Source organism: Bradyrhizobium sp. SZCCHNS2022 (genome assembly GCF_032377575.1).
GTDB lineage: Bacteria > Pseudomonadota > Alphaproteobacteria > Rhizobiales > Xanthobacteraceae > Bradyrhizobium > Bradyrhizobium aeschynomenes.
Genome location: NZ_JAUHHZ010000001.1, coordinates 113,208 through 169,796 on the forward strand (window position 1 = coordinate 113,208; position 56,589 = coordinate 169,796).

Annotated in this window: 51 protein-coding genes and 2 pseudogenes (2 of these 53 running past the window's edge); 24 read left to right on the forward strand and 29 right to left on the reverse strand. The window is 66.0% G+C overall.

Features of this window, described 5'->3' with window-relative positions:
- Positions 1-32, forward strand: the final stretch of a protein-coding gene (locus QXZ94_RS00520) for a GNAT family N-acetyltransferase (RefSeq protein ID WP_172179836.1). It extends 481 nt beyond the left edge of the window; 32 of the gene's 513 nt are visible here — the last part of the coding sequence; its start codon lies off the left edge, out of view; its stop codon occupies positions 30-32.
- Positions 33-164: 132 nt separating this feature from the next.
- Here QXZ94_RS00520 and QXZ94_RS00525 read toward each other — a convergent pair whose 3' ends face one another.
- From QXZ94_RS00525 to QXZ94_RS00550, 6 genes are all read right to left on the reverse strand, one after another.
- Positions 165-2,489, reverse strand: coding sequence for a TonB-dependent receptor (locus QXZ94_RS00525; protein WP_315718766.1), 2,325 nt, complete (start codon positions 2,487-2,489; stop codon positions 165-167).
- A gap of 155 nt (positions 2,490-2,644) precedes the next feature.
- Positions 2,645-3,013, reverse strand: a complete 369-nt coding sequence (locus tag QXZ94_RS00530) for a DUF2946 family protein (protein WP_315726001.1) — start codon at positions 3,011-3,013, stop codon at positions 2,645-2,647.
- Positions 3,014-3,200: 187 nt separating this feature from the next.
- Positions 3,201-5,264 carry a hypothetical protein gene (locus tag QXZ94_RS00535; RefSeq protein ID WP_315718767.1) on the reverse strand — a complete coding sequence of 688 codons (2,064 nt, stop codon included), beginning with the start codon at positions 5,262-5,264 and terminating at the stop codon, positions 3,201-3,203.
- Positions 5,265-5,409: 145 nt separating this feature from the next.
- Positions 5,410-8,232, reverse strand: a complete 2,823-nt coding sequence (locus tag QXZ94_RS00540; protein ID WP_315718768.1) for a DUF4159 domain-containing protein — start codon at positions 8,230-8,232, stop codon at positions 5,410-5,412.
- The gene (locus tag QXZ94_RS00545; RefSeq protein WP_315718769.1) at positions 8,229-9,185 is read right to left on the reverse strand and encodes a DUF58 domain-containing protein; all 957 of its coding nucleotides are present in this window, start codon (positions 9,183-9,185) and stop codon (positions 8,229-8,231) included. The genes QXZ94_RS00540 and QXZ94_RS00545 overlap by 4 nt, the downstream gene beginning before the upstream one ends.
- Entirely contained in the window at positions 9,185-10,183 is a 999-nt protein-coding gene (locus tag QXZ94_RS00550; RefSeq protein ID WP_172110857.1) for an AAA family ATPase, read from the reverse strand. Before QXZ94_RS00550 ends, QXZ94_RS00545 begins: the two co-directional genes overlap by 1 nt.
- A 278-nt stretch (positions 10,184-10,461) precedes the next feature.
- Here QXZ94_RS00550 and QXZ94_RS00555 point away from each other — a divergent pair, with 278 nt between their 5' ends.
- The 4 genes from QXZ94_RS00555 to QXZ94_RS00570 are packed head-to-tail and all read left to right on the forward strand — an operon-like array spanning position 10,462 to position 13,245.
- Positions 10,462-11,064, forward strand: a complete 603-nt coding sequence (locus QXZ94_RS00555; RefSeq protein ID WP_315726003.1) for a DUF1285 domain-containing protein — start codon at positions 10,462-10,464, stop codon at positions 11,062-11,064.
- A gap of 8 nt (positions 11,065-11,072) precedes the next feature.
- On the forward strand, positions 11,073-11,735 hold the full coding sequence (locus QXZ94_RS00560; protein WP_409998723.1) for a CoA pyrophosphatase: 663 nt from the start codon (positions 11,073-11,075) through the stop codon (positions 11,733-11,735).
- Positions 11,732-11,995, forward strand: a complete 264-nt coding sequence (locus QXZ94_RS00565) for a DUF6111 family protein (RefSeq protein ID WP_315718771.1) — start codon at positions 11,732-11,734, stop codon at positions 11,993-11,995. Before QXZ94_RS00560 ends, QXZ94_RS00565 begins: the two co-directional genes overlap by 4 nt.
- Positions 11,992-13,245, forward strand: coding sequence for a CCA tRNA nucleotidyltransferase (locus QXZ94_RS00570; RefSeq protein WP_315718772.1), 1,254 nt, complete (start codon positions 11,992-11,994; stop codon positions 13,243-13,245). Before QXZ94_RS00565 ends, QXZ94_RS00570 begins: the two co-directional genes overlap by 4 nt.
- 84 nt (positions 13,246-13,329) lie before the next feature.
- Here QXZ94_RS00570 and QXZ94_RS00575 read toward each other — a convergent pair whose 3' ends face one another.
- The gene (locus QXZ94_RS00575) at positions 13,330-14,310 is read right to left on the reverse strand and encodes a GTP-binding protein (RefSeq protein WP_315718773.1); all 981 of its coding nucleotides are present in this window, start codon (positions 14,308-14,310) and stop codon (positions 13,330-13,332) included.
- Positions 14,311-14,481: 171 nt separating this feature from the next.
- Between QXZ94_RS00575 and QXZ94_RS00580 the strand changes: the two genes are divergently transcribed.
- Positions 14,482-14,676 (forward strand): hypothetical protein, encoded by a 195-nt coding sequence (locus QXZ94_RS00580; protein WP_315718774.1) that lies wholly within the window; start codon positions 14,482-14,484, stop codon positions 14,674-14,676.
- A gap of 251 nt (positions 14,677-14,927) precedes the next feature.
- Positions 14,928-15,704 (forward strand): TSUP family transporter, encoded by a 777-nt coding sequence (locus QXZ94_RS00585; protein ID WP_315718775.1) that lies wholly within the window; start codon positions 14,928-14,930, stop codon positions 15,702-15,704.
- Between the two features lie 11 nt (positions 15,705-15,715).
- On the opposite strand, the gene QXZ94_RS00590 is transcribed toward QXZ94_RS00585, so the two are convergent.
- The 3 genes from QXZ94_RS00590 to QXZ94_RS00600 form a co-directional block, all read right to left on the reverse strand.
- Complete coding sequence (locus tag QXZ94_RS00590; RefSeq protein ID WP_315718776.1) at positions 15,716-17,641, reverse strand: diguanylate cyclase; 1,926 nt, start codon at positions 17,639-17,641, stop codon at positions 15,716-15,718.
- A gap of 285 nt (positions 17,642-17,926) precedes the next feature.
- Positions 17,927-18,826: an MBL fold metallo-hydrolase gene (locus QXZ94_RS00595; protein ID WP_315718777.1), complete on the reverse strand. Its 900-nt coding sequence runs from the start codon at positions 18,824-18,826 to the stop codon at positions 17,927-17,929.
- Positions 18,827-18,929: 103 nt separating this feature from the next.
- Complete coding sequence (locus tag QXZ94_RS00600) at positions 18,930-19,559, reverse strand: DsbA family protein (RefSeq protein WP_315718778.1); 630 nt, start codon at positions 19,557-19,559, stop codon at positions 18,930-18,932.
- Positions 19,560-19,679: 120 nt separating this feature from the next.
- On the opposite strand from QXZ94_RS00600, the gene QXZ94_RS00605 reads away from it, so the two are divergent.
- Positions 19,680-20,588: a LysR family transcriptional regulator gene (locus tag QXZ94_RS00605; RefSeq protein WP_172133427.1), complete on the forward strand. Its 909-nt coding sequence runs from the start codon at positions 19,680-19,682 to the stop codon at positions 20,586-20,588.
- 15 nt (positions 20,589-20,603) lie between these two features.
- Here QXZ94_RS00605 and QXZ94_RS00610 read toward each other — a convergent pair whose 3' ends face one another.
- The 5 genes from QXZ94_RS00610 to QXZ94_RS00630 form a co-directional block, all read right to left on the reverse strand.
- Positions 20,604-21,332 (reverse strand): HAD family hydrolase, encoded by a 729-nt coding sequence (locus QXZ94_RS00610; protein ID WP_315718779.1) that lies wholly within the window; start codon positions 21,330-21,332, stop codon positions 20,604-20,606.
- Positions 21,333-21,363: 31 nt separating this feature from the next.
- Complete coding sequence (gene hemF, locus QXZ94_RS00615) at positions 21,364-22,251, reverse strand: oxygen-dependent coproporphyrinogen oxidase (RefSeq protein WP_315718780.1); 888 nt, start codon at positions 22,249-22,251, stop codon at positions 21,364-21,366.
- A 104-nt stretch (positions 22,252-22,355) separates the two neighbouring features.
- Positions 22,356-22,724, reverse strand: coding sequence for a 6-pyruvoyl trahydropterin synthase family protein (locus tag QXZ94_RS00620; RefSeq protein ID WP_257166161.1), 369 nt, complete (start codon positions 22,722-22,724; stop codon positions 22,356-22,358).
- Between the two features lie 16 nt (positions 22,725-22,740).
- Positions 22,741-23,373, reverse strand: coding sequence for a 7-carboxy-7-deazaguanine synthase (queE, locus tag QXZ94_RS00625; protein ID WP_315718781.1), 633 nt, complete (start codon positions 23,371-23,373; stop codon positions 22,741-22,743).
- On the reverse strand, positions 23,370-23,855 hold the full coding sequence (locus QXZ94_RS00630) for a tRNA (cytidine(34)-2'-O)-methyltransferase (RefSeq protein WP_315718782.1): 486 nt from the start codon (positions 23,853-23,855) through the stop codon (positions 23,370-23,372). Before QXZ94_RS00630 ends, queE begins: the two co-directional genes overlap by 4 nt.
- Before the next feature lie 282 nt (positions 23,856-24,137).
- Here QXZ94_RS00630 and petA point away from each other — a divergent pair, with 282 nt between their 5' ends.
- From petA to QXZ94_RS00650, 4 genes are all read left to right on the forward strand, one after another.
- A complete protein-coding gene (gene petA / locus QXZ94_RS00635; RefSeq protein ID WP_311975694.1) occupies positions 24,138-24,668 on the forward strand; it encodes a ubiquinol-cytochrome c reductase iron-sulfur subunit in 531 nt (176 codons plus the stop codon).
- Positions 24,669-24,730: 62 nt separating this feature from the next.
- Positions 24,731-26,803 (forward strand): cytochrome c1, encoded by a 2,073-nt coding sequence (locus tag QXZ94_RS00640; RefSeq protein WP_315718783.1) that lies wholly within the window; start codon positions 24,731-24,733, stop codon positions 26,801-26,803.
- Positions 26,804-26,889: 86 nt separating this feature from the next.
- The gene (locus QXZ94_RS00645; RefSeq protein WP_315718784.1) at positions 26,890-27,222 is read left to right on the forward strand and encodes a YnfA family protein; all 333 of its coding nucleotides are present in this window, start codon (positions 26,890-26,892) and stop codon (positions 27,220-27,222) included.
- Positions 27,223-27,549: 327 nt separating this feature from the next.
- Positions 27,550-28,224, forward strand: a complete 675-nt coding sequence (locus QXZ94_RS00650) for a dienelactone hydrolase family protein (RefSeq protein WP_172110839.1) — start codon at positions 27,550-27,552, stop codon at positions 28,222-28,224.
- A gap of 37 nt (positions 28,225-28,261) precedes the next feature.
- Here QXZ94_RS00650 and QXZ94_RS00655 read toward each other — a convergent pair whose 3' ends face one another.
- Positions 28,262-28,480: a hypothetical protein gene (locus tag QXZ94_RS00655; protein ID WP_315718785.1), complete on the reverse strand. Its 219-nt coding sequence runs from the start codon at positions 28,478-28,480 to the stop codon at positions 28,262-28,264.
- 372 nt (positions 28,481-28,852) lie between these two features.
- Here QXZ94_RS00655 and QXZ94_RS00660 point away from each other — a divergent pair, with 372 nt between their 5' ends.
- Positions 28,853-29,911 (forward strand): hypothetical protein, encoded by a 1,059-nt coding sequence (locus tag QXZ94_RS00660; RefSeq protein ID WP_315718786.1) that lies wholly within the window; start codon positions 28,853-28,855, stop codon positions 29,909-29,911.
- 126 nt (positions 29,912-30,037) lie between these two features.
- Here QXZ94_RS00660 and QXZ94_RS00665 read toward each other — a convergent pair whose 3' ends face one another.
- Positions 30,038-31,051, reverse strand: a complete 1,014-nt coding sequence (locus tag QXZ94_RS00665) for an AraC family transcriptional regulator (protein ID WP_315718787.1) — start codon at positions 31,049-31,051, stop codon at positions 30,038-30,040.
- A 485-nt stretch (positions 31,052-31,536) separates the two neighbouring features.
- On the opposite strand from QXZ94_RS00665, the gene QXZ94_RS00670 reads away from it, so the two are divergent.
- Positions 31,537-33,222: a PAS domain-containing methyl-accepting chemotaxis protein gene (locus tag QXZ94_RS00670; protein WP_315718788.1), complete on the forward strand. Its 1,686-nt coding sequence runs from the start codon at positions 31,537-31,539 to the stop codon at positions 33,220-33,222.
- A gap of 159 nt (positions 33,223-33,381) precedes the next feature.
- Here the strand turns inward: QXZ94_RS00670 and QXZ94_RS00675 are convergent, their stop codons facing one another.
- Complete coding sequence (locus QXZ94_RS00675) at positions 33,382-33,798, reverse strand: 4-oxalocrotonate tautomerase (RefSeq protein WP_315718789.1); 417 nt, start codon at positions 33,796-33,798, stop codon at positions 33,382-33,384.
- A 133-nt stretch (positions 33,799-33,931) separates the two neighbouring features.
- Between QXZ94_RS00675 and QXZ94_RS00680 the strand changes: the two genes are divergently transcribed.
- The 3 genes from QXZ94_RS00680 to QXZ94_RS00690 all read left to right on the forward strand — a co-directional run bounded on the left by QXZ94_RS00680 (position 33,932) and on the right by QXZ94_RS00690 (position 38,265).
- Positions 33,932-34,504: a TetR/AcrR family transcriptional regulator gene (locus tag QXZ94_RS00680; RefSeq protein ID WP_315718790.1), complete on the forward strand. Its 573-nt coding sequence runs from the start codon at positions 33,932-33,934 to the stop codon at positions 34,502-34,504.
- A 904-nt stretch (positions 34,505-35,408) separates the two neighbouring features.
- Complete coding sequence (locus QXZ94_RS00685; protein ID WP_315718791.1) at positions 35,409-37,571, forward strand: anthranilate synthase component I; 2,163 nt, start codon at positions 35,409-35,411, stop codon at positions 37,569-37,571.
- A gap of 154 nt (positions 37,572-37,725) precedes the next feature.
- Positions 37,726-38,265, forward strand: a complete 540-nt coding sequence (locus tag QXZ94_RS00690; protein ID WP_172133418.1) for an adenine phosphoribosyltransferase — start codon at positions 37,726-37,728, stop codon at positions 38,263-38,265.
- Between the two features lie 218 nt (positions 38,266-38,483).
- Here the strand turns inward: QXZ94_RS00690 and QXZ94_RS00695 are convergent, their stop codons facing one another.
- The 9 genes from QXZ94_RS00695 to QXZ94_RS00735 all read right to left on the reverse strand — a co-directional run bounded on the left by QXZ94_RS00695 (position 38,484) and on the right by QXZ94_RS00735 (position 48,791).
- Positions 38,484-39,152 carry a hypothetical protein gene (locus QXZ94_RS00695; RefSeq protein WP_172110834.1) on the reverse strand — a complete coding sequence of 223 codons (669 nt, stop codon included), beginning with the start codon at positions 39,150-39,152 and terminating at the stop codon, positions 38,484-38,486.
- Positions 39,153-39,208: 56 nt separating this feature from the next.
- Positions 39,209-39,970 (reverse strand): hypothetical protein, encoded by a 762-nt coding sequence (locus QXZ94_RS00700; protein WP_172110833.1) that lies wholly within the window; start codon positions 39,968-39,970, stop codon positions 39,209-39,211.
- Positions 39,971-40,234: 264 nt separating this feature from the next.
- Positions 40,235-41,410, reverse strand: coding sequence for a M48 family metallopeptidase (locus QXZ94_RS00705; protein WP_315718792.1), 1,176 nt, complete (start codon positions 41,408-41,410; stop codon positions 40,235-40,237).
- 33 nt (positions 41,411-41,443) lie between these two features.
- Complete coding sequence (locus tag QXZ94_RS00710; RefSeq protein WP_315718793.1) at positions 41,444-42,001, reverse strand: LemA family protein; 558 nt, start codon at positions 41,999-42,001, stop codon at positions 41,444-41,446.
- A 189-nt stretch (positions 42,002-42,190) separates the two neighbouring features.
- Positions 42,191-42,631 carry a hypothetical protein gene (locus tag QXZ94_RS00715; RefSeq protein ID WP_172110830.1) on the reverse strand — a complete coding sequence of 147 codons (441 nt, stop codon included), beginning with the start codon at positions 42,629-42,631 and terminating at the stop codon, positions 42,191-42,193.
- Positions 42,632-42,775: 144 nt separating this feature from the next.
- Positions 42,776-43,765, reverse strand: a complete 990-nt coding sequence (locus QXZ94_RS00720) for a small ribosomal subunit Rsm22 family protein (RefSeq protein ID WP_315718794.1) — start codon at positions 43,763-43,765, stop codon at positions 42,776-42,778.
- 63 nt (positions 43,766-43,828) lie between these two features.
- A complete protein-coding gene (gene smc / locus QXZ94_RS00725; RefSeq protein WP_315718795.1) occupies positions 43,829-47,293 on the reverse strand; it encodes a chromosome segregation protein SMC in 3,465 nt (1,154 codons plus the stop codon).
- A gap of 243 nt (positions 47,294-47,536) precedes the next feature.
- A complete protein-coding gene (locus QXZ94_RS00730; protein ID WP_172110827.1) occupies positions 47,537-48,193 on the reverse strand; it encodes a DsbA family protein in 657 nt (218 codons plus the stop codon).
- 118 nt (positions 48,194-48,311) lie between these two features.
- Positions 48,312-48,791 carry a DUF721 domain-containing protein gene (locus tag QXZ94_RS00735; protein WP_315718796.1) on the reverse strand — a complete coding sequence of 160 codons (480 nt, stop codon included), beginning with the start codon at positions 48,789-48,791 and terminating at the stop codon, positions 48,312-48,314.
- A 117-nt stretch (positions 48,792-48,908) separates the two neighbouring features.
- On the opposite strand from QXZ94_RS00735, the gene mutY reads away from it, so the two are divergent.
- Positions 48,909-50,027, forward strand: a complete 1,119-nt coding sequence (mutY, locus tag QXZ94_RS00740; protein WP_315718797.1) for an A/G-specific adenine glycosylase — start codon at positions 48,909-48,911, stop codon at positions 50,025-50,027.
- Positions 50,028-50,202: 175 nt separating this feature from the next.
- Here the strand turns inward: mutY and QXZ94_RS00745 are convergent, their stop codons facing one another.
- Positions 50,203-50,769, reverse strand: a complete 567-nt coding sequence (locus QXZ94_RS00745) for a hypothetical protein (protein ID WP_315718798.1) — start codon at positions 50,767-50,769, stop codon at positions 50,203-50,205.
- A gap of 606 nt (positions 50,770-51,375) precedes the next feature.
- Between QXZ94_RS00745 and QXZ94_RS00750 the strand changes: the two genes are divergently transcribed.
- Entirely contained in the window at positions 51,376-51,939 is a 564-nt protein-coding gene (locus QXZ94_RS00750) for a hypothetical protein (RefSeq protein ID WP_315718799.1), read from the forward strand.
- A gap of 944 nt (positions 51,940-52,883) precedes the next feature.
- On the forward strand, positions 52,884-53,504 hold the full coding sequence (locus QXZ94_RS00755; RefSeq protein WP_172110822.1) for a glutathione S-transferase family protein: 621 nt from the start codon (positions 52,884-52,886) through the stop codon (positions 53,502-53,504).
- A gap of 26 nt (positions 53,505-53,530) precedes the next feature.
- Here the strand turns inward: QXZ94_RS00755 and QXZ94_RS00760 are convergent, their stop codons facing one another.
- Positions 53,531-54,463, reverse strand: coding sequence for a LysR family transcriptional regulator (locus tag QXZ94_RS00760; protein WP_315718800.1), 933 nt, complete (start codon positions 54,461-54,463; stop codon positions 53,531-53,533).
- Between the two features lie 96 nt (positions 54,464-54,559).
- Here QXZ94_RS00760 and QXZ94_RS00765 point away from each other — a divergent pair.
- The 4 genes and pseudogenes from QXZ94_RS00765 to QXZ94_RS00780 form a co-directional block, all read left to right on the forward strand.
- A pseudogene (locus QXZ94_RS00765) lies at positions 54,560-54,976 on the forward strand (nuclear transport factor 2 family protein); the annotation flags it as partial.
- A 75-nt stretch (positions 54,977-55,051) separates the two neighbouring features.
- Positions 55,052-55,435: pseudogene (locus QXZ94_RS00770) on the forward strand (nuclear transport factor 2 family protein); the annotation flags it as partial.
- Between the two features lie 196 nt (positions 55,436-55,631).
- Positions 55,632-56,225, forward strand: a complete 594-nt coding sequence (locus tag QXZ94_RS00775; RefSeq protein ID WP_315718801.1) for a biliverdin-producing heme oxygenase — start codon at positions 55,632-55,634, stop codon at positions 56,223-56,225.
- A protein-coding gene (locus QXZ94_RS00780) for an HWE histidine kinase domain-containing protein (RefSeq protein WP_315718802.1) crosses the window boundary here: on the forward strand, positions 56,222-56,589 show its 5' end (the start). It continues 2,167 nt past the right edge of the window; only the first 368 of its 2,535 coding nucleotides appear in the window; it begins with the start codon at positions 56,222-56,224; its stop codon lies off the right edge, out of view. Before QXZ94_RS00775 ends, QXZ94_RS00780 begins: the two co-directional genes overlap by 4 nt.

Consider the following 56,589-nt stretch of genomic DNA (forward strand, 5'->3'; position numbering starts at 1 on the left):
AGATTCGGCCGGATTGGGATTACGCGAGATAGTCTCGGTCCTCCCGTCATTGCGAGCGAGCGAAGCAATCCGGAGTCCCGTACACGACTCTGGATTGCTTCGTCGCTTCGCTTCTCGCAATGACGCGGAGGGGGAAAGGCTGCTCCCCCCTCCGCCGCCGTTGCTCAGAACTTCAAGTTCGCAAAAATCCTCACGCCGATGCCGGGCAGCAGCACCTCGTCCTTGGTGTAGGACACGGAATTGCGGATCTTCTCGTTCAAGAGGTTGTTGCCGACCATGCCGACCAGCATCTCGCGCGCGCCGAACATGTTCGGATTGAGCTTGGTGCGGTAGCTGACCTCCGCCTTCAACAGATTGTAGCCCGGCGTCGGCGTCTCCGCGATGGGCGCGATGTCGTTCTGGGCGAAGGCGTGCAGCAGGTTGATGCGGGTCAGCCAGTTGGCATCGCGCCAGAACAGCCCGCCGCCGACGCGCATCGGCGGAATGCGCGGCACGTTGGTGCCGTCCGGGAAGGTGGCGCGGACGACGTCGAACTGGTTCTCGATGCCCCAGATGCCGCTGCCGAGCGGGGCGACATCGTACTGGCTCTGGAACTCGAAGCCGCGGAACAGCGCGTTGCGCTGCGAGTAGACGGCCTGGTTCAGCGCGGTGCCCGTCGTGCCGCAGGAGTCGAAGTCGTCGTCGCACATCACGCCGGTCAGCCGGCGATAGATGAAGTTGCTGAACTGCGTGTAGTAGGCGGTGGCCTCGAAGCGAAACGGACCGGTCGCCTTGCGCAGGCCGGCCTCGACGGTCTTGGCGGTCTCGATCGTCAGGTTCGGATTGCCGATATCGAAGGTGGCCGTCGCGTCATGGCCGCCGCGCGAGAACAGCTCGGCCGCCTTCGGGGCGCGCTCGACATATTGCGCGGTCACGCTGGCCACGAGATCGCCGGGCAGGTTCTGCAGCAGGCCGACGCTGGCGCTCTTCGGCGTATACTCCGGATTGCGGGCGATGTTGGCCTGCGGCGTGCCGTCCGGCAGATAGTCGACCGGAAAGTTCGGCGTGGAGCCGTTCAGCGACACATGCTCGATGCGGCCGGCGATCTGCGCCTTGGTCGAGGGCGAGAAGGCGAGCTCGTTGAAGACGTAGCCGGCGACGCGGTTGTTGGTGTTGGGGCCGAACAGGCCGTTGAACACCGAGCCGGGATTGTCGGGGCTCGGCGCGTTCAGCTCCTGATGGCCGGCCTGAATGCCATAGGCCGTGGTCAGCGTCGCAAAGCGCAGATTGACCGGCATCATCTGCATCTCGACGCGAATTTCCTGCTCCCGGTTGGTGAAGGTCTGGCGGATGCCATCGGTAGTGGGGTCCGCGGGATCGGCAAGGCCGATCTCGTTGTGCCGATAGTCTGTCGCGCCAGCCCAGAATCTGATCGCGTCGATGGCTGCGGAGTCCGGTCGGTACTCGCCCTTCGCCGTGAACTTGGTCTGGTGCGCATCGATCCGCGTGCGGCTGTCGGAGCCCTCGATGCCGGGGATGTGGTAGAGCGCGTTGGTCTGGGTGATCGCAGCGCCGATGAAGCCGCCGGAGAAGAAGTAGCTGCCGCCGATCGAGGCGCCCTCGTTCTGGACGGCCGAGTTCGGCTGCCGGCCGTTCACCGGGCGAGTCTGATCGAAGAGGTAGGGATAGCCCGGAATGGAATAGTCCCCGGTCTTGCGGCCATAGGCATCGGCATGAAGCGCAAAGTTGCCGCCGCCGGCATCGAGGAGGACGCCGCCCTCCACGCCGCGATCGACCGAGCTGAACGAGGTGCGCGTCTCCGCAGTGACGCAAGGCGCACTGCCTGCGGCCGGCGCGCTGGCCGGCAGGCCGTAGGTCTGAAACGGTGCGGTCGAGCAGGTCGGCAAGGCCTGGGGGATGCGGTTGTTGGTGGCGCTGACGACGCCGCCGATCGAGGTCGAGCCGTAGCGCAGGGCGGCCGGGCCGCGGACGACCTCGATCTGGTCACTGGTCAGCGGATCGATCGGGACGAAATGGTCCTCGCCGAGATCCGAGGCGCCGCCGCCGCCGATGCCGTTCTCGACGATGCCGACGCGATTGACGTCGAGCCCGCGGATGATCGGCCGGCTCGATGCGCCCGGCGCGAAGCTCGATCCGGTAATGCCGGGCTTGGAATTCAGCAGATCGCCGAGCGTCGCGGCGCCGGAGCGGCGGAGCTCCTCGTTCGGCACCACGGTGACGGTGGCGAACTGATCGGTGATGATGGGAGTCACGCCTTGCAGCGGCGGAGGTGGCGCGGCCTGCGCTTGTTGCGCAGGTGCCGGTGCGCGTGCGCCGCTGCGGGCCACGCGCGCGCCGGGATTGGGGCGCGGCACGGCCGGCTTGCGGGCACGGATCGGGCTCGGCGCCGTGACGGTGACCTCAGGCAGCTCCGCGGCAGGCTTGGGATCATCAGCGCGCGCAGGCGCGCTCAAAACGCACAACATGGCTGCGACGCTGCAGCCCGACATCAAAGCTCTCGGCAACATGACCCAATTCCTGATTCCTGATCAGGCGTCCCATAGCCCTCGTGGTGGGATGCGCCTGCCGTCGGCCTGCGACGGACCTATTCCTGCAGGTTGTCCGCATGCGCCGAGCGCAGCGGGCAGCTTTCGAGCGGTTCAGATCAGGCGGAAGGAGGTGCGCGGGGCTGGAACGCGGTCGTAATGGCGACGCGGCTGAGCGACGCGACGACGGGAGGCGTCAGGCGGAAGGCCACCGCGTGCGGCGCGGGCAGGGACGGCGCCGGCGACAGCAGGATCGATTGCGCCATCGCGATGACGGCACAGATGGCGCAGCCGTCGGCAGGCTGCTGGTCGGGGTCCTGGCTTGCGGGCGCGGAGCCGGTATGGGCCTGCGCGGTCGTGATCCGACCACCGTCGATGGCCTGCGCGGAGAGCCAATGAACGTGTCCGAAGGCGAGCGCGAACTGCAGCACCAGCGCAAGCAGCGCGAGCCGCGATCCAGCCTTGATGTTCGCGCGAAACCAGCTCATGGCCAGCATTGGCTCATGTGAATCGGCCACCCCGTCCGGCTGATCATCTCAGCCGTTGTTACAATGTAACATCGCAGGAGCGGTTCGCAGCTGTCAATCGATGCAACTGCGGCGGCGACTTGATTCCCCGTTGCTGTGCCCTTCTCGCCACGTCGCGCGCTGTGGCGGCGCGCGATCGTCGCATTCCTCAGCGCCCCTCGCGCACCCAGGTCGCGGCGAGTGCGCCGAGCAGCAGCAGGAGGCCAATCACGCCGGCGAACATCGGCAGCACGCCGACGCCTTTGACCACGCTGGCATCGCGCATCCGTACCCCCATCCATCCGTCGCCGCTGAACAGGGTCGATGATCTGACGGGGACGATGCGCGGCATGTCGATGCCGGAGCCGTCGGCGATGCGGCGGGCGTCGCCGCCGGTCGCCTGCGCCAGCGGCTTCAAGGTCTCGGTGGTCGAGGTGACCTCGGAAAACTCCTTCGGATTAGTCGGGCCGACATTGATCAGCGCCTTCAAGGTGCCGTCGGTCGCCTGCCAGAGGCCGAGTTCGTTGGCCGGCAAGGTCGCGCGCCACTCGCCGGGATCGCCCTGCGCCAGGGTGAGTTCGCGCGTCTGGCCCGACGGTGAGGTCACGGTCACCGGCGGCACGGTGTCGCCCATGGTCTGCCTGACGACGGCGAGATCCTTGCCCTGCATCTGCAGCCGCAGCGCTTCCTCGTCGAGATCCGGCTGCTGCATCAGCCAATGCGACATGCGTCGGAGCAGATCGAGATGCGGGCCGCCGCCCTCATAGCCGCGCGCCCACAGCCAGATGTGGTCGGACAGCAAGAGCGCAACACGACCGGCGCCGAAGCGCGACAGCAGCAGCAGCGGCTTGCCGTCGGCGCCGGTCATGACCGGCGGGCTGACGGCATTGCGCGTCTCGACGGTGCGGAAGAAGCGGCTCCAGCGCGGCGGCTCGGAGCCTGAGCCTTCCAGCCCGCGCGTCACCGGATGGCGTTTGCCGGCATCCGACAGATGCGCATAGAACGGCTTCTCGGTGACGCCGACCGGCTCCGCCGGCAGCACCGAGTCGAGCGGCGTCCGCCAGATGCTGGTGTTCGACGCGTAGTCCGGTCCGGCCGAGACCAGCACCGCGCCGCCATTCCTGACGTAGCGCGCGATGTTGTCGAAATAGGCGATCGGCAGCACGCCCTGGCGGGCATAGCGATCGAAGATGATCAGCTGAAATTCGTTGATCTTCTGCTGGAACAGCTCGCGGGTCGGAAACGCGATCAGCGACAGCTCGTTGATCGGCGTGCCGTCCTGCTTCTCCGGCGGCCTGAGGATGGTGAAGTGGACGAGGTCGATTGAGGCGTCCGACTTCAGCAGGTTGCGCCAGGTGCGCTCGCCGGAATGCGGCTCGCCCGATACCAAGAGCACGCGCAGCTTGTCGCGCACGCCGTCGATCGAGACCACGGCGCGGTTGTTGACCAAGGTTAGCTCGTTGTCGAGCGGCGAGGCCTCGATCTCGACGATGTTCTGGCCTTCGTGCTTGATGTCGACGTCGACATTGCCGGCCTGGCCGCTGGTCAAGGTTCGCTCGCTGATGACCTCGCCGTCGCGGCGGATCACGACCTTGGCGCTGGCGCCAGTGACGCCCTGATCGTCGAGCCGGAAGCTGATCGTCTGCGGCTGGCCGACGATGCCGAAACGGGGCGCGGCGGTGATCGCGATGCGGCGGTCGCGTTCGGCCTTCTGACCGGTGATCAAGGCCTGCAGCGGCGCCTGGAAGCCGAGCGCTGCGGCATTGCCGGGAATGTCGTGCACGCGGCCGTCGGTGATCAGGAACGCACCGGCGACGCGGTCGACCGGCACGTCCGACAGCGCCGAGGTCAGCGCGCTGAACAGATGCGTGCCGTCGGTCTCGCCATCCGCCTGGCCGGCGTCGACCACGCGCACCTCGAGGCCCTTGATCTTCTTCAGGCTGTCGACCAGCGCTTCCTGAGCTGCCTGGGTCTGCTTGTTGCGGTCACCGAAATTCTGGCTCGGGCTCTTGTCGACGACGACGGCCGCGACGGAGCTGAGAGGCTCGCGGTCCTCACGCGTGAATTGCGGGTTGGCCAGCGCGAGCGCGATCAGAGCCAGCGCTGTGACGCGGATCCAGGCGGAGCGCGAGCGGCTGATCAGAAGCAGCGCGGCGATGACGATGATGGCGCCGATCGCGAGCCACAGCACGATCGTCGGGACCAGAGGCGTGAACGCGATGCCGTAGTTCATGAGGCAAACTCGCAATTGTCGTCATGGCCGGGCTTGTCCCGGCCATCCACGTCGTTCTGCATGAAAGGCAAGACGTGGATGCCCGGGTCAAGCCCGGGCATGACGACTGTTATTGTTGCGACATCGGGACCAACAATTCGCATCATCACTGCCCGAGCCGTTCGATCAGCGCCGGCGCGTGGACCTGGTCGGCCTTGTAGTTGCCGGTCAGCGTGTACATCACGATATTGACGCCGGCGCGGAAGGCGAATTCGCGCTGGCGCGGCTCGCCAGGGACCATCGGCAGCATGGCCTGGCCATCGGGGCGGATCGCCCAGGCGCCGGCAAGATCGTTGGAGGTGATGATGATGGGAGAGACACCGTCGCCGCCGCGGGCCGGCCGCGACGCGCTGTCTTCCTCGTCGTCCTTCGGCAGCGCCTCGACCCAGGTCTGGCCGGCGGTGAAGCGGCCCGGGAAGTCGCGCAGCAGGTAGAAGGTCTTGGTCAGCACGTGCTCGCGCGGCACCGGCTCGAGCTCGGGGACATCGAGCGAGGAGAGAATCTCGCGCAGCGACTGCATGCCCGGCGTCTGCTGTGCGCCATTCTCGCCTGGAGGCGCCTCGACCGCGTCGCGCGTATCGAAGATCACCGTGCCGCCCTGCTTCATATAGGCGTCGATCTTGTTGATCGCGTCCTGCGGCGGCTTCGGTACGCCCGGCACGATCGGCCAGTAGATCAGCGGGAAGAACGCGAGTTCGTCATGGGCGGGATCGATGCCGACGGGATCGCCGGCCTCGAGCGCGGTGCGCTGCGCCAGGAACAAGGTCAGGCCGGTCAGCCCGGCCTTGACGATGGAATCGACGTCGGCATTGCCCGTCACGACATAAGCGAGCCGGGTCTGCGACACCGCACGCATGGCGAAATCGTCGCTGGCCGCATCGGCGCGCGCGGTGGTCGGCATCGCGACCGCGAGCAGGGCGGCGGTGGCGAGAATGGCCAGCGCAATTGCCGCCGGAGCCGCACGCCGACGCCGGACCAACGCGGCGAGCGCGCCGCCGAGCAGGGCGACGATGATCGCATCGATCAGGAACAGCAGCAGCGCGGTCGACAGCAGGATGCCCCGGAGATCGCGCGGCTCGGCGGTGGTGTAACTCGCGCGCTTGGCGCGCAGCGCCGAGGTGTCGAGCTGCAGGATGCGATCGGCGGGGCTGAGCGTGTTCACGGCGGTGGGTCCGTCGGCAGGGCCATAGAAGCCGGGTGGATGATCCAGGGAGGCCCTGTCGTTGAATTCGGCCGGCAGCGGCTTGGCCGTCGAAGGCGGCGGTCCGAAGGCACCGAAGCCGTCGAGAATGTGCAGCGGCGCCAAGGTCGCCTTGGCGGTCTCGCCCGCGGGGCCGGGCCCCGGCGTCGAGGTGTAGCCGGACATGTCGACGATGCGGCGAAGCATCTCGACCATCGCACCCGACATCGGCAGGTCCGACCAGCGCATGTCGGCGCTGACATGGAACAGCGCGATCAGGCCCTTGCCGCGATGCTCGCCGGTGACCAGCGGCGTGCCGTCTTCCAGCGAGGCCCAGCTTTTGGTCGCCAGCACGGCGTCCGGCTCGGCCAGCACCTGGCGGTTGACGGTAACGTCCTTCGGCACATTGATGCCGGCAAAGGGGCCGTCGGCGGCGAAGGCGGCGAGGTGCTGCGGCTTTTCCCAGGTCAGGCTGCCGCCCAGCGTGCGGCCGCCACGGCGCAGCTTGACCGGCACGAGATCGTCGTCGCCTTGCGCGAGGCGCGGACCTGCGAACCGCACCAGCACGCCGCCATTCTCGATCCAGCCGTTGAGCCGGTCGCGCAGCTCCGGCGAGAGCGTGCCGACATCGGCCATCACGATCATCGGCACCTTCTGGTCGAGGAACTGCGTGATGATCTGCTGCGGCGCGCCGCGATCGCCGAGCCGGAGATCGGCGAAGGGGGCCAAGGCGCGGGTCAGATAGAAGGTCGGCGCGAGCAGTGGCTGCGCGGTGTCGCTGGTGGAGCCGGAGACGATGCCGACGGCGCGGCGGCGCCAGCGCTTGTCGAGCAGCTGCACGGCGCCGGCCGATCGTTCGCCTGCGATCTCGAGCCTCGTGATGTCGTTGCGCAGCTCGACCGGCAGATCGAAGCTGGCCTCGGCGTCGTGCGCGTTGCCGGCGAAGCTGAATTGCGCCTCGCCGAGCGGCGAGCCCTTGGCGTCGAGCGCGCGCACGATGCCGCCCGGAACCGACAGATCGGCACGCAGCACCTTCACGGTCATCTTGGCGGCGGCGTTCTCCGCGCCGGCCAGCGCCAGCGGCGAGGTCGTGCCGCCTTCGAAGACGGTCAGGCTGCGGTCGCCGATGGTCTTGGCAAGACCCGTCACGAACTCGCTGCCGCGGCCGGGATCGACGCCGTCGGAAAACCACAGGATCTCGGCATCGCCGGTCGCTTTGAGGAAGCGGTCGAGCTGCGGCAGCGCATCGGCGCGCTCGGTGGTGTACGGCTTTGGCGCGATCTGGCGCAAAGCGACGCGCGCCGCACCGGCCGGCATCAAGGTGAGATCGCGTGCCGGCTCGGACAGCGGCAGCAGCGCGACGCCGCGCCGGTCGGCATCGGCATTGGCGATGATCTCGTCGGCCGCCTTGATGCGGGTCTCCCAGCTCGCCGCGGCGCTCCAGCTGTCGTCGAGCAGGAGCACCAGCGGCGCCTTGCTGCCGACCGCCTCGGTGCGCGGGTTCCAGATCGGGCCGGCTGCCGCGAAGATCACCAGCGCTGCCGCGATCAGCCGCAGCAGGGTCAGCCACCACGGCGAGCGCGACGGCGTCTCTTCCTTCGGCGTGATGTCGAACAGCAGCCGCGTCGGCGGAAACTCGATGCGGCGCGGGCGCGGCGGCATCACCCGCAGCAGCCACCACAGCACGGGCAGGCTGATCAGGCCGGCCAGCAGCAACGGTTCGGCGAATGACAGCGGCAGACCCATCATGCGCCGATCCCTCTCGGGCCAGCGCCCACTTTGACGCCGCCGCGTGCGCCGAGCTTGCTGGTGGTCATGCCGGCGTGCAGGAACAGCAGCAGCTCGGCTGCGGAGCGGCTTGTCGTGTGCGTCGTGAACAGCCAGTCGAGCTTGCCGGTCTCGGCACGGATCTGGTCGCGGTGCAGCGCGACGCGCGCCACGTAGTCCTGCGCCCAGCTCTCGGCGCGGCCGGCGGTGATCACCTCGCCGCCCTCGGGCTCGACGAATTCGACGCGGCCGGAATAGGGGAAGGTCTCCTCGGCGGGATCGACGACCTGCACCATCGTGCCATGCGCGCCCGATGCGGACAGGCCGGCGAGCATGGCGCCGATCTCTGATATCGGCGACCAGAAATCGGAGAGCACCACGATCTCGGCGAGCGCCGACGGTACGAAGGACGGTGGCAGGCTGGGCCTGATCGTCTCATCGTGCAGCATCGCCTGCGCGATGCGATCGATCACGCTGCGGCTCGCGGTCGGATTGATCAGGCCGGGAATGCCGACGCGTTCGCCGCCGGCGACCAAGAGCTCGGCCAGGGCAAAGGTCACGATCAGCGCGCGCTCGAGCTTGCTGTCGCGCGCGCCTTTCGAGGCGAAGGCCATCGAGGGCGAGCGGTCGGGCCAGATCCACACCGTGTGCGCGGCCTCCCATTCCTGCTCGCGGACATAGAGATGATCATCGCGCGCGGAGCGGCGCCAGTCGACGCGCTGCGACGGCTCGCCGGACACGAAACGGCGATATTGCCAGAAGCTCTCGCCGGAGCCGGCGCGGCGCCGGCCGTGCAGACCATGGATCACATTGGCGGCGATCTGCCGGGCTTCGAGCACGAGACGCGGCAGCGAGGACGCCAGCGTCCGGCTTTCGCCATCGGCACGCCGTATCGCGAGAATCTCCTTGTCGGCGTGCCCCGGTGCTGTTGCCATCAACCGATCCGGCTCTTCAGCTGCCGGATCACGTCCGGAATGGTGCGCCCTTCGGCGCGGGCCGGGAAGGTCAGCGCCATGCGGTGCTTCAGCACGGGTTCTGCGAGATCGAGCACGTCGTCGATCGAGGGCGCGAGGCGGCCATCGAGCAGCGCGCGGGCGCGCACCGCGAGCATCAGCGACTGGCTGGCGCGCGGACCGGGGCCCCAGGCGATCAGCTTGCCGGCCTCACCCGCCTCGGGGCCGGGACGCGCCGAGCGCACCAGCGACAGGATGGCCTCGACGACGGAATCGCCGACCGGCAGCCGCCGCACCAGGCGCTGGGCCGCGATCAACGCATCGGCCGTCATCGCGCCCTTGGCGGCACTCTCCTCGGCGCCGGTCGTCTCGAACAGGATGCGGCGCTCGGCGTCGCGATCGGGATAGTCGACGTCGATCTCCATGAGGAAACGGTCGAGTTGGGCCTCGGGGAGCGGATAGGTTCCTTCCTGCTCCAGCGGGTTCTGTGTCGCCAGCACATGGAACGGCTTGGGAAGATCGTGCCGCGCGCCGGCAACGGTGATGTGCTGCTCCTGCATGGCTTGCAGCAGCGCGGACTGGGTGCGCGGGCTGGCGCGGTTGATCTCATCGGCCATCAGGAGTTGTGCGAACACCGGGCCGGCGATGAAGCGGAACGAGCGCTTGCCGACCGTGCTCTCGTCGAGCACCTCGGCGCCGAGAATGTCCGACGGCATCAGGTCGGGCGTGAACTGCACGCGCTTGGCATCGAGGCCGAGCGTGACGCCCAGGGTCTCGACCAGCTTGGTCTTGGCAAGGCCGGGGACGCCGATCAGGAGCGCGTGGCCGCCCGAGAGGATCGTCACCAGCGTGTTTTCCACGACGCGGTCCTGGCCGAAGATGACGCTGGAGATCGCCTCCTTCGCCGCGCGGATTTGTCCGGAGACCTGTTCGGCCGATCGGACGATCGCATCCTCGAGCTTCTCGGCACTCTCAGCCATTCCCGTCGCTCCTTCTGCCCCGCATCTTCAGCTTGCCGATTCAACCTGTCGACCGGCGTTCCGCTCCAGTTTGTCGGGATGCGGCTGCCAATCTATGCGAAGGCGCTGTATTCGTTGAGTTAAACTATCCCCATATTATCGGCATTCCGGGGTATTGACGGCATCACGATATGGCGACCTTACATCACGTGCAGCGGGCGCCAGGAACTTTTGCACAGACGAGCGCAATGAAATCCTGCACCAATCGTGCCAAGGCGGACGCAAACTCAAGGCAAACCATGGCGAAGCAAGGGCAGACTACGGATCAGGGACTCGAGCGGCTGACCTCGGCCGCGACGCAGGCTGGCACGTCCGGAAAGGGCCTGCCGCCGGTGCATTTGTGGAATCCGCCATTCTGCGGCGATCTCGACATGCGAATCGCAAGCGATGGTAGCTGGTACTACATGGGCACGCCAATCGGCCGCCCTGCATTGGTGCGCCTGTTCTCCACCATCCTGAAGCGCGAGGATGACCGCTATTTCCTGGTCACGCCCGTGGAGAAGGTCGGTATCCGTGTCGATGATGTGCCCTTCATGGCCGTAGAATTGCGGAAGGAGGCCGATGCACAGGGCGTGCGGCTGCATTTTCGCACCAATGTCGACGATTGGGTGGCCTGCGACGCCCAGCACCGGCTGCGCTTCGAGCGGAGTGAAAGCGGCGGGCTCACGCCCTATCTGCACGTCCGCGCCGAACTCTGGGCCAAGGTGACGCGGCCGCTCTACTATGAGCTGGTTGACATGGGTGAGGAGCGGGTGATCGATGGGGAGGTCATGTTCGGGGTGGAGTCGTCAGGTGCGTTCTTCCCCATGGCCAACGCAGAAGAGGTGAGGGCGGCGCTTTGAACGAGCCCATGGTGGTGAGGACTGCGGCGGCGGAGGTCAGCTCGGCCGAATTCTTCGCGCGTGGCCGGGAGCGGTTGGGCTTCGACGTTCCGCAGGCCCTGCTTGATCCCGACGTGATTCCGGCCAGCGGAGATTCCGGCACCGATCGCATGCTCGAGATCATTTCCCGCGAGCAGCCGATCCGCCCCGCGGCGGTGCTGATCCCCGTGGTCGATCACCCCGAGCCGACGGTTCTCCTGACGCAGCGCTCGCCCAATCTCTCCAGCCACGCCGGCCAGATCGCCTTTCCCGGCGGCAAGATCGACGTCACCGACGCCTCGCCGCTGGAAGCGGCGTTGCGCGAGGCGGAGGAGGAGGTCGGGCTCGACCGCAGCTTCGTCGACCCGATCGGCTATCTCGACGTCTACGGCACGGCCTTCGGCTTTCGCATCCTGCCGACGGTGGCGCGGGTCCGCCCGGGCTTCTCGCTGAAGATCAACGAGGGCGAGGTCGACGACGCCTTCGAGGTGCCGCTGGCGTTCCTGATGGACCCTGCCAATCACCAGCTGCATTCCAAGGAGTTTCGCGGCATGGAGCGCGCCTATTACGCGATGCCGTTCGCCGAGCGCTACATCTGGGGCGCGACCGCGGGAATCCTTCGCGTGTTGTACGAACGGATCTATCTGTCATGATCCGACCCGTGTTGACGGAAATCGGAATCTTCCTCATTCCTTTTGCCGTCTATGTGCTGTTCTTGATCGCGACCCGGGCAGGGCTGCTGGTGCCGGCGAACTGGCCTCTGCATCTGGTTGCAAAATTGACGGTGGCGGCGCTGGTGTTGGTGATTGCAAGTCTGGTCCTGCTCGCCGAGTTCTCCGGCGCGCCGCCGCATTCGACCTACGTGCCAGCTCATATCGAGAACGGCAAGCTCGTTCCCGGAGTGGAGAAATGACCGACGCGCGGGTGCTGAGCGCGCCCTGGCTCTCGTCCGGTCCGGCGGCGCGGGTGCTCGCGCTGCTCAATTGCGACGGCGAGGAAGCGCGGGTGGTCGGCGGCGCCGTGCGCAACGCGCTGCTCGGCATCGCCATCGGCGACATCGACATCGCCACCACCGCGCTGCCGGCGGAGGTGGTCCGGCGCGCCAAGGCGGCCTCCATCAAGAGCGTGCCGACCGGCATCGAGCACGGCACCGTGACGCTGGTGCTCGAAGGGCATCCGTTCGAGGTCACGACCCTGCGCGAGGATACCGAGACCTTCGGCCGCAAGGCCAAGGTCGAGTTCGGGCGCGACTGGGTCGGCGATGCGCACCGGCGCGACTTCACCATCAACGCGCTGTCGGTCGGTCCGGATGGGGTCGTGCACGATCATGTCGGCGGGCTCGCCGACATCGGTGCGCGCCGCGTGCGGTTCATCGGCGATCCCTCCCAGCGCATCGCCGAGGATTACTTGCGCATCCTGCGCTTCTTCCGCATCCATGCGGCCTTCGGCCATGGCGAGCCGGATCGCGACGGCTATCTCGCCTGCATCGCCGGCCGTGCGGGTCTCGCATCACTGTCGGCCGAGCGCGTGCGCATGGAGATGCTGAAGCTCCTCGTCACCGGGGGCGCGGTCGGCGCTGTTACGGCGATGGCCGATGGCGGGTTGCTGACGTCGCTGCTCGGCGGCGTCGCCTATCTCGGCCCGTTCGCGGCCATGATCGAGATCGAGCGCGCTCTGGCGCTGACTGCGAGCCCGGTCCGCCGTCTTGCTGCGCTTGCGGTCGCCGTCACCGAGGATGCGCGTCGTCTCGGCGCGCGCCTGAAGCTGTCCAATGCCGAGACCAAGGCGCTCGACGGCATGGGCCACCGCTGGTGGCGCTTCGCCTCGGCCGACGAGGCGCGGGCCCGGCGCCTGCTGTATCGTCTCGGCGAGACCGTCTATCGCGACCGCCTGATGCTCGGCTGGGCGCGGTCAGGGTCCGATCCCGATGCCCAGCGCTGGCGCGAGCTGGCGCTGTTGCCGCAGCGCTTCACGCCGCCGAAACTGCCGCTGAAGGCTGCCGATTTCATTTCGCGCGGCGTTGCCGAGGGGCCGCTGCTCGGCCACGTGCTCACCCTCGCCGAGGATGCCTGGCTGGCTGCGGACTTCCCGCTCGACGAGGCATCGCTGAACGCGATCGCCGATCAGGCGGCGGCCCGCGTCAATCGCGACGGACGGACCTGACGCCGTTCGCCGCGATCCGGTGCGACGCTCATGACAGCGTTTGGCGGGGATCGGCCGCAGCCACCCCGCCGGTCCGCGACGATGTCAGTGATCTGAAGTCTGACAGCGGCGGAAGCCCTCGCGCAGGATGTCGTCCGGCAGATCGCGCCCGATGAAGACCAGACGGCTGAGCTTCGCCTCGCCGGGCTTCCAGGGGCGTTGATGGTCGCCGTCCAGCAGCATGTGAACACCCTGAACCACGAAGCGATCGGGGTCGTCCCTGAAATGCAGGATGCCTTTCAGGCGCAGAATGTCCGTCCCGAAATGCTGGACCGTCTGCTGAATCCAGGGAATGAACGTCTCGGGCGCGAGCGGATGCTCGGTCGTCAGCGACAGGCTTTTGACGTGAGAGTCGTGCTCGTGCTCATGCTCCTCATCGAGGAAGCCGGGCTCGAAGGCGAGAATGCGGTCGATATCGAATGCACTTCGATCCAGGACCTTCGCGAGATCGACTGCGCACTGCTCGGTGCGATGGATGACCGCATAGGGGTTGATCGCGCGGATGCGCGCCTCGATCGACACGAGCTCCGGCTCCGAGACCAGATCGGTCTTGTTCAGCAGGACGACGTCGGCGAACGCGATCTGTTCCTGCGCCTCGTGGGCACGGTCGATCTCGCCGGGCAGATGCCGCGCGTCGATCACGGTCACGATCGCATCGAGCCTGGTGTTGCGGCGAACGTCGTCGTCGACCAGAAACGTCTGCGCCACCGGAGCGGGATCGGCGAGCCCGGTCGTCTCGACGATGATCGCATCGAACTTGCCGCGCCGCTTCATCAGTCCCTGCAGGATCCTGATGAGGTCGCCTCGCACGGTGCAGCAGATGCAGCCGTTGTTCATCTCGAAGATTTCCTCCTCGGCGTTGACGACCAGATCGTTGTCGATGCCGACTTCGCCGAACTCGTTGACGATGACGGCGTACCGCTTGCCGTGCGGCTCCGTGAGAATGCGATTGAGCAGGGTGGTTTTTCCCGCACCGAGATATCCGGTCAGAACGGTGACGGGTGTCTGTGTGGTCGCGGCGGTCATGTTGTCCCTTTCGGCGTCTCGAGCTCGCTGACCGTTCACGGCACTGCTGCTGGCCGCGCGGCCCGTGGGGACCGCTCCTCGGAGCGGTCCCTCGCCGACGAGGTGCTCCCGTCGTCGGCTTGATTTATGATATGTTATAACATAACATCAACGAATACCAGGAGCATCCGCGTGAGTCAGCTCGAAATCCTCCGCAGCCGGCGCGTCGGGCTTCCCGATGCGCCGTCCGACGTCCAGGCCCAGGTCCGAGCACCGGGAGAGGTGGTTCGCTTGAACGACTTCAGACCCAAGCGCGCCGAGAGGATCTATGATCCCGACAAGATCTGGTCCGGCGAGCACACGGCGCGGGATTTCACTGAACTCTGACGATCGGCCGCTGCGGCTGCCTGAGTTGTCACCTTTCGCGTGAGGTGTTGCAGCAGTGCGTCATCGCGCCGACGTGATCGCCTGATGCACGCGAATTCATTGCGCACGGGGTTGCGGAACCGCCGGTTCTCGGCGATGGACTGGCTCTCGCAGAGGATGCCTCGCTGCCGGTGCATTGAGCGCGCCACGGGGGCATCGCTGACCGCGATCGCCGATCAGGCGGCGGCGCGCGTCAACCGCGACGGATGGTCATGAATTTTCTGGCAGGCTTTGCCGATATTTCGCTGCTACAGCTCCTGCTCGTCGCCTCCGTCGCTTTGTTTGCTTCCATCATCGGTGGTCTCGCCGGCTACGGCACCGGCGCTTTGATGCCGCTCGTCCTTGTGCCGATGGTCGGCGCCGAGCCCGTGGTGCCGATCATCGCAATCTCCGCGATCCTCACCAATCTCAGCCGCGTCGGGGCTTATTTTCGCGAGGTCGACCGCGCGCGCGCGGTCGTCGTCATCTCCGCGGCGGCGCTCACCACGGCGCTCGGTGCCTACGGCTACACGCGGCTCACCAGTGCCGGCGCGGCGTTCGTGATCGGCACCATGCTGATCATGAGCGTGCCGCTGCGGCGTATCCTGCGCAAGCGCGACGTCAGGATCGGCAATGGCGGGCTCGCGGCCGGCGCCGTCGGCTACGGTGTTCTCGTCGGCGGCACCTCCGGCTCCGGCGTGATCCTGCTATCGCTGCTGATGGCCGCAGGCCTCGAAGGGGCGGCGGTCATCGCCACCGACGCGATGATCTCGGTGGCGACGGGCATCATCAAGATCTCCGTGTTCGGCCTCGCTGGCGTCGTCACCGCGCAGGTGCTGGCCTTCGCACTGCTCATCGGCGCGGTCGCGGTGCCCGGCGCCTTCCTGGCAAAAGCCTTCGTCGCGCGCATGCCGGTGCACATCCACGCCGCGATCCTCGATGCCGCAGTGATCACCGGCGGCGGCGTGATGATCGCGTCGGCGCTGCGGCATCTGCTGCCGGCGGTGTAGGCAGCGCCGCCTCAAGCCACCCGATCGGAGGGCGTGTTGGTCCTCGTCTCCGCGCGCGCGACGATGGCATCGAGCGTCGCCACCGCCCGGTTGGTCATCTCGTCGATCGGCGGCACCATGCCGCCGGTGGCGAGTTCGACGCGGTTGCGGCCCTTATGCTTGGCGCGGTACAGAGCGCCGTCGGCGACGCGCAGGATCTCGGTGAGGTCGATGCCGGCCTCGGGATAGGCGGCGACGCCGACCGAGATCGTCACCCGCGGCAGCATGCCGTCGCCATAGCTGATGTTGAGGGCCTCGACGCGGGCGCGCAACTCCTCGGCGCGCAATGCCGCCTCCTCGATCGCGCAGCTTGGCAGCAGCACCACGAACTCCTCGCCGCCGAGACGGCAGGGCATGGCGTCGTCGGCAAACGTGGCCTTGAGGATCTCGCCGATGTGGCGCAGCACGGTGTCGCCCGCCTCATGGCCGTGATTGTCGTTGAACGACTTGAAGTGATCGATGTCCAGCGTCACCACGCTGACCGGCGTGCGGCTGCGCGCGGCGCGCAGCAATTCGCGGCGTGCGGTCTCGACCAGACAGCGGCGGTTGTTCAGCCCGGTCAGCGCATCGCGCAGCGACTGATCGCGCAGGCCCTCGCGCAGCTTCACATTGGCGATCGCGATCGACAGATGCTCGGCGCAGGCGAGGCCGAGACGGGCGCGATCGGCGAAGCGCGCCTTGGCCTCCGCCGCGGTCTCGTTGCCTTTGAAGTTGTACTCGACGTGCAGCAGGCCGACGGTCTCGCCATGGGCGAGGATCGGAATGCAGCAGTAGTTCTCATTGACCTCGTCGTGCACGTGATCGCAGCGGAATTCGACCTCGCTCGTGCCGTGGATGTAGACGTGGCCGCGGCGCAGGCTCCAGCAATCGTCGGGGTGCAGGGAGCGGGTCGTCGAGGCGCCGTTCCATTCGGCGGCGACCTCGAGCACGTCGCGGCTGTCGGCATAGATGTAGAGGGTGCCGGTGCATTCCGGCATCAGGCCACCGAGCACCGTCGAGATCATCTGGTACAGCTCTGGCTCCGACTTCGCCGATTGCAGCCATTCGCTGAGCTCGGACAGCGTCCGGGTCGCGGCGTTGAGACGCTCGTTCTCGACCAGGCTGGTGCGGAAGACAGCCAGCGCCCGCGCCATCATGCCGAGCTCGTTGGTATGATCGGCATAGGGGATCTCGGTCTGCAGCTCGCCCTTGGCGATTGCCTCCATGCTGCGGGTGATGCGGAAGATCGGCATCGACACGTCATGAATGACGAACAGCAGCGTGGCGAGCCCGATCATGACGCTGACGCCGTTGACCGACCACAGCACGATCCGGAAGATCTGAGCGTCCAGCGTGGCGTCGGCGATGGCGCTGTCGGCCCGATGATCGGCGAGCTTGATGCCGTGCCCGATGGCGTCGACCACCGCCTGGAAGACCGGCGGCGTCTCGATGTTGACGACGTGCTCCAGGCGGTCGCGATCGGCGCCGACCTCCGGCTCGAGCATCACCGCCTGCTGCTTCTGGTACATGTCCCATTTGTTGACGAACTGGTCGAACGCCATCTTCATCGGCGCGTCGCTGCCGATCGTGTCCCTGAAGCGCGCGATCTGGGCGTCGACATCGGTGGTACGGCGTCGCAGCTCCTGCTCGGCCGCAGCGCGCGGCTCGGTCGCCGTGGACAGTGCGGCACGGATCGCGACGAGGTGAGCATGGGCGATATCGACGTCGAGATCGCCGAGAGCGCGGATCTTCGGCAGCCGGTCGCGGTTGATGCTCTCGACCGCGTCCTGCAACGCCGACAGCCGCATCGTCGCCAGCACCGATACGCCGCCGAGGATCAGCAGCAGGAGGAAGACGGAGGTCAGGAGCGAGTTCTTGATCGACACGCTCAACGAGATCTGCGGCAGATTGAGAGCCATGACACCGATGCTGCACCAACGGCTTGCGATCGGTCGAAGCGGCACGCACGGGCCGGCCGCCTTGTCCCCCTCCAAGCCCCGCAGTCATCAGACGCAGGGCCGATTTCGATTGGGTTACGGTTGCTCCGTAGGGCACCGGGGGGCGCCGCGAACGGCGCGGCTGGTTAAGGTCCGGTGTGCCGGCAGGGTGAATGCCGCGTGAACGTGCCGCCCGGCATGGCGCGCGAGCGCCATATCGAGTGCCGCATTTGGACTAATCGACTGCGCCACGAAGGCGGGGCTGCCTCAGCCCCACTTCATCTCGCCCTTCGTCACCTTGGCGCCGATGTCGAGGGCGACGCCCATGCCGAGGTCGGGAAACTTCGCCTCCATCGCGGCCTTCAGCGCCGCGGCGTCCTTGGCCTTGTCGAGCTCCTCCTCGAACGCGATGAGATAGGCCTTGGTGTGCCGGACGCCGGACAGATCAGTTGCGGCATCGGCGACGGCATGACCGGCAACCACGACGGCCGGCGCGCGTGCGGCGATCTTGTCGAGGGCGGCGATCCAGGCCGCGCGCTGCTCCTTGGTCGACGTGTCGGCAGTCCAGACATGGACGCCCGAGAAGATCATCACGCCGCCGAACACCGCCTTGAGCGAGCGCACCCAGAGATAGCGGCGGTTGGCGAGCCCCTCGGCTGCGACGATCTCGACCGTTTCGCCATCGACCGTGAGCGACGCGCCGTCAAAAGCCTCGGGCAGCACGATATCGGCCATCGTCTGCGGGCCGTTCTCCTTCAGCTGCGGTCCCCACACCGCGAGCTTCTTCTCGACGTTGCCCTTGATCGCCTCGATGGTTGCCGTCGCGGCGATCACCTTCGCGCCCGGGAAAGCCTCCCGAATCGGCTTGAGGCTGAAATAGTAGTCGGGGTCCGACTGGCTGACATAGATCGCCGTGAGTTTCTTGCCGCTCGCCTTGATGGCGGCGGCCACCGCACGGCCATCCGGATAGTTGAAGCCGCCATCGATCAGCATCGCCTCGGTTTGGCCCGAAAGCAGCACGGGCGCGCGGAAGAAGCCGTTCGGGCCTGCCGGGAAATGCGTCCAGCTGAGCTTGCTCTCGGCGGCATGGCCGCTTCCGGACGAGCCGAGAACGGCTGCGGCGGTTCCTGCTACTACTGACGTCATGATCTGTCTCCGTGTGGGCATCGTGGTCTCCTTGGCGTCGTAAATGATGGAGCGGGGCAACCGGCCGCGCTCCGGCGGCCCGCAACGGCCGGTTGAGGTGGGAATGTTGGTGGTGCCGACTGGGTCAGCCCGCTCGAAGCTGCGCGAGCAGACCATCGATCGGTTCGTACAGCACGCTGCCGGGCAGCGATCTCTGGTCGGCGTCATCACCGGCCAGCAGCGACGGGACGCCGGACAACCCGTGGCGTCGCATCAAGCTCTGCGCGGTTTGAATCCGGCGGCCATGGGTTTCGACGAGCGAATGATCCCGCTTCAGCATCCGCTCGGCGGCGGCTGCGAGGCCCAGTGATAGAAGGATCTCGCCCACGCCGGCGACGCTCACGATGTCCTGCCCTTGCACATAACGCGCAAGCTGTAGCTCCTTCAGGGCGGTGATCTCGCGACCGGGATCGGTGATGTGAACCGCCGTCAGGCCGAGCGAGGCAGCCGTCGAGTCGAACGCGCCGCCAGCTCCGAGGATGCGCTTGCGGTAGTCGTCGGAGAAGCGCTGCCCGGTCAGCTTGGCGATGCGCTGATCGTTGCTCCAGGCATATTCGGCAAACTGCGCATCCATCCTGCCGGCACCGCGACCTCCGAACAGGCCGGTGGGCAGCAGCTCGAGCGCGATGTCGTCGACGGCCGCGAGCTTTTCGATCGCCGGGCCGGCGCCGTAGCACCATCCGCACAACGGATCGAACAGATAGGTCAATCGCATGTCCACGCCTCTTCTTGGTTCGGCATCACATCGACATAGCGCGTTCTCTTTTGTTTAGAAGCAGGGCATAATCAGACAGACTGTATGCTTGTGACAGACAATTAAGCGGAGGCCGTGGACGTGGAGCCGATCAATCTCAATCGCCTCGTCTACTTTGCAGCGGTGGTGGACTCCGCCTCGTTCACCCGCGCGGCCGACCGGCTCGGGATCACCAAGGCGGTGGTCAGCCAGCAGGTCGCCCAGCTCGAGCGCGAGCTGAAGACGGACCTGCTGGTGCGGACCACGCGTCGCGTCGAGCCGACGGAAGCCGGGCGGCTGCTGCACGCGCGGTGTGCCGCGATCCTGCGAGAGGCCGAGAGCGCGATGGCCGAGCTGGCGCAGACCAACGCCGTACCGATGGGCCTGCTGCGCATCGCTGCCCCGAACGACTACGGCACCTGCATTCTCGCCCCGGTCGTGACGGCGTTCTCGCGGACCTATCCCGCCTGTCGCATCGAACTGATCCTCTCCGACAGCAAGGTCGACCTCATCGCGAGCCAGATCGATCTTTCGATCCGCGTGGGATGGCTCGACGACTCCACGCTGCAGACGCGCCGTATCGGCAGCTTCCGTCAGTTGCTGGTGGCCGCTCCGGGGGTGGTCAAGCGCGTCGCGCATCCGAGGGACCTCGCCTCGCTGCCGTTCGTGGCGAACGCAGCGCTGAAGGAGCCGCTCGCGTGGCAATTCACGAGAGGCGACAGCGAGCGCGAAAGCGTCCGGATGAGCCGGGCGCTGACCATCAACACGACGCCTGCGGTGCTCGCTGCGACCTTGGCCGGCGGCGGTCTGGCGGTGCTGCCCGATTTCCTGATCAGGGACGATCTCGCAGCCGGCCGGCTCGTTCCCATCCTGCCGTCCTGGACGCTGCCCGCCGGCGGCATCCATGCGGTCTATCCCGCCGCGCGATTCCGCGCGCCGAAAGTCACGGCCTTCGTGGCGATGCTGATGGAGGAGCACAAGCGGTCCGCGCCGCCGAAGCGACCGAGATGAGCGCGGCCCGGCGGCCTAGCGGGCGGGCACCAGCTCGGTCAGCGAGCGGATGATGCGGTCCGGCTTGACCTGAGTACCCTCGGGCAGGCCGTCGCCGTGGACGTCGATCCAAATCGAATAGATGCCGAGCCGCTGCGGCGCCTCGATCTCCCATTCCAGATTGTCGCCGATCATCCAGGTGTCCCCGGGGCCGACGCCGAGCCGCTCCATCGCGTGCCAATAGGCGCGCTCCTCCGGCTTGCCGAAACCGTGCTCGCCCTCGATCTGGATGTGGTCGAAGCGGTGCGCCAGCGCGAAGCGCTCGATCTTGGCGCGCTGTTGCCCGGCTTCGCCATTGGTGACCAGCGCGAGCTTGATGCCGCGCGCCTTGAATTCGTCGATGGCCTCATGCGCGCCGGGGAAGACGAACATCTGCTCGTCGCGATAGGCCGTGAAGCGGTCGGCAACCCGAACGGCAAGCTCGACGGGCAGGGCAGGGCCGTGGCTCGCCAGCGCCGCGAAGCCGCGCTTGACCACCTCCTGGCGCGCCTGGATCAGCTTCATCCGCCACTCGGCGCCGGCGACCGACCAGAAGCTGCGCGCCGAGGCCAGGATCGCGGCCGCCACCGCCTGGGACGAATGCGGTTGAAGCTCGTCGGCGAACTCGGTGGCGACGATGTTCCAGGCGATCTCGGGTCGGCCATAGGCCGACAGGATGGTGTCGTCCATGTCGATCAGCATGGCGCGGGGCAGGGCGGTGGTCATATCAAGCTTACGGGTCAATCAAACCAGGGTTTCAGGGCCATTTCACTTCGGGCGGCATCGACGACAATATGGACTCCACATTGCCACCGGTTTTCAGCCCAAATGTGGTGCCACGGTCATAAAGCAGGTTGAATTCGACGTAGCGGCCGCGGCGGATCAGCTGCTCCTCGCGGTCGGCGTCGGTCCATTCAGCGCTGACATTGCGCCGGACCAGCTCCGGATAGACGGTCAGGAAGGCGCGGCCGACGGCCTGCGTGAAGGCGAGATCGGCCTCCCAGTCGCCGGAGTCGTGGTGGTCGTAGAAGATGCCGCCGATGCCGCGCGGCTCCTTGCGGTGGGGCAGATAGAAGTACTCGTCGCACCACTTCTTGTACTTGTCGTAAGGGGCCACGGCCGCGTGCGCATCGCAGGCGCTCTTCATCGCGGCGTGGAAGGCGACCGTATCCGGGTCCTCCTGGGTGCGCCGGCGATCCAGCACGGGGGTGAGATCGGCGCCGCCGCCGAACCAGGCCTTGGTGGTGACGACGAAGCGGGTGTTCATGTGCACCGCCGGCACATGCGGCGACCACAGATGCGCGATCAGCGAGATGCCGGAGGCCCAGAACCGCGGGTCCTCGGCGGCGCCGGGGATCTGGCTGCGGAATTCCGGCGCGAACTCGCCATGCACGGTCGAGCAGTGCACGCCGACCTTCTCGAACAGCCGGCCGTGCATCATGCTCATGACGCCGCCGCCGCCATGTCCGCCGCCATGGTCGGTGCGCTCCCAGGGCGCGCGCACGAAGCGGGCGGGCGCGCGCGGATACAGCTCGGCCGGCGCCTCGTCCTCGAGCCGCTCGAACGCCGCGCAGATCTGGTCGCGCAGGCTCTCGAACCAGGCGCGGGCGCGGGCCTTGCGATCCTCGATGGCGGCAGTGGTCATGGACGTCCCCCTGGCACGTTGGCGCTCACCGCGCTGTCAAGACTCCATGACAGTCGCAAGTGACAGCGCTGTTGTCGCTGCAGGTGAGGTCCTACCACAATCGATCAGTCCTGCGGACCGAAATAGGTGCAGGTCTCGCGGCAGCTGTCGCGGTGGACGCTGACCTTGGTGACGTGGCCGATGGAGCGGACGCGCTCATAGATGAAGCGCGACAGGTTCTCCAGGGTCGGCAGCCCGATCGCCTCGATCTTGTTCAAGAACTTGTGGTCGAGCATGGCCTGGATCTCGCCCAGGCGCTGCGTCAGCACGCCGAAATCGACCACCATGCCGGTCTCCGGATTGGTGGTGGCGCCGCGCACCGTGACCTCGGCGCGGAAGGAATGGCCGTGGATCTCCTGGCTGGCCTCGCCGAGCGTGGTGATCGGCAGCGTATGCGCGGCCTCGAAGGTGAAAGACTTGGTCAATTCCCACATCGGTTCAGTCACAATCCTATCTGATGCCGATCATCTTGTGTGTCTGCAGGCTGAGCCGCCATTGCGGATGATGCTGGCAGTAATCGATGGCGCGCGCCGTATTCGCCGCGGCCTCCGGCCCGTCCATCGGCTGCAGCGAGAAACGCTCGAAGGCGAGCCCCTCGAAACGCTCCGGCTCGGCGCCATCCTGCGGATAGACCAGCTTCAGCTCATGACCCTGCCGGAGCTTCAGCTCGGCCCCGGCTTTGGGGCTGACGCAGATCCAGTCGATGCCATCGGGCGGAATGAGCGTTCCGTTGGTCTCGATCCCCACGGCGAAGCCCTGGGCATGGAGGGCGGCGATCAGCTCGGCATCGACCTGCAGCAGCGGCTCGCCGCCGGTGAGGATCGTATAGCGGGAGGCCGCCCCGCCTGTCCATTGCCCGGCGATCGCGGCGGCGAGATCAGCGGCGCTGTCGTACCGTCGGCCCAGCGTGCCGTCGGTGCCGACGAAGTCGGTGTCGCAGAACCGGCACGTCGCAGTTGCGCGATCGGCCTCGCGGCCGCTCCACAGGTTGCAGCCGGCGAAGCGGCAGAACACGGCGGCCCGCCCCGCCTGGGCGCCTTCGCCCTGCAGGGTCATGAAGATTTCCTTCACCGCGTAGCTCACGCTTCCTCTCCTTGGTCAGATTGCAATTGGACGAAATGTCCAACCTGGCGCAGCGCCTCGCCGGCGGCCATCGCCGCCGCCATCGCGACATTCAGCGAGCGCAGCCCCGGCTTGAGCGGAATGCGCAGCTGCGCATCGGCCGCCTCCGCCACCGTGTCGGGCACGCCGGCGCTCTCGCGTCCAAGCAGCAGGATGTCGTCCGGCCGATAGGTCACGTCCAGATAGGACGTCGTGGCCTTGGTCGTCAGCAGCAGCAGGCGATGGCCGGCCGCCGCTCGCCAGCGCTCGAAGGCACTCCAGGAATCGTGGCGCCGCCATTCCAGCTGGTCGAGATAGTCCATGCCGGCGCGCCGGAAATGGCGGTCCGACACCGGAAAGCCCGCGGGCTCAATGATGTGGGCCGCGAGCCCGAGGCAGGCGCACAGGCGTAGAATCGTTCCGGTGTTCTGCGGAATGTCGGGCTGATAGAGCGCGATCTGCATGCGAATTGGTCTTAAGGATGATGCGGAAAGTCCGCTTCGCCAGCGGGAATTGGTGCATGGCGTGCTGCGGGGCCGATAGCGGGCTTGCGCTCGTATCGCAAGGGTGCCAATAGAACGATTCTGGACAGCTTGTTCCTACCGGGGCGGTAGTACGAGCTGTTTTCTGCCGCCGCGGGGGACGCGGGCGCCGGCAGGCATCTCCCGGTCACGTGATCTCCAACGGCGAGATCCCACGACGTCGAGCGGGGCGGTTCCACCGGCTGCAACGAAGAAAGGGTTGGAATCGTGACAGCGTCTACTGCGGATCATCCGACACGCCGGGATTTTCTATTCGTCGCCACGGGCGCGACCGCAGCGGTCGGTGGTGTGGCCGCCCTGTGGCCCTTCATCTCCCAGATGAATCCCGATGCCTCGACCATCGCGGCCGGTGCGCCGATCGAGGTCGACCTCACGCCGGTGGCCGAAGGTCAGGACATCAAGGTGTTCTGGCGCGGCAAGCCGATCTACATCTCCCACCGCACCAAGAAGCAGGTCGAGGAGGTTCGCGCCGTCCCGGTCTCGAGCCTGATCGATCCGGCGACCGACCAGTCCCGCACCAAGGACGGCCACGAGCAGTGGCTGGTCGTCATCGGCATCTGCACCCATCTCGGCTGCATCCCGATCGCGCATGAAGGCAATTACGACGGCTTCTTCTGCCCGTGCCACGGCTCGCAATACGATGCGTCGGGTCGCGTCCGCCAGGGACCGGCGCCGCTGAACCTGCCCGTCCCGCCCTATCAGTTCGTTTCCGACACCAAGATCCAGATCGGCTGAGCGGACGTTACGCCCGCAAGCTCAAGCTCGATCGTGCAAGATAATTCTTTCAGGAACGCATCATGAGTGGACCTTCTGACTACCAGCCGAGCCACCCCGCCTTGAAGTGGTTCGAGCAGCGACTCCCCATCATCGGCCTGGTCCACTCGTCCTTCGTTGCCTATCCGACGCCGCGGAACCTGAACTACTGGTGGACGTTCGGCGCCATCCTCTCGATGATGCTGGGCGTGCAGATCCTGACCGGCGTCATCCTGGCGATGCACTATACGCCGCACGCCGACCTCGCCTTCAAGTCGGTCGAGCTGATCGTCCGCGACGTGAACTACGGCTGGCTGCTGCGCAACATGCATGCCTGCGGCGCGTCGATGTTCTTCCTCGCCGTCTACATCCACATGTTCCGCGGCCTCTATTACGGGTCATACAAGGCGCCGCGCGAGGTGCTCTGGATCCTCGGCGTCATCATCTATCTCCTGATGATGGCCACGGGCTTCATGGGCTACGTGCTGCCGTGGGGCCAGATGAGCTTCTGGGGCGCCACCGTCATCACCAACCTGTTCTCGGCCGTGCCTTATTTCGGCGAGAGCATCGTGACCCTGCTGTGGGGCGGCTACTCCGTCGGCAATCCCACCCTGAACCGCTTCTTCGCGCTCCACTATCTGCTGCCGTTCCTGATCGCCGGCGTGGTCGTGCTGCACGTCTGGGCGCTGCACGTGGCCGGGCAAAACAACCCGGCCGGCGTCGAGCCGAAGACCGAGAAGGACATGGTGCCGTTCACGCCGTACGCGACGATCAAGGACTTCTTCGGCGTCACCTGCTTCCTGATCTTCTATTCCTGGTTCATCTTCTACATGCCGAACTATCTCGGCGAGGCCGACAACTACATTCCGGCCAACCCGGCGGTGACGCCGGCGCACATCGTGCCCGAATGGTACTACCTGCCGTTCTACGCGATCCTGCGCTCGATTCCGAACAAGCTGGCCGGCGTCGTGGCGATGTTCGCCGCGATCATCGTGCTGGTGTTCCTGCCCTGGCTCGACTCGGCCAAGACCCGCTCGAACAAGTACCGGCCGCTCGGCAAGCAGTTCTTCTGGATCTTCTTCATCGTCTGCATCGGCCTCGGCTATCTCGGCGCCCAGCCGCCGGAGGGCGTCTACGTCGTGCTCGGCCGCATCCTGACGGTCTTGTACTTCGCCTACTTCCTGATCGTGCTGCCGTTGCTCGCCCGCATCGAGACGCCGCGGCCGCTGCCGAACTCGATCGCCGACGACGTGCTGGCGAAGTCCGGCCGCAAGGCGGCGCCGATGGTCTCGACGGTGATCGCGCTGGTCGCGGCGGTGTCGCTGCTCGCCGGCGGCATGAGCGACGCCCGTGCCAGCGAAGGGCAGGAGAACCCGCCGTCGGCCAAGTGGTCGTTTGCCGGTCCGTTCGGCACCTTCGATCGCGGCGCCGTGCAGCGGGGCCTCAAGGTCTACAAGGAAGTCTGCTCGAACTGCCATTCGCTGCAATATGTGGCGTTCCGCAACCTCGCCGAGCCCGGCGGTCCCGGCTACTCGCCGGCCCAGGCGGCGGCTTTTGCGGCCGAGTACAAGGTCAAGGACGGTCCGAACGACGCCGGTGACATGTTCGAGCGTCCGGGCCGCCCGGCGGACTACTTCCCGTCGCCGTTCCCGAACGAGCAGGCCGCGCGTGCCGCCAATGGCGGCGCCGCTCCGCCCGACCTGTCGCTGATCGCCAAGGCCCGTTCCTATAAGCGCGGCTTCCCCTGGTTCATCATCGACTTCTTCACCCAGTTCCAGGAGCAGGGCCCGAACTATATCAACGCGCTGCTGCAGGGCTATGAAGACAACCCGCCGCACGGCGTGACCATTCCGGAAGGCTCGTACTACAACAAGTACTTCCCCGGCCACGCGATCAAGATGCCGAAGCCGATTTCGGACGGCCAGGTGACCTATGACGACGGCTCGCCCACGACCGTCGCCCAGTACGCCCACGACGTCGCGACCTTCCTGATGTGGACCGCCGAGCCGCACATGGAAGCCCGCAAGCGCCTCGGCTACCAGGTCTTCATCTTCCTGATCATCTTCGCCGGCCTGATGTACTTCACCAAGAAGCGTGTCTGGGCCGCCGCGCACTGAGCGGGGCAACGAGTCGACGCGACGGAAAAGCCCCTCCGGGGGCTTTTTTGTTGCCCGAGCGAAGCCGTCATAGGGGAGTTCACCGGATGTCCTCGCTGCTGGCCTTCGCCGGCGCCGCCGTTCTCGAGATCGCCGGCTGCTTCGCGTTCTGGTCCTGGCTGCGCCTCGGCCAGTCGCCGCTGTGGCTGCTGCCTGGAATCGCCGCGTTGGCCGGCTTCGCCGCGCTGCTCACCATCGCCGACAGCCCGCTCGCCGGTCGCGCCTACGCCGCCTATGGCGGCATCTACATCGCTGCGGCGCTGTCGTGGGGCTGGCTGGTCGAAGGCCATCGCCCGGATGTCTGGGACGTCGCCGGCGCGTCGATCTGCCTCGTCGGTATGGCCGTGATCCTGTTCGCGCCGCGCGCGATGCCGGTGTAGTGCGCGTAGCCGCCTCCAGCCGGAAGCTTCCGAGCCACAAGTGCACTCTCTCCGTCATTCCGGGGCGCGCGGAGGGCGAGCCCGGAATCCATATCCACAGGCCGGCACGTGGCGAAGAACAGCGTCACGCCGATTCCGGATCCTCATCGTCAGTCGTGGTTATGGATTCCGGGCTCGCCCTTCGGGCGCCCCGGAATGACCGAGTATCAGGGGAGAACGGCCGCTGCGCTCACGTTCGAGCGAAGCTGGCGCGCCTGTTGTCGCACCTTCACGGGATTTGCGGTAAACCGCATGCCCAATTCCCAATCAGAAACGACGGAGGACCACATGGGCACCCTGATCAGCTTCAAGCGCCCCGACGGCCAGGAGGCCAAGGGCTATCTTGCCAAGGCGGCAAAGGCCGATGCGCCGGGCGTCGTCGTCATTCAGGAATGGTGGGGTCTGCAGGACCAGATCAAGGGGATGTGCGACCGCTTCGCGCTGGCCGGCTTCAATGCCCTGGCGCCCGATCTCTACAAGGGCACCGTGGTGCCGTATCACGACACGGACGCTGCGGGGCGCGAGATGAACTCGCTCGACTTCATGGATGCGACCACCCAGACCGTGCGCGGCGCCGCGCAATATCTGGCGCGCAACGGTGCCAAGGTCGGACTCACCGGCTTCTGCCTCGGCGGCGCGGTGACGATCATCGGTGCCACCCGGATCGACGAGCTCACGGCCGGCGTGGTGTTCTACGGCATTCCGCCGGAGCAGGCGGCCAAGCCCGCCGACGTCAAGATTCCGCTACAGGCGCATTTCGCCAACAAGGACGATTGGTGCACGCCGGCGCTGGTGGATGGTTTCGAGAAAGCGATGCAAGCCGCGGGCAAATCGCTCGAGCTGTATCGCTACGATGCCGAGCATGCCTTCGTGAACGAGCAGCGCATGACGGTGCACGATCGCGCCGCGGCCGAACTCGCCTGGGGCCGCGCCACGGCGTTCTTCCACAAGCATCTCGGATGATCTGAGGGATTCGCGCCGAACGACCGAACCGCGCGGGTCAGACCGCGCGGGCGGTCTCGGCGTCGGTCGGCAGGGGCTCGGTCTCGTCGCCGACCGAATCGTTGTTCGTCGGATCCGCAGAGACCGCGCTGGCCGCCCCGTCGGCGGAGCGCCGTCGACGCTTCATCCTCTTCGCCTGCGCTTCGAGGAAGCAATCGAGCAGCGTCTGCTGCTTCGGGAGCGCATGCGACACGGAAGGCTGTTTGCCGCGAGCCATGTTAACCAAGGTAATTCAATATGGTTAACCAATCATTGCCACACTATTGCAGATTGACAACAGTGTTGCCCTCGTGCCGAGCCAAGTTATGTAACTTTTTGGGCTCAGGGCAACCGCGGATAGGTGAAAAGGGCTGTGCGCACGCGCGCAACATGAGGTTGTGATGGCGGTCACAGCCGGCAGCTGCAGTTTTTTCGCCTCTTGCCGACGTCATATGCCCGCGAATCACCGTTGATTTGCGGGGATTCGCCCGGTGATCATGTTCGCAGGCGCTGCCGCGTGTTCGCGAGACGAACGATGGGGGCTGCCCCGTTGCATTGCAAAAGCAATCTGAGGTAGCATCATCAGGTCCTTATGCTGACGGAGAGAGCCGTGCGTGTGGCCTTTGCGCTGGCCGGGCTGGGCGGCTTGAACGCCCATGGCGCCGGCTTCCTCGACACCGCCCGCGCCTGGGGCGTCACCCCCGATCTGGTCACGGCGACCTCTGGCCAGATCCTGGTGCTGTCGGCGTGGTTGCAGGGGCTGGACCTGCGCGACCAGCTGATCTCTTCGGATCGTCTCCGTGATCCCACCTCGCAGCTGCGCACCGTGATGTTCGGCTATCCCGGTGTGTTTCGGCCGGCCTATGCGGAGGCGTTGACGCGGTTTGTCTCGTGGCCGGACTGGCGCGACGGACCGTTCAACGTGATCGCCGACCGGCTGCTGCCGGCCCAGCAATATGTCCCGGTGCGCAGCGAGGCCGATTTCATGCACGCCGCGGAGACGCTGAACGGCACCCCGATCGGCGTCGTGTTCAACACCTACGACCCCGAGACCGGCACCGGCTGCCTCTATGGCAACGACGCCGCGCGGGCGCTGCTGCCGTCGGAGAAGTCGATTCCCAACGCCCATGGCGCAAAGGCGCGGCAGTCGGCGGCCAAGCGCGACCGCCGCTACGCCTCCGACGTTTCGGCCGAGCGCACGATCCGCCCGATCACGCCGGAGGCGATCAAGGCGGCGCTGTGGCTGTCGCTGTACGGCTTCGCCAAGCTGCCCGAGGGACAGATGGACGGGGCCTATCACCGCGCCTGCATCGTCTCCGAGCTGCACGGCTTCGACCGCATCTTCGCCGTCCGCCCGCTCGCTGGGGGATGGCAGGGTGAAGTGCCGCAAAACTGGTTCGAGGTGCAGGACTGGACGTACGAGATGTGGTTCTCGGTCGGCTACAAGGCCGAGGTCGACGCGCTCAAGCGCATCAACGACCTGATCGCGGCGGGCGTCATCACCGATCCGAAATACAAGAGCGTCGACCTGGTCGAGATCCAGCCGGAGACGCCGGCCGGCTATTTCAACTACTTCGTCGAGCGCGGCGAGGTGTATGAGAGCGCGGTGGTGGCAACGGAGCTGAAGTTTGCCGAGCTCGGGCTGGTGAAGCCGGCGGAGCAGGCGTAGTCGACCGGGCAGGGGCCTGGCGCCGCTAGAGCATGATCCGGAAAAGTGGAAACCGGTTTTCCGAAAAGATCATGCTCAAACAAAGAGATAAGATGATGATGCGTTTCCGCCGAAACGCATCATGATCTACGACGCGCTGGAATCGAGATCGTCCGTGGCAGGATGTCCCTGCCTGCTGCGCGCCTTTCGCAGCGTCTCCGAGGGCAACTCGCCCATTGCGCTGCGATATTCCGAGGCGAACCGGCCGAGATTGCCAAAGCCGCATCTGAAGGCGACGGAGACGACGCTGGTGGCTTCATCGGGCGTTCCAAGCAGCTCCGACGCGCGCCGCAGTCGCACGCGCTTGACGAACTGGCCCGGCGATCCCCGTCCTGCTTCCGAGAACTCCCGGAAGATCGACCTCACGCTCACATGGGTCATGGCGGCGATCTTCTCCATGTCGAGCGGCTCGTCCCAATGCGCCTCGATATACGACTCGACGAGGTCGACGACGGTGCGGTTGGCGCGCGGCGGGGTGACGTGCAGTTCGTTGCTGAAATTGTGCCGATGAGCCAGCAGCAGCCGGATCATCAGGCTTCGCTCGAACTCGGCGATCGCCACGGGGGAGTAGTTCTGCCCGAATTTCTGCAACTCGTCCGCGGCCCTGAAGACATCCTGGCGAACGAAGGCCATCACCGTCGGATCCGGAATGTCGTCGTCCTCGAAGCTCAATGCGCGATCGCCGTCGTCGCCAAGGATGGCCTGCAGCAGGCGTTGCAGCGGTGCAGCCTCGACCCTCAACACCAGCTGGCGATAACCTGCGGGAAATTCCAGATCCAGCTTCGAATGTCCGCATACCAGGGGGCTCCACGCCGCAATCGCGTGATCCACGCCGCCGAGCCGATACCTTGCCGTTCCCCGGATCGAAAAGAACTGCCTGATGATCGTCGATTCCGGAAACGCAACCGACGTCGCGCCGTCATATCCGCAGAACGCGAGGCCGGTGGTCTTCAGCTGCGCGAGATTGGCTTCGGCGCCGAAATTGGCGTCGCCGCTTTCGAAACGGTCGACGCCGTAGACGCTGATCATGCGATCGCGCACGAACTCGCTGTCGCGTGATCGAAACAGCGGATAGCGATCGAGATATGAGAGGTCGCGCAATCAGTCCCCGCCTGGTCCTTGACCTCACGAGACGCCGGCTTCGCTTGATTGCAAATCCGAGCCGTTGCGAAAGGCGATGCTGAGGAAGGTCGGCGTTTCGTGAATCCGAGTCAAGGAGCCGCAATGTTCCATGGTGTGACTCTGTGGTCTTACTGGCCTGATCAAGACAGGCACCGCGAGTGAATGGGCCTGCCCTTTGCGGGGCTGGCGGTCATCATGCGCTGCATCAGCGTACCGTTTTTGCAGCTCAACCGGCAGCCGGACGGGATGTTGACTTCCATCGACTTAATGGCGACGGCAAAATTTGGCCATTCTGTCGGAGATCGGACAAATATTTCGATAAATCGATTCAAATAGGGTCCCTAATCGCTCCGGGTCGAAGCGCGCTGCCAGCCGCCTCATCGCCCCCTGAGCTTGCGAGGCTCGGGATGTTGACGCGGCGCCCCCCGAGCCGGAACTGGAAGCGCCCGATCGAGGAAGAGAAAATGTTCGGCCGCAGTTCAGCCAAGGGTCACGCGCAGGCGATCGTCGATGCGCTCAGCCGCTCCCAAGCCGTGATCGAGTTCAATCTCGACGGCACCATCATCACCGCGAACCAGAATTTTTGCGATGCGCTGGGATATCGTCTCGCGGAGATCCAGGGCAAGCACCACAGCATGTTCGTGTCCCCGGCGGAGCGCGAGAGCGCGGCCTATCGCGAGTTCTGGGCGGCGCTCAACCGCGGCGAATTCCAGGCGGCCGAGTTCAAGCGGATCGCCAAGGACGGCCGTGAGGTCTGGATCGAGGCATCCTACAACCCTGTTCTCGGCGACAATGGCAAGCCGGTGAGGGTCGTGAAATTCGCCACCGACATCACGGCCAAGAAGCTGCGCGGCATGGCCGACGCCTCGAAGATCGAGGCCATCGATCGCGCCCAGGCCGTGATCGAGTTCAAGCTCGACGGCACCGTCGTGACGGCCAACCAGAATTTTTGCGATGCGCTGGGTTACCGTCTCGACGAGATCCAGGGCCGGAATCACAGCATCTTCATGGAGCCGTCGGCGCGCGAGAGCGCGGCCTATCGCGAGTTCTGGGCGGCCCTCAACCGCGGCCAATATCAGAGCGGCGAATACAAGCGGATCGGGAAGGGCGGCAAGGAGGTCTGGATTCTTGCCACCTACAACCCGATGCTCGACGCCACCGGCAAGCCGTTCGGCGTCGTCAAGTTCGCAACGGACGTCACCCAGCAGAAGCTGAGGAACGCCGATCTGGCCGGGCAGATCGATGCCATCGGAAAATCACAGGCCGTGATCGAGTTCAACATGGACGGGACGGTCATCTCGGCCAATGACAATTTCCTGCATGCGCTCGGCTACACCCTGGCCGAGATCAAGGGCAAGCACCACAGCATGTTCGTCGAGCCGTCGGAACGCGAGAGCGCCGCGTATCGCGAGTTCTGGGCGGATCTGAACAGGGGGCGATATCAGGCCGCCGAATACAAGCGGATCGGCAAGGGCGGCAAGGAGGTCTACATCCAGGCGTCCTACAACCCGATCCTCGACCTGAACGGCAAGCCGTTCAAGGTGGTGAAGTACGCAACCGACGTCACCCGCCAGGTGCTGGTGCGGATGGGCAACGAGCGTGTCCGTGCGATGATGGAATCCGTCGCGGCCGGCTCGGAGGAGCTGAATGCGTCGGTGCGCGAGATTTCGGAAGCGATGACCAAGTCGCGGGAGACGGCCATCGGGGCCGTGGGGCAGGTCGCGGCCGCGGATGGCCAGGCGCAGCGCCTTTCGGACGCGGCCCAGGCCATGAGCGGCATCGTCGAGATGATCAACAACATCACCGGGCAGATCAATCTGCTGGCGCTGAACGCGACCATCGAATCCGCGCGCGCCGGCGAGGCCGGCCGCGGCTTCGCCGTGGTCGCATCCGAGGTCAAGAGCCTCGCCAACCAGGCCAAGCAGGCCACCGACAAGATCGCTCAGGAAATCGATAACCTCACCGGCATCTCCGGAGACGTCGTGACGGCGCTCGGCTCCATCAAGCAGGCGATCACCAATGTCAGCGAATACGTCACCTCGACCGCGGCCGCGGTCGAGGAGCAGAGCACGGTGACGAACGAAATGTCGTCGAGCATGGCCCGCGCCGCCGCCGAGGCCCAGGCCCTGGCGACCAGCGCCGCGGCCTGAGCTGCAGGCGGGGCAGCCGGAACTGGTTGCCCGGCGGCGGCGACCTTGAGCCCTTCCTGCAGGCGGAAGAGCTCGATCGCGTGATCAATGCGCTTCTGAAAGCGGGCCGCTACCGCACGATGCCGTAGCGGCCGCGCCTGGCTTGATATCTCCCTGGCGTCAGCCCGCGGTGACGGCCGCCACAAGCGCTTCGTTGGTCATCGGCCTGCCGTTCAGATTCCAGCTGCCGTCGACGGCATGGACGCCGTTGGACCAGATCCGGTCCCTGGCCAGCGTCCCGCCGGAGAGGTCATGCAGAATGTCGGTGGCTTCACCGAAGAACGCCGTCTGGATGTCGTGGCTGGCGAGCGCGAACGACGGCGTCTTGGTCTCGATCCAGGCGCCATCGACCGGTTGGCCGCCGGCGAAGGTCTGGCCCTTCGGCAGGATGTTCAGATGGGCCGTGACGTTCGCGGTCATGAGTCTGTTTCCTGCGAGACCATGATGTCTCAGGAACGATTCCGTAATCCGCGCGACCGCGATCGGCGCCTTGTCGGCGGCGATGACGCCGTCGGTGAGTGTGAGACTGATCGGCATGACTCCTCCTGTGCTCGCCCTGTGGCGGTTGTCCGCGGGCTGACGGTCCATTATATAACGACCGTGATCTCTCAATAGAATAACGATCGTTATTGGTCAATCATAAAATAACGATCGCTATGAAGGATGTCAGATGCGGTACCAGGCCGAGCACAAGCAGGAAGCAAAGGCAAAATTGCTGGAGGCCGCGGGGCGCGGATTTCGCCGGCTCGGCTATGGCGGGATCGGCGTCGACGGCCTCGCCAAGGAGGCCGGCGTCACCTCCGGCGCGTTCTATGGTCATTTCAAGTCGAAGGACGCGGCGTTCGAAACCGCCGCATTGGCTGGGCTCGAGGATCTCAGAGCGGGCATCGCAGCCCTTCAGGCGGAGCAGGGCGCCCGCTGGGCCGAGGCCTTCATCGCCTTCTATCTCGGTGAGCGCCTCACTTGCGCGCTGGATGCGAGCTGCGGCCTGCAGAGCCTGACCCCGGACGTCACCCGCGCCAGCGAGGCCATCAGGGCCAGCTACGGTGCCGCGCTCGACCGGGTCGCCCGGCAGATCGCGACAGGGCTCCAGGGAGCGAGCGACGACGCCCGGCTGCAAAAGGCCTGGGCGCTGATGGCGCTGCTCTCGGGCGGCGTGACGATGGCCCGCAGCGTCGCCTCACCCGAAGCCCGCGACGCGATTGCCGCGCATCTCAAGCAGGCCGCGCAAGGGCTTCTGTAGGACGGGACGGCTGCGACGAACGATCCTGCCAGTTAGTTACTCCGTCATGCCCGGGCTCGTCCCGGGCATCCACGTCGACCCCAGCACGCCGTATCGCGATCGTCACGAGACGCGGGGTGGAGATGCGGTGGGCGCGTCACGTCGCAGCATGGCTCCTGCCATGCGGACGAACGGCGGGCGCGCACGGTGAAGTCGCATGGTCCTGGCCTCCCGACGCTGAGGCTACGCTGGTGGTGATGATGATCCGCCGGTCACGGGGGCAAGACAGCCCGGTCCCCGGGGAGAATGCGTATAATCCGTCAGACCATCGCGCAGGAAAGGCCGGTCGTCCGGCTGACCTGTGGTGACTGCCGCCTGCTTTTTTTGCTGCAGGCGGGCCACGGGCATCAGCCGATGCCCGGCCTTCCCTGCGCCCTCGACTTGGAGAGGGCGGTGTTGATGATCATAACTCGGGCCGTGTGTCGCGAGAATGTTTCTCCATGTTCAACTGTCATCCCCGCGAAGGCGGGGATCCAGTACGCCGAGGCCCATCGACATGAGCCGCAGCGCTGGTGGAATACTGGATGCCCGCCTGCGCGGGCATGACGCCGGTGAAAATCAGCCGGGCTTTGCTTCTCGGCTTCAATACCGGCCTGATGAGCGGAGTGACGACCGCGGAAGCACCAGCGGCGAGCCCACCTGTGTCCCCGCCGCCCTTGACCACGGCCTCCCGCCGTGGTCAGTTCCGCGTCATGAGCACCCCTGTCCGCCCAGCCCGTCTCTGGTGGCGCACCTTGTAAAAGGTGGCCGGTGCGATTCATTTGACATTCGATCGCAGAGGGGCCGCCACGCAGCGGCGGCTTCCGGTTGGTCCTGTGTGGCGTTTCCTCGGCAAATTCCGTAAGAGGACGCCCAAGAGGACCCCATGAACAGGACCGTTTTCGCCCTTCCGGCCCGCAGCGACTACCGCACATCCAGCGGGCTCGCGATCACGCGCGCCGTCGAGCAGTTTTCCGGCGGCGCCAGCCGGCTGGACGACCTGATCGACCTGCTGGACCGCCGCCGCGGCGTGGTGCTGTCCTCCGGCACCACCGTGCCCGGCCGCTACGAGAGCTTCGACCTCGGCTTCGCCGACCCGCCGCTGGTGCTGGAGACCAAGGGCACCGACTTCACGTTGCAGGCGCTGAACCGCCGCGGCGAAGTGCTGATCGCGTTCCTGAAGGATACGCTGCGCGAGCCGTGCGTGGTCATCACCGCGGCGTCGCCGGCGCGGCTGGCCGGCCACATCGTCCGCGGCCCGGCGCCGGTCGAGGAGGACCAGCGGACGCGGCGCGCCAGCGTGATGTCGCTGGTGCGGGCGATGATCGCCGCGCTGGCCGCCAACGACGACCCGCTGCTCGGCCTGTTCGGCGCCTTCGCCTACGACCTCGTGTTCCAGATCGAGGACCTCGAACAGAAGCGGCCGCGCGAGAAGGACCAGCGCGACATCGTGCTCTACGTGCCCGATCGCCTGCTGGCCTATGACCGCGCCACCGGCCGCGGCGTGGTGCTGTCCTACGATTTTTCCTGGAACGGCCAGTCGACGTCAGGCCTGCCGCGCGACACCGATGCGAGCGTCTATCTGAAGGAGCCGCGCCAGGGGTTTGCCGACCACGCGCCCGGCGAGTACCAGGCGACGGTCGAGAAAGCGCGCGCGGCGTTCGCCCGCGGCGACCTGTTCGAGGCGGTGCCCGGCCAGTTGTTCGCCGAGCCGTGCGAGCGCTCGCCGGCCGAAGTGTTCCAGCGGCTCTGCCGCATCAACCCGTCGCCCTATGGCGCGCTGATGAATCTCGGCGACGGCGAGTTTCTCGTCTCGGCCTCGCCGGAAATGTTCGTGCGCTCCGACGGCCGGCGCGTCGAGACCTGCCCGATCTCCGGCACCATCGCGCGCGGCCGCGATGCCATCGGCGATGCCGAGCAGATTCGCCAGCTCCTGAACTCGGAAAAGGACGAGTTCGAGCTCAACATGTGCACCGACGTCGACCGCAACGACAAGGCGCGCATCTGCGTGCCCGGCACCATCAAGGTGCTGGCGCGCCGGCAGATCGAGACCTATTCGAAGCTGTTCCACACGGTGGATCACGTCGAAGGCATGCTGCGGCCGGGCTTCGACGCGCTCGACGCGTTCCTCACTCATGCCTGGGCCGTCACCGTGACCGGCGCGCCAAAGCTGTGGGCGATGCAGTTCGTCGAGGACAACGAGCGCTCGCCGCGGCGCTGGTATGCCGGCGCTATCGGCGCGGTGAACTTCGATGGCTCGATCAACACTGGTCTGACCATCCGCACCATCCGCATGAAGGACGGGCTTGCCGAGGTCCGCGTCGGCGCCACCTGCCTGTTCGATTCCGATCCTGCGGCCGAGGATCGCGAGTGCCAGGTCAAGGCGGCGGCCTTGTTCCAAGCCCTGCGCGGCGATCCGCCGAAGCCGCTGTCCTCGACCGCGCCGGACGCCACCGGCTCCGGCAAGAACGTGCTGCTGATCGATCACGACGACTCCTTCGTGCACATGCTGGCCGATTATTTCCGCCAGGTCGGCGCCAACGTCACCGTGGTGCGTTACGTCCACGCCCTGAAGATGCTGGCCGAGCGCAGCTGGGACCTGATCGTGCTGTCGCCGGGGCCGGGCCGCCCGGAGGACTTCAAGATTTCGACCACCATCGACGCGGCGCTCGCCAAGAAGCTGCCGATCTTCGGCGTGTGCCTCGGCGTGCAGGCGATGGGCGAGTATTTTGGCGGCCAGCTCGGCCAGCTCGCCCAGCCCGCGCATGGACGGCCGTCGCGGGTCCAGGTGCGCGGCGGGCGGCTGATGCAGGGGCTGCCGAACGAGATCGTCATCGGCCGTTATCATTCGCTGTTCGTCGAGCGCGACAGCATGCCGGAGGTGCTGACGGTGACGGCGGCGACCGAGGATGGCGTGGCCATGGCGATCGAGCACAAGACGCTGCCGGTGGGTGGCGTTCAGTTCCATCCGGAATCGCTGATGTCGCTCGGCGATGCCGTGGGGTTGAGGATCGTGGAGAATGCGTTCCGGCTCAATCAGCCGGGGTAACAGGTGGTTGCCGTCATCGCGAGGAGCGCGAGCGACGAAGCGATCCAGAGTTGTTTTCGTGGCCCTGGATTGCTTCCGCCTTCGCCCAGCGGGCTTCGGCGGACACGTCGCTTCGCTAGGAATGACGGCAGCAGATAAAATGGATGAGAGCACGATGACGTTCGATCTGGACATCAAGAACACGGTCCGCACCATTCCGGACTATCCGAAGCCGGGCATCCTGTTCCGGGACATCACGACCCTGCTGGCGGACGCACGCGCGTTCCGCCGCGCGGTCGACGAACTGGTGCATCCCTGGGCCGGCTCGAAGATCGACAAGGTCGCGGGCATCGAGGCGCGCGGCTTCATCCTTGGTGGCGCGGTGGCGCATCAGGTCTCGGCCGGCTTCGTGCCGATCCGCAAGAAGGGCAAGCTGCCGCACAAGACAGTCAGCATGTCCTATGCTCTGGAATACGGCACCGACGAGATGGAGATGCATGTCGACGCGGTGCAGCCGGGCGAGCGCGTGATCCTGGTCGACGACCTCATCGCCACCGGCGGCACGGCCGAAGGCGCGGTGAAGCTGCTGCGGCAGATCGGCGCCACGGTGGTGGCGGCCTGCTTCATCATCGACCTGCCGGATCTCGGCGGCGCCGCCAAGTTGCGGGCGCTCGACGTGCCCGTGCGCACGCTGATCTCGTTCGAGGGCCACTAGACGAGCGCTTCTGAAGTCCTGGCACATTGATCATGTAACCCCGACTGTCATCGTCCGCGAAAGCGGACGATCCAGTACGCCGTGACGTCTCGGTGACTTTCTTCTGCCGCGGAGTGCTGGATGCCCCGCTTTCGCGGAGCATGACAGCGGTGGGGACGGCGAGAACTCGGCATGGAAACGACCGATTCTCAGGAGACGCTCGTCTAGCCTAGGGAGCGTCAGGAGCGCTGCATCAGGAGTTCGGTCTCGATCTCACGCAGCGCATAATAATTGCGCCGGATCCATTGATAGAGCTCGGTCGACGGATCGCGCTCCTGGCGCAGGTAGCCGGTGAAGGAGAACGAGTAGCGCTCGATATAGGTCTTCAGGAACGCCGGCAGCGCTGCGATTTTCAGATGCTTGCTGCGGCTGTACAGCTGGGGCAGCTCCTCGCGCAGCACGTGATCGTTCTCGACCACGATCAGCTGGGCCTTCGGGATCTGGCGCCGCAGGGCGTCATAGGAGCGCATCGAGACGCGGTCGCCCTCGGCGCAGTACAGCACGATCGGGACCACGTTCCGCCGTGCAGCCTCCTTCAAAAAGCCGATCTGTTCGGACATTTTGAAGAACTCGTCGAACGAGTAGTAGCCGAGGTCGATCACCTTCGGGATGCCGTCGTTGAGGATCACCCGGTCCATCAGCTGGATCTTGCCGTAGGTGTCCTCGATGGTCGCGGTTTCCGTGACCTGGGGCAGGAAATCGAGCAGCGACGGCTCGCGCAGGGTCACGTCGAAGGCGAGCACCTGGCCGTTCTTGAGCAGCAGGAACTCGCTCAGCACGCGCGCGAGCAGCGTCTTCCCGGACTGCGGCCGGGGCGAGCAGACGATGTAGACGGGCGTCGCGGGCATCCAACCTATATCAGGTCAAACGTGCTTGCGATAAAGCCCCATCATTCACGGAGGTACTATTTTTCCCCGGCCGGCCGCGGCGGCGCCGCCTTGGTCGAGCCGACGATGTCGGTCAGCTTGATGCGGTCGTACTCGCTCCAGACGTTGGCGAGCCAGTGCCGGACATAGCCGCGCAGCACGAAGGAGTAGTTGGCTGCCTCGTCGCGCGGGCCCTTGTTGGCGACGAATTTGAGGAACGGCACCGAGGCGACCTCGACCTGCTCGAACGCCATTTCGTTCAGCTTCGGGATGGTCAGCTCGGTCGCATCCTTGATGCGGTGGAAGTAGGAATTGTAGGTCGACTGGTCCCACTCGAAGAAGCTGGTGTTGTTGATGAAGTTCTTCACCAGGAAATATTTCGCGCCGATCATATAGCTCGCCGTCTCGGCGATCTCGTCGAGCGAGGCGATCGAGGAGCCCAGGATGTGGAACACCGCGAAGGTGATCTGGCCGGAGCGGGCGGCATCGAGGAAACCGATGTCGCGGAGCGCGGCGAGGGTGGGCGACATCAGGCCGGCGCGGACGTCGATCACGGTCACCGACGGCGCCACCGCGCTCAGGGTGTCGAAGATCTTCATCTGGTCCGGCGTCGAGTTCATGTCGACGATCTCGGTGATCTCGGGGTGGAAGCGCTTCAGGGTGCCGCGCGGATGCTCGGTGTCGAACGCCCGGGTGGGGACGTTGTTGGCGCTGAAATAATCGAGCAACGTCCGCGACACCGTGGTCTTGCCGACCCCGCCCTTGTCCGCGCCCACCACAACCACTGCCGGTTTCGCCATGGAAAGTCCTTCAGCCCTGAGGCCGGCCAGGGGGCCGGCGCATTGCATTCTGCTTTGGGCGCGAACATGGCAGAAACGCTGGAGAATTCAAATTCATTGCAGCACGGGACGGGGGAAATTTGCGCCTTCATCCCAACGGGCCGGAGCAATCGAGAGCCTTGCTGCCGGATTCTCCGCTCCGGCTCGGATGGAGTTGAGAAGAAGTGGCAGGACGGCTGCGCGCGCTCCGCGATCCGCGCGCGATTCGTGCCTCGAGCTTCGGGATCAATGCCGACCCCAGGGACCGGAGGCCGGGGTGGTCCAGGGCCCCTGGGGCGCGTCGGCCGGAGCGGGCGAGGCGTTCGGGGCTTCCGCATGGCCCCAGGGCCCCTCGGAGGGCAGTGGCGGTGGGGCAGTCTCGTCCGCCGTTTCGGCGGTCTCGGACGGCAGCGCCGGGGGGGCAGGATCGTGGCCGCCGGCGAACTTGATCAGCGCCTGGACGCGGGCATCAACGGAAGGGTGGGTGGCGAACAGGTCGGCGAAGCCCTCGCGGGGATTGTCGACGCACAATTCCATCACCGCGGAGGTCGCGCCGGGCAGCTCGCCGCGGCCCTCGATCTTGCGCAGCGCGCTGATCATGGCGTCCGGGTTCTTGGTCAGCTCGACCGCGCCGGCGTCGGCGAGATACTCCCGGGTGCGCGACAAGGCTAGCTTGACGACCTGGGACAGCAGCCAGGCCAGCACGATCAGCACCACCGCGATGATCACCACGATGATCGCACCGCCGCCGGAGCCCTTGCGGTCTGAATCGGACGAGGAGGAGGAGGAGGACGAGCGGCCCCAGCCGCCGCCCCAGCTCATGTTGGTGAACAGGCGGAAGAACAATTCGCCGAAGAAGCCGACCACGCCGGCGATGATCACGGCCACCACCATCAGCTGGACGTCGCCGTTGCGGATATGGGTGAGCTCGTGGCCGAGCACGGCCTCGATCTCCTGGTCATCCAGGGCCGCGAGCAAGCCGGTCGTGACCGTGACGGAATATTGCCGCGGATTGAGCCCGGTGGCGAAGGCGTTTAGCGCCGGGCTGTCCATGATCTTCAGCTGCGGCATGGTGATGCCGCGCGAGATGCAGAGGTTCTCGAGCAGATTGTAGAGCCGCGGCTGCTCCTGGCGGGTCACCGCGGCTCCGCCGGTCACGGCGTCGATCATCTTCTGGTGGAAGAAATAGGCGATCACGATCCAGGCCGCAGCGCCGAGCGTGGCCCAGGGCAGGGCCTTGATCAGGTCGCGCGTGGCGGCGTGCATGTAATAGGCGACGCTGCCATTGCCGTTGATCATGACCTCCGCGATCAGCGCGCCGGCGAACACCAGCACGTAGATCAGCAGGAACAGGCCGCCGAGCAGCAGCATCGAACGGGTCTTGTTCGACGCGATGTGGGTGTAGAGACCATAGGCAGCCATGGCGTCGGGCCCTTCAGGCGCGAGGGCGCGGGCTCAGAACTTGACGCTGGGCGCGGTCTCGACCTCCGCCCGGCTGGTGCCGAGATCGAAGAAGTCCTTGCGGGTGAAGCCGAAGGTGCCGGCGAACAGCGCCGCAGGCAGCTGCTGGATGCCGGTATTGTATTCCTGGACCGCATTGTTGAAGAAGCGGCGGCTGGCGGCGATCTTGTTCTCGATGTCGGAGAGCTCGCCGGCGAGCTGCTGGAAATTGGCGTTGGCCTTGAGGTCCGGATAGGCCTCGGACAGGGCGATCAGCCGTCCCAGCGCCCCGGACAGCTGGCCTTCGGCGGCGGAAACCTGGGCCGGGCCCTGGGCCGAAATGGCCGCGTTGCGGGCCTTGATGACCTCGTCCAGCGTGCCGCGCTCATGCGCGGCATAGCCTTTCACGGTCTCGACCAGGTTCGGGATCAGGTCGTGGCGCAGCTTGAGCTGGACGTCGATGTCGGCAAAGGCCTGGCCGACGCGCTGGCTCAGGGCCACCAGCCGGTTGTAGGCGCCGAAGGCGAACAGCACGAGAATGACGAGGATGCCGAGGACGATCCAGCCGGACATGACAGGCTCCGAGGAGAGGGCAGGAGAACAGGGCGGCCAACGCATGGCGACGCCGCCGGATCCCTCATGGGACCGGCGTGCATTGGTCGCCGCAGGATGGGTGCCCGTTCAAGCCGGATCGGCAGAAGCGCTGGGTTCGACTGGCGACCGGAAGGGCGGGCGTGCGTCAGGCCGCGCGGTCTGGAGCCCTCAATACGGGCGGGCGACCTTCCACTTCTGGTCGGGATCGTTGCCCTTGATGTCGCCGGGAGCGCTGTCGAGCTGTGAGGTGTAGAGCGGGCGGTAGCGATAGGCCCACATCTTCTTGCCGTCGCTGCGCGTGATGACGGTGAAGTCGCCGGTCGCGACCGCGTTGTCGGGGGCGGGCAGCGGCGGACGCTTCTGGGCGCAGTCGCCGTCGCAGGTCGACTTGTTCCCGGTATTGTCGCGCTCGGTGTAATACAGCGTCATGCCCTTGAGGTCGGTGAGGATCGGGCCGTTCTTGCCGATCACGGCCTTGGCCGGTGCCGGGCCGGCTTCCTGCTTGGGGGCAGGCGGCGGCTCGGATCCGTGACCTCCGCCATGTCCTCCGGCAAAGGCGGTCCCTGCCGAGGCCAGCAGCATTGCAGCGATCGTCATCGTCCTGAACATCGACACGCGTTCCCTTGTGAGCAGCGCCTTCAGCGCCCGTTGCAGCTCACCGTAGCAAACGCAGGTTTTTCCCGGGTTTCGCGAAATCGCGAAAATGAGAGACAAACACGACCCGACGTTAACCATTCAGGGCCGTGGCGGTATCTATGGGCGCGGCGGCAAGTCCACGCCGTCGCCCCAGTCCCAGCGCCGCGCGGCGGCGAAGGCGACCTTGTCGCGGCGGGGAATGCTGACCGAGGCCGCGCTCCCATCGGCCAAGCACAGCTTGGCCGTCGCCGCGATCTTCGTCACCATTGGCGGTGCCAAAACGCGCGCAGGTGGGCGGTGCATGACCGGCTGGCGCGTCACGGCGACGAAGCTGAACTTCTCGTCCTCGAACGGCACATCCGCGCCCTTCAGCTCGCGATGCGCCCGCGACCGCGCCAGCCGCTGGACGAAGTGGCACCAGTCCGGCGTGATGAGCGGACACGCTGCCGCATGTGGGCAGGGGGCCGCGACATGAGCGCCGATTGCGATCAGCTGGTCACGGGCCGCGATGATGCGCTGATAACCGGCAGGCGTGCCGGGCTCGACGATCAGCAGCGTTTGGTTCGTCTTTTCCCACAGCAGGTCGACGACCGACATTCGCTCAATGTCGCTCAGCTCATTGATCATGTAGCTCGCGATCGCGAGATCTGCGCGCTCGGCACGATCGAGCAGGCCGCGTGCAGCGCCCAGCGCGTAGGTCAGATCGCGGCTGCGCAGCCCATCCTCGGCCAACGAGAGCGCCAGGGTGCGCAAGGCAGGATTCGCATCGATGGCGTTGAACGATGTCAGCGAGGAGAACGCTTCGGCGGCCGCGAAGCTGGCTGTGCCTGGCCCTGCGCCGACATCGAGCACTGTACCCGGGGCGAAGTCCGGGCTCGCCTGCATCAAAGCATTCAGGCTCGCAGCCACCGCAGCATAGGTCGCCGGCATCCGTACGGTGGCATAGGCGATCGCGTCGGCGTCGGTCGTGATCGCTCCGGAATTGCCGCCGCCCCGGTAAGTGTCGGAGATGCGCGTGGCGCGGGCTGCTGCATCCTGCCGCGACAGACCGTGCAGCTTGGCTTCGAGTGCGGCCTTGAGCGCGGCGGGAAGATCGGGAGAGATCATCGGTGCTCTCCAAGCATCATTCCGGATGCCGCTGCCGCGGCGATCCGGGATGACTTAGCAGCGTCACGCCACCTGCTGGTCGAGGATCTTCACGGCCTCGTCGAGCGCGACCGAGACGAGCTGCGACACGCCGCGCTCGGCCATGGTGACGCCGAACAGCCGGTTCATGCGCGCCATGGTGATCGGGTTGTGGGTGATGATGATGAAGCGGGTCTCGGTCGAGCCCTTCATCTCATGCAGCAAATTGCAGAAGCGTTCGACGTTGTGGTCGTCGAGCGGCGCGTCGACCTCGTCCAGCACGCAGATCGGCGAGGGGTTGGTTAGGAACACCGCGAAGATCAGCGCCATCGCCGTCAGCGCCTGCTCGCCACCCGACAGCAGCGACAGCGTCTGCGGCTTCTTGCCCGGCGGCTTGGCAATGATCTCGAGGCCGGCCTCGAGCGGATCGTCGCTCTCGATCAGGTGCAATGCGGCTTCGCCGCCGCCGAACAGCTCGGTGAACAGGCGCTTGAAGTGGTCGTTGACGGTCTCGAACGAGGACTGCAGGCGCTCGCGCGCCTCCTTGTTGAGGCTCTGGATGCCCTGGCGCAGCCGCTTGATGGCTTCGACGAGGTCGTCGCGCTCGGTGGTCAGCGCGGTGTGCGAGCCCTCGACCTCGGTGAGCTCTTCTTCGGCGCGAAGGTTGACGGCGCCGAGCCGCTCGCGGTCGCGGCGCAGCTTCTCCAGGCTGTCCTCGATCTCGTGCAGCGGCGGCAGCTGGGTGTCCGGGCCGATCTCGGCCATCGCGGCAACCGCGTTCGGCTCGCATTCGAGCATGTCGTGGATCTCGCGCTCGACGTCGGCGACGCGGCGCTTGGCGCTCTCCAGCCGCTCCTCGGCGCGGGCCGCGGCCTCGCGCGACTTCGACAACGCTTCCAGCGAGGCCTTGGCGGCGCGGTCGGTATCGCCCATTGCGGTCTCGGCCTCGGCGAGCGCGTCGGCGGCGACTTGGCGCTCCTCCTCGGCGATCGCGAGCTCGTCGATCAGCGCGCTGCGCTTCTCGGCGAAGATCTCCGGCGCGTTGTCGAGCTCGGCGCGCTCGTCCCGGACCTCGGCGATGCGCGCCTCGATGGTGGCGATCTGCGAGCCGGCGCCGCGGATGCGGTTGAACCAGTCGTTGCGCTCGTTGATGATCGCCTGCACGCGGCGATCGGCGAGCTCGGCCTCGCGCGCCAGCGCCTGCGCCTCGGCGCGCACTTGGGCGGCCGCACGGCGCTTGGTCTCGATCTCGGCGCGCACGGCGGCGAGCCGGCCGTCGGCCTCGGTCGTCGCCGGCAGCCCCTCGATTGCCTCCAGCGCATTCTCGTGCAGCTCGGCGATCTCGGCGCGGTCATGGGCGAGACGGGTCGAGGCTTCGACCAGCGCGGACTTGCGCGCCGAATGGCGGTTGATCTCGCGCTCGGCATTGGCGTGGCGCTCGCGCGCCGAATTGACCTCGCGCTGCGCGGCGCGCCAGGCTTCGCGCGCGGCGCTCTCGGCAGCGGTCGCGGCCTTCACCTCGGCCTCGGCGCTCTCCAGCGCCTGGCGCTTGCTGGCGGCGTCGATGCGCGCCTGCTCCAGCTCGGCCTCGATGTCGATCAGGCGCGCGCGCTCGGCGAGACGGCGCGCGGCACCCGTCGGCGCATGCGCGGCGGCGATGAAGCCGTCCCAGCGCCAGACGTCGCCTTCCGGCGACACCAGCCGCTGGCCGGTCCGCAGCTGCGACACCAGTTGCGCGCCGCGGTCGCGCGACACCACACCGATCTGGGCGAGACGGCGCGACAGCTCCGGCGGTGCCTGCACATACGCAGCCAACGGCTCGACGCCGTCCGGCAGCGCGGGGTCGGTGACCTCTGCGCCCGCAACGGTCCAGTGCATCGGCGCGGACGCATCGACCGGCGCATCGAGATCGTCGCCGAGCACGGCGCCGAGCGCCTTCTCGTAGCCCTTCGCGACGGTGACGCCGTCGATGATCGGCGGCCACAGATTCTTGGTCTCGCTGTTGACCATCTTGGAGATGGTGCGCGCCTCGGTCTCCAGCCGCTGCGCCCGCTTCTCGGCTTCGGCGAGCGGGGCGCGCGAGGCTTCGAGCTTCTGCCGCGCATTGGCCTGCGCGGCCTCGTTGGTCTGCACCGCCGCTTCGGCCTGTGCCTCAGCCTCTTCAGCCGCTTCGAGCGCGGCGGCGAGCGTGTCGAGATCGCCGAGATGGGCGGTCTCCTGCGCCAGCCGCTCCTCGTCGGCGCGGACATTGGCGATGTCCTGGTCGAGCCGGGCGAGGCGGTCGCGATGGCTGCGGACGTTGGCCTCGAGCTGGTTGCGGCGCGCGGTGAGGTCGGCGAGCTGCGTCGTCAGCTCGGTGAACTGGCGCTCGGTCTCGAGCAGCAGCGCCTCGGCTTCGGCGACACGCTCGTCGACGCCGCTGCGCATCTCGACGCGCGCCTTGATCTCTTCCTTCAGCTCCGCGTCTTCGGTCTCCAGACGCTGCAGCGCGACCTGCGCATCCTGGTTCTGCTGCTGCTCGCGCGCGACGTCGGCGGTGAGCTGCATCAGGCGGCGGTCGAGCTCGCCGGCGCGCTCCTTGGCGCGCACCTCCTCGCGGTCGAGCAGGTCGCGGGCATTCTTCAGCCGCTGCATCGTCGCAGCCGCACGGGCCTCGGCCTCGCGCAGCGCCGGCAGATGCGACGAGCGGATCGCCTGGATACGGGCAGACTCAGCCTGCTCGCGAGTCCGCTCGGCCATCTCGCGCACGGCGACGTCATGCGTATGCGCGGCGTCGTTGAGATCGGCATGCGCGCCCATCCAGCGCAGATGATAGAGCGTGGCTTCCGCCTTGCGCACCTTGGCTGCGACCTCGCGATAGCGGATCGCCTGCCGCGCCTGCTTGCGCAGGCCTTCCATCTGGCCGGAGAGCTGGCCGATGACGTCCTCGACGCGCAGCAGATTCGTTTCGGCCGCCTTCAGCCGCAGCTCGGCCTCGTGGCGGCGCGCATGCAGGCCGGCGACGCCGGCGGCGTCCTCGAGCACGCGGCGGCGCTGCTCGGGCTTGGCCTGAATGATCTCGCCGATCTTGCCCTGGTGGACGAGGGCGGGCGAGCGCGCGCCGGTGGCGGCGTCGGCGAACAGGATCTGCACGTCGCGGGCGCGCACGTCGCGGCCATTGATGCGATAGACCGAGCCGGCCTCGCGCTCGATGCGGCGCGAGATTTCGAGAATGTCGCGGTCGTTCACGGCGGCCGGCGCGGTGCGATCGCTGTTGTCGATCGTCATCACCACTTCGGCGTGGTTGCGCGACGGACGCGTGTTCGAGCCGGAGAAGATCACCGCGTCCATGTCGGCGGCGCGCAGCGATTTGTGCGAGGTCTCACCCATCGCCCAGCGCAGCGCCTCGACCAGATTCGACTTGCCGCAGCCGTTCGGACCGACGACGCCGGTGAGGCCGGGTTCGATCACGAAGTCAGTCGGTTCGACGAACGTCTTGAAACCGTGGAGACGAAGACGCGTGAGTTTCATGCACAGATTCTCTGTTGGCGGGAAACGAATCTCCCAGCCCCGACAATACCATGGATGGCAAAGTCAAAGTAACTTGAGTCGCCGTGGCGCCCCATTCTGAGGCCGGGACAATGGCGACGGGCGGTCCTCAGGGCAACCCGCTCGCCCTGCTTTTCCAAGGCTTTCTCGGGGCAATCAGCCTCCGAAACAGAAGCGGCCCCACGAAGGGGCCGCACTGTGTCTCGCAGGACTCAGTCAGTCGAATCAGCTCTTGAGGAGCGGGTTGATCCGCTTCTGAAACTCCTCGAACGAGGATTCGCCCTTGATCTTCTCGCCATTGATGAAGAAGGTCGGCGTCGAATCCACTTTGAGAGTGTCGCTGGCGTATTTCTGGTCGGCGGCGATCTTGTCGAGCAGCGCCTGGTCCTTGAGGCACGCTTCGACCTGCTGCTGGCTGAGGCCGGCCTGCTTGCCGATCCGCGTCAGGGTCTCCGTGGTGTTCTTCATCACCCAGTCGTTCTGCGAGCGGAACAGCATGTCGGTGACGGCGAAATACTTCTGCGCATCGCCGTTGGCGATGCAGCGCGTCAGCATCGAGCCGGCGGCGGCTTTGATGTCGAGCGGGAACTCGCGGAAGATGTAGCGCACCTTGCCGGTATCGATGTATTCGGTCTTCAGCTTCGGGAACACGGTGGCGTTGAATGCCGCGCAATGCGGGCAGGTCATCGAGGCGTATTCGACGATGGTCACGGCGGCGTCGGCCGGGCCGATGCCCATGTCGGGCAGCGACTGCGGCTTGGCCACGTCGGCGGCGCTCTGCGCCATCGCGTCCGAGATCAGTCGCAGCGGGGAGAAGCCGGCCAGCGCGGCGAGGCCGGTCAGCGACAGGGCAGCGGTGAAGGCGCGGCGGGTGATGATCAAGGCTCTGCTCCAAAATGGGCGCCTGCGGCGCCTGAAACGCTCGTAACTTGGCTTTTCGCTAGCTTGAAACCCAGTCAGAGGCAATGCCGGGCCTCAAAGCGGGATCGACGCGAGAGCGTCAATTTCGCTTGATGGCCGCGCCCAACCGGGCCAGCGCATCGCGCAGCGCGTCGTCCTCGATCGCGGTCAGGGTCGAGGCCACCTTGGCGACCTTCTTCGGATCGGGCGGGGCCGGGCGGCGCTTCACCGGCGGCCGGGTCAGCGGTCCCTGCCGCAGCGCCAGCTTGCCCACCGCGTGCCAGCCGAAGAAGCGGTTGACCCGCTCCAGGATGACATCAGACGAATGCTGGATCTCCAGCGCCATCGGCCCCTCGACACGCAGGATCAAGGTCGCCGGCTCCTGCGGCTGGCCCTCGACCGGCCGCGGCCACTGCATCTTCAGCGGCTGCGCATGCTCGGCGATGTCGCGCCCGGCAATCTCCGGCCAGCGCGTCACCAGCTCGCGTGCGGCAAACCCCTGCTTGGCATAGGCGGCCGACAGCACGTCGCCCATCATCAGCGACAGCGGTTTTGCAGTGAGACGGCCGGGCTTTGCCATGATGAACAGCGTTCTCGTGTGCGATCGTCAATCCGGGCACGAAGAAAGCCGTGGATGCCGCGGACGAGACGTCGGTCCAGCGGGCGACGATGGCTCCTGACGTACTAGATTAAGCCAATGGTGTCATCAGCCCTTCCTTCCAAGCGCAAGAGCCAGCCGGAGACTCGCGGCTCATCCGAGCGCCCAGCGCAACTGCTCGCCTGGTACGACCGCCACCGCCGGCGGCTGCCGTGGCGCGCGCCGGCGGGGCAGCGCTCGGACCCGTACCGGGTCTGGCTGTCTGAGATCATGCTGCAGCAGACCACGGTGAAGGCGGTCGGGCCGTACTTCGAGAAGTTTTTGGCGCGCTGGCCGGATGTCTCCGCCCTCGGCAGCGCTGAGCTCGACGACGTGCTCAGGATGTGGGCCGGCCTCGGCTATTACTCGCGGGCGCGCAACCTGCACGCCTGCGCCGTCACCGTGCTGCGCGAGCATGGCGGCGTGTTCCCGGACACCGAGGAGGGGCTGCGCGCGCTGCCCGGCATCGGCCCGTACACGGCCGCTGCCATCGCCGCGATCGCATTCGATCGCCTGACCATGCCGGTCGACGGCAACATCGAGCGCGTGACGACGCGCTTGTTTCGGATCGAGGAGGCGCTGCCGCAGGCCAAGCCGCAGATCCAGGCGCTCGCCGCGACCCTGCTCGGCCCGTCCCGCGCCGGCGACAGCGCCCAGGCGCTGATGGACCTCGGCGCCACCATCTGCACGCCGAAGAAGCCGGCCTGCGCGCTGTGCCCGCTGAACGAGGATTGCGCGGCGCGCCAGCGCGGCGACCAGGAGACCTTCCCGCGCAAGGCCGCCAAGAAGACCGGCACGCTGCGCCGCGGCGCCGCCTTCGTCGTCGTCAGGGGTGACGAGCTGCTGGTCCGCTCGCGCCCCGCAAAAGGCCTGCTCGGCGGCATGACCGAGGTCCCCGGCTCGGACTGGCTGGCCGGCCAGGACGATGCCGATGCTCTGGCACAGGCTCCGGAGCTTTCGGGCGTGAAGCGCTGGCATCGCAAGCTCGGCGTCGTCACCCACGTCTTCACGCATTTCCCATTGGAGCTCGTGGTCTACACGGCGAAGGTCGCGGCCCGGACGCGTGCGCCGGACGGCATGCGCTGGGTGCCGATCGCCACGCTCGACGGCGAGGCGCTGCCCAACGTGATGCGCAAGGTCGTCGCGCATGGGCTGGGGGAAGTGAGGCAGCGTGTCTGATTTAAGCTATTGGCGCTTCGCCTGCTGGCCGATGCGGGGGCAAAAGGCGCGCTTTGCGTGCGTCGCCAGTTCGGCAAGTATGTGGATTCCATTGTTCTCGCAAATACTCCTGTGGCCGCTTCATAGTGCAGTCCCATTGCTGTCGTCGAAAGTTCAATTCAACATGGAGTGACCTTTAGGGTTCCAATCCTTTGTTCCGCTTGCCCTCGTTTTGATCAATTCCAATCTTGCGATTTAAGAGTCTCGAGATCGAAGCCTTCAACTCAGCATGATCTTTCATTACCTGACTAATGCGCTCTGCAAGATCGACGAGAACCACTCGAATTTCCTGCGCAAACTCCAGGCAATGTTCATCGGATCGATCGTGGAGGCCCTCACTTAAAGCAGAGTGAAGTAACACGAGAGGGTTGTGTCCCTGGATCAGAAGCGCTTGAGGGATGGCGTCTTTGACCAACTCGACTGACTTTGAAAATTGCGTTTCTTCCTTTGCTGCCTGCAGAGCATTGATGACGCTATCTGCTACGTTAAGTCGCTTGGCTGCCTTGACTATCTCTCCGATCAAGCTTGACTTTTGGTATTCTACGACCCGTCGATAGTAGCTGAATGCGCCGACTCCCAGTCCCTGAAATTCACAACGTCTACCCTTCAAAAATAGGTCTCTGTGCTCGCCAAGTAAATCTAGCAAACGTGTCGGTGTCGGTGGGCCGAATGGAGGGAATTCTCCGAATTTGTAGATCGACACGCTTCCTGCGACCTCATTGTTACGTATTACGAGCGAGTACTTCTTAGGTTGCCGGCGACAATTCGAGCAAACGTACTCATGGAATAGCTCTGCGTAACTCTCCTTAAAATATACTTCTTGATCGCGCGAACGGTTTACCCGAAACATCCTCTCTCCGCCGCATTCAGGGCAATGCAGTTCTAGGATAGGTGAGCGGAGATATGCGTCTCCCTTATCCATCCTGATGGCATCGCGGACCATCAACGAGTGAGCCGGTGGTGTAGTCTCAAGAAATTGCTTAAACGAAATTGCGTCGACCGCTTCCGTTGTGTTTAGTTGGTTATTCTCATTCCCGCTCATCTCTCAACTCCGGCGCCAAGAAAGTGGCGAAACCCTACACTACCGGACAGCAAATCGATGCTGCTCGTAGGGCCTAACAGCGGTTTTTCCCCTGAATCGCGGACCCTTCGGCTGGTCACGACTCGATGGAGGCATTCGCTCGATCTCCCCGCCCAGGTGCGATTCGTTGGATTCGGCAGCCCGACGGCGCACATAGTTGTATTTTCTCCAGCCTATCCGAGTGTAATTGAATGTACTTTGATCTCAATTCGGATAGGGAGGCAAAAAGTGGCGCTATTGGCGGAGCAGCTTGTGGATGAATGGCTGAACAGGATCGGATTCTTCACGGTTCGCGGAATCAAGAGTGGCGTGAACGAAATTGATTTGCTCGGCGTCCGTCCCAGAGGGCATGAACTTGAAGGATGGCACGTGGAAGTTCAGGTGAGCTTTCGACCTGTGAGCTATATCGGAAGGCTCTCTAAAGAAGATCAAGCCGAACTCGGTGCCAAAAGTGCTAGTTCCGCTAAAAGGCGACCGCAAGCGGTGATTGCGAAGGGGATACAGCAGTGGATAGAAAAAAAGTTTTACTCCATTCGAAAGCAGGAAATGCGCGAGCAGTGTTGGAAAGGGATGGCTTGGAAACATAAGTTTGTTCATGGTGTCGTGCTTGATAGGATTGAGCTTCAAATGATTGAGCAGGGAGGGATTGAGCTCATCTCGTTTCATGACGTCTTGCGCTCTCTGTGCGAGCACAAGCCAGGTGAGCTATTTGGAGGAGCTGGGACGGACATTGCTGAGATCATGAGATACTTCGCCAATGATCCGGAGCAGGCTACGTTGCAAGCTCAATGACCGAGATTATGGTGATCGCACAAGGCTTGCTGCGGCGGGCATGCGAAGCGGCAGATTCCAGCAAGTGGGTGCATTGACGGCGGAGCATGCGCGGACGTTGCTGGTCATCCCGGTCAGTCGCTAAGTTCAATTCGGTTTTCTTCCGTTTTTCAGAATTTATCTTGACTTCACCCCCAAATCAGGTGTCTTATCAGCCCCGTTCCGTCCCGACAGGAGGGGCGTACGCGTCGTCACGACACGCGGGGCGGGATGCGGTGGCTGCGACGGCGTCGTGAGGACGAGCGACGTCGACCGGTCTCGTGCAGGGCTGCGGCGGCTTGCCGTCGTGGCGCGGTGCGGGGTCTTTCGCGGACGTTGAAATCGTGTGGTCCTGGCATCCCGGTGCTGATGCCAAGCTGGCGGTGATGATCCGCCGGTGACGGGGGCAAGACAGCCGGTCCCCGGGGAGATCACGTATAAGACGGAAGCCCATCGCGCAGGGAATGCCGGATGTTCCGGCTGGACCTGTGGTGACTGCCGCCTGCTTTCTTATGTGCAGGCGGGCCATGGGTTGCGGCCAGCACCCGGCATTCCCTGCGCCCTCTTTGTCGTGAGGGTTCCTGTTCGGCAACAGCTCGGGCGCTTTGCGCGGCGAGGACGGTGAGGTCATGTCTGGCGTGTTTCGTCGTAGTCGGCAGAAACAATGTTTCTCCTGCGAGCAGGCGGTGCGCAATCTCGTGCCGGTCAAGGACCGCATCACATTCTTCAAGGACCGGCGACGGCTTCCGCTATTTCCCGACGGTGCACACGATGGACGTGGCGCCGCTCTGACCGGGGGATGAACGACCTTCCTTCCGGCGACCGCCAGCGCGCATGCTGGCCGTGCAGATGTGTTCCCCGGGCGGCGGGATGGACGGCCGATGCCGCTGCCGCTAGGTTCGCGGCTCATCTTGTCGGGGATCATCATGCTCAAGCTCTATGTCGCGCCGGGCACCTGCGCGCTCGCCTCCCACATCGCGCTGGCGGAGACCGGTGCTCCCTACGCTGTCGAGAAGCTCAGCTTCAAGACCAACCAGCAGAACAGCCCCGAGTATCTCGCGATCAATCCCAAGGGGCGGGTGCCGGCGCTGGTGACGGAGCAGGGCATCCTGACCGAGACGCCCGCAATGCTCGCCTACATCGCGCAGCGCTTCCCGGACGCGCGGCTGGCCCCGCTCGACGATCTCTTCGCCTTCGCCGAGGTGCAGTCGTTCACGTCCTATCTCTGCTCCACCGTCCACATCGCCCATGCCCACAAGATGCGCGGCTATCGCTGGGCCAACGAAGAGTCCTCTTTCGCCGACATGAAGAAGAAGGTGCCGGAGACGATGAGCGCCTGTTTCGCGCTGATCGAGCAGAAGATGCTGCGCGGTCCGTGGGTGATGGGCGAGCAGTACACGATCTGCGATCCCTATCTGTTCACGATCGCGCAATGGCTCGAGGGCGACGGCGTCGACATCAATGCCTTTCCCAAGGTGGCCGATCACTTCAAGCGGATGTCGGAGCGGGCGGCCGTCAAGCAGGCGTTGGCCGAACTGGCGGCCTGACGATCAGCGGCAGCGGGCGCACGCGCTCATCTGGTCCGCGGCCTCGGCGCCGGCGCGCCGCCGAGGCCGCGGCCGGTGTCCAGCATCAGGCTGCGCAGCCAGATCGAGCCGGGCTCGAGCTGCGCCCGCGTCGGGTAGAACATGTACTGCTCGTCGATCCCGGGATCGAGCGGCGGCGCGACGGTCGCAAGCGCCAGGGGCCGCGCCAGCGCGGTGATCAGCCGGCGCGGCACGAAAGCGATGAGGTCCGTGCGCGCGGCGACATGCAGCGCCTCGATATAGCTCGGCACGACCAGCGCGATCCGCCGCTCCCAGCCCTTGCTGCGCAGCCAGCCGTCGATCAGGTCTTCGCCTTGGCCGCGCAGCACGACCGCGACATGCCTTGCGGCCAGAAACGCCTCGCGCCGGCTGAGCTGCCGGCCGGCCGGGTGGCCGCGGCGCACCGCGAGCGCGTCGCTGTCGGTGTAGAGCAGCTGGCGATGAAAGCCTTTGAAGGCGTTGCCGATCGAGATCACCATGTCGATGGTGCGGGCAAATTCTGCATGGAAGATCGCAGGCCCCCGCCACGGCACCACGTCGATGCGGACGCTCGGCGCTGCACGGGTCACCTTGGCCATCAGCGCCGGCATCAGCAGCTCGACCGCGAGGTCGGGCATCATCAGCCGGAACTGGCGCTCGCTGCTGATGGCGTCGAAGGCGTCCGGCGTGAACAGGCCGCGCACCTGATCCAGCGCCTGCGTCAGCGGCGCCCTGAGAGCAAGCGCACGCGGTGTCAATTCCATGCGGGCCCCAGTTCGCACCAGCAGGGGATCGCCGAGCAGGTCGCGCAGCCGCTGCAGCGCATGGCTGGTCGCCGGCTGCGACAGGCCGATCCGCAGCGCAGCCCGGCTGACGCTGCTCTCGCGGAGCAGCGCGTCGAGCGCCACCAGCAAATTGAGATCGAGCGCGGCCAAATTCATAAGACGAATTTACATCATATTCGATATCGATTGGAAGAATGGTGCGCTCTCCCTCATGCTTTCTCCCGTTCGACAGGACATCGGGAGAGAGATGCCATGACCGCCAGCGCCAACAAACGATTGATGCAAGAGCTGCTCGCAAAGGCCGCAACCGGTGACCGTGCGGCCTATGTCGCGGCGATTGCCGACGACGTCACGATGGTGATCACGGGGCAATATTCCTGGTCGCAGACGATCCGCGGCAAGCAGGCACTGCTGCGCAATCTCCATGGCCATCTCGCCAGCCTGCTCGCGGAAGGACGCCGCACCATTCCGCTGCGCTTCATTGCAGATGACGACGTGGTCGTCGTCGAAGCCAAGGGCGAGATGCGCACCAGGGCCGGCCAGCCCTACAACAACGACTATTGCCTGATCTACCGGCTGCACGAGGGCCGCATCGTCGAGATCAGGGAGTATTGCGACTCGACGCTGACCGAGGCGGTGCTCGGGCCGTTTCCGGCTGCGCTCAGGCAGAGCGCCCCACACGGTCAGGAAGAGCTTGCCATGACCGGCCCCTCACGGGTCCACCACAACAAGCAGATCGTCCAGGACGTGTTCGACGCGCTGGCCAACAGCAACCCGCAGCCGCTGATGGCCCATCTCGCAGATGACTTCCGCTTCGTCATCATGGGCAGCGGATCCTGGTCGCGCAGCTATGACGGCAAGGAGGCCGTTCTGGCCGAGCTTTTCGCGCCGCTCCGGGCGCGGCTCGGCCGCATCACGACGATTCCGCAACGGCTGATCGCGGAAGGCGATCACGTCGTCGTGCAGGCTCGGGGACGCAACACCACGGTCGATGGGCGCGCCTATGACAACAGCTATTGCAACGTGCTCCGCCTGGAGAACGGCCGCATCACGGAATGGATCGAATATTGCGACACGCTCCTGATCGAGGCTGCGCTCGGTCCGCCCTCTGCCGTGGAGCACGGGTGAGCACAAGCGAGGACAAGTGAGCAGATGCAGGCCGCCTCCGCCGAGCGGCGGGAACTCGCTGCTCGGTCGAGAGGATCAGGGTCCCGGTCTGGCCCGGCAAAAAGAGTGCTCCGGCACGGGAACCACATCCGTCCAGGCGGCGTTGCTTGAGACCGTGGCGCGCCTGCGGCCGACCTCCTTTTTTTCGGGCCCCTCAATGTCGCTGGCTGCCATTTCAGACGATCCGCTTTGCGCTGTCGGCACGGAGGGAATTCGCGGCAGGCTTAGAGTTATCACCGCCGCCGACCATCACGCGCTCGACGAGCGCCTCAGCCAGCTCGATCTGACCACGACGGCGCATTATCGCCGCTTCCTTTGCGCCAGCGCGGCTGCGTTGCTGCCGCTCGAGGAGGCGCTCGAAAACGCAGGCGTGGCCTTGGTCATCGACGATTGGGCAGAGCGGCGTCGGACCGAGGCGATCTGCGCCGATCTCGCCGACCTCGACGGCACGATTGTCGCGATGGGCCTGCCGATGCGGAGCCTGGACCGGCCGGCACTATTCGGCACGCTCTATGTGCTGGAGGGATCGCGTCTGGGGGCGGCCTATCTGCTGCGCGTCGTCACCGCCTCGGCGGATCCACGTGTCAGGCGCGCGACGCGCTATCTGCGCCACGGCGCGGGCCGCGGCCTGTGGCGCAGCTTTCTGGCGCAGCTCGCAAGAGAGCGCACCCATCCGGATGATGAAGAGAGAATGATCGTGAGTGCGCGCGAAACATTCGCGATGTTTGCGAAGGCGATGGCAGCCGTATGAACGAGCCGGTCAATCTCACCAATTGCGATCGCGAGCCGATCCACGTTCCCGGCCACGTGCAGCCGTTCGGCTTCGTGCTGGTGCTGGTGTCGGACTTCACGGTCTGCATGGCCTCGGAGAATGCGCCGGATTACCTGGGCGGCGACCTCGGCGGGCTGTTGCAGCGGCCGCTCGCCGCCGTGCTCTCCGCGGCGGCCGTGACGGCCATCCGCACGCGCGTCGACTATCTGAGCGGCCCCGACGCCGTCGAGCGCGTGTTCGGCGTCGATCTGCAGGGCCACGGCCGGCTGTTCGATCTCGCCATTCACTTCTCGGGAGCGTATCTCGTCGTCGAGGCCGAGCCGAGCCTGATCGAGCCGGGCGT

Excerpts from the sequence above, each read along its gene's own strand:
- QXZ94_RS00525 (WP_315718766.1), bottom strand. The coding sequence starts at position 2,489 with ATGTCGGGCTGCAGCGTCGCAGCCATGTTGTGCGTTTTGAGCGCGCCT.
- QXZ94_RS00530 (WP_315726001.1), bottom strand. The coding sequence starts at position 3,013 with ATGAGCTGGTTTCGCGCGAACATCAAGGCTGGATCGCGGCTCGCGCTG.
- QXZ94_RS00535 (WP_315718767.1), bottom strand. The coding sequence starts at position 5,264 with ATGAACTACGGCATCGCGTTCACGCCTCTGGTCCCGACGATCGTGCTG.
- QXZ94_RS00540 (WP_315718768.1), bottom strand. The coding sequence starts at position 8,232 with ATGATGGGTCTGCCGCTGTCATTCGCCGAACCGTTGCTGCTGGCCGGC.
- QXZ94_RS00545 (WP_315718769.1), bottom strand. The coding sequence starts at position 9,185 with ATGGCAACAGCACCGGGGCACGCCGACAAGGAGATTCTCGCGATACGG.
- QXZ94_RS00550 (WP_172110857.1), bottom strand. The coding sequence starts at position 10,183 with ATGGCTGAGAGTGCCGAGAAGCTCGAGGATGCGATCGTCCGATCGGCC.
- QXZ94_RS00555 (WP_315726003.1), top strand. The coding sequence starts at position 10,462 with ATGGCGAAGCAAGGGCAGACTACGGATCAGGGACTCGAGCGGCTGACC.
- QXZ94_RS00560 (WP_409998723.1), top strand. The coding sequence starts at position 11,073 with ATGGTGGTGAGGACTGCGGCGGCGGAGGTCAGCTCGGCCGAATTCTTC.
- QXZ94_RS00565 (WP_315718771.1), top strand. The coding sequence starts at position 11,732 with ATGATCCGACCCGTGTTGACGGAAATCGGAATCTTCCTCATTCCTTTT.
- QXZ94_RS00570 (WP_315718772.1), top strand. The coding sequence starts at position 11,992 with ATGACCGACGCGCGGGTGCTGAGCGCGCCCTGGCTCTCGTCCGGTCCG.
- QXZ94_RS00575 (WP_315718773.1), bottom strand. The coding sequence starts at position 14,310 with ATGACCGCCGCGACCACACAGACACCCGTCACCGTTCTGACCGGATAT.
- QXZ94_RS00585 (WP_315718775.1), top strand. The coding sequence starts at position 14,928 with ATGAATTTTCTGGCAGGCTTTGCCGATATTTCGCTGCTACAGCTCCTG.
- QXZ94_RS00590 (WP_315718776.1), bottom strand. The coding sequence starts at position 17,641 with ATGGCTCTCAATCTGCCGCAGATCTCGTTGAGCGTGTCGATCAAGAAC.
- QXZ94_RS00595 (WP_315718777.1), bottom strand. The coding sequence starts at position 18,826 with ATGCCCACACGGAGACAGATCATGACGTCAGTAGTAGCAGGAACCGCC.
- QXZ94_RS00600 (WP_315718778.1), bottom strand. The coding sequence starts at position 19,559 with ATGCGATTGACCTATCTGTTCGATCCGTTGTGCGGATGGTGCTACGGC.
- QXZ94_RS00610 (WP_315718779.1), bottom strand. The coding sequence starts at position 21,332 with ATGACCACCGCCCTGCCCCGCGCCATGCTGATCGACATGGACGACACC.
- hemF (WP_315718780.1), bottom strand. The coding sequence starts at position 22,251 with ATGACCACTGCCGCCATCGAGGATCGCAAGGCCCGCGCCCGCGCCTGG.
- QXZ94_RS00620 (WP_257166161.1), bottom strand. The coding sequence starts at position 22,724 with ATGTGGGAATTGACCAAGTCTTTCACCTTCGAGGCCGCGCATACGCTG.
- QXZ94_RS00630 (WP_315718782.1), bottom strand. The coding sequence starts at position 23,855 with ATGCAGATCGCGCTCTATCAGCCCGACATTCCGCAGAACACCGGAACG.
- QXZ94_RS00640 (WP_315718783.1), top strand. The coding sequence starts at position 24,731 with ATGAGTGGACCTTCTGACTACCAGCCGAGCCACCCCGCCTTGAAGTGG.
- QXZ94_RS00645 (WP_315718784.1), top strand. The coding sequence starts at position 26,890 with ATGTCCTCGCTGCTGGCCTTCGCCGGCGCCGCCGTTCTCGAGATCGCC.
- QXZ94_RS00650 (WP_172110839.1), top strand. The coding sequence starts at position 27,550 with ATGGGCACCCTGATCAGCTTCAAGCGCCCCGACGGCCAGGAGGCCAAG.
- QXZ94_RS00655 (WP_315718785.1), bottom strand. The coding sequence starts at position 28,480 with ATGGCTCGCGGCAAACAGCCTTCCGTGTCGCATGCGCTCCCGAAGCAG.
- QXZ94_RS00670 (WP_315718788.1), top strand. The coding sequence starts at position 31,537 with ATGTTCGGCCGCAGTTCAGCCAAGGGTCACGCGCAGGCGATCGTCGAT.
- QXZ94_RS00675 (WP_315718789.1), bottom strand. The coding sequence starts at position 33,798 with ATGCCGATCAGTCTCACACTCACCGACGGCGTCATCGCCGCCGACAAG.
- QXZ94_RS00680 (WP_315718790.1), top strand. The coding sequence starts at position 33,932 with ATGCGGTACCAGGCCGAGCACAAGCAGGAAGCAAAGGCAAAATTGCTG.
- QXZ94_RS00685 (WP_315718791.1), top strand. The coding sequence starts at position 35,409 with ATGAACAGGACCGTTTTCGCCCTTCCGGCCCGCAGCGACTACCGCACA.
- QXZ94_RS00690 (WP_172133418.1), top strand. The coding sequence starts at position 37,726 with ATGACGTTCGATCTGGACATCAAGAACACGGTCCGCACCATTCCGGAC.
- QXZ94_RS00695 (WP_172110834.1), bottom strand. The coding sequence starts at position 39,152 with ATGCCCGCGACGCCCGTCTACATCGTCTGCTCGCCCCGGCCGCAGTCC.
- QXZ94_RS00700 (WP_172110833.1), bottom strand. The coding sequence starts at position 39,970 with ATGGCGAAACCGGCAGTGGTTGTGGTGGGCGCGGACAAGGGCGGGGTC.
- QXZ94_RS00705 (WP_315718792.1), bottom strand. The coding sequence starts at position 41,410 with ATGGCTGCCTATGGTCTCTACACCCACATCGCGTCGAACAAGACCCGT.
- QXZ94_RS00710 (WP_315718793.1), bottom strand. The coding sequence starts at position 42,001 with ATGTCCGGCTGGATCGTCCTCGGCATCCTCGTCATTCTCGTGCTGTTC.
- QXZ94_RS00715 (WP_172110830.1), bottom strand. The coding sequence starts at position 42,631 with ATGTTCAGGACGATGACGATCGCTGCAATGCTGCTGGCCTCGGCAGGG.
- QXZ94_RS00720 (WP_315718794.1), bottom strand. The coding sequence starts at position 43,765 with ATGATCTCTCCCGATCTTCCCGCCGCGCTCAAGGCCGCACTCGAAGCC.
- smc (WP_315718795.1), bottom strand. The coding sequence starts at position 47,293 with ATGAAACTCACGCGTCTTCGTCTCCACGGTTTCAAGACGTTCGTCGAA.
- QXZ94_RS00735 (WP_315718796.1), bottom strand. The coding sequence starts at position 48,791 with ATGGCAAAGCCCGGCCGTCTCACTGCAAAACCGCTGTCGCTGATGATG.
- mutY (WP_315718797.1), top strand. The coding sequence starts at position 48,909 with ATGGTGTCATCAGCCCTTCCTTCCAAGCGCAAGAGCCAGCCGGAGACT.
- QXZ94_RS00755 (WP_172110822.1), top strand. The coding sequence starts at position 52,884 with ATGCTCAAGCTCTATGTCGCGCCGGGCACCTGCGCGCTCGCCTCCCAC.
- QXZ94_RS00760 (WP_315718800.1), bottom strand. The coding sequence starts at position 54,463 with ATGAATTTGGCCGCGCTCGATCTCAATTTGCTGGTGGCGCTCGACGCG.
- QXZ94_RS00775 (WP_315718801.1), top strand. The coding sequence starts at position 55,632 with ATGTCGCTGGCTGCCATTTCAGACGATCCGCTTTGCGCTGTCGGCACG.